Raw genomic sequence first — 50,011 nt, forward strand, 5'->3', positions numbered from 1 at the left:
GTGGTGCATTCGCTCCGTCTTTTAATCACACACGGTGAGCCGCAAAACTTGCAATAAATTTCAACTTGTCGCGCCATTTGCATTAATCCTATTCACAACAAAACAAGAGAGAATATACCAAAAAGAGGTGTTTTGAAAACTAAAAACCTGTCATTTTATACAGTATTTCTCTTGACTTTTGACAACCTCAAGCGCGGCAATCAGTTAGACTCCGCCTCGTCTTTGTGCTCAAAAATTACCCGCAATTTGCCCACAATTTCAGGGTCGGCGTTGATGGCCTGCGTAATAATCTCTTGCATTGGCAGCACCTCGTCTTGGCGGTAGGCGGTGCGGATTTTGATCGGGTCGCCAAGCCCGCCCGTGTTGCTTGGAATGATGCCACTCAAGCCCGGTGGGAATCGGTGCGCGGTCAAAATATCCTGCGAGCTGATGTTTTTGATGTTGGCAAATTCGTCTTTTGTGCCACTGTCGCCAATTGGAATGATTTTCACGCCGTCGGGGTTGCCGTTTGGAATGTTGATAAACATGGAGCGGAAATTGCCGATCCCTTTTGACGCGCTGATCTTTTTGGCGATCTCGTCTTCCATCTCTTCGCTTAAATCGGGGTCGGTAGTGTAGAGAATAAAGCCCATATGCGCCCCGTTGCTGAAATACCGCCGGCGAAAGGTGGTCGACTCACTGTTGAGCAGCGCGGATTGAATGCCACCCACATAATCGGGCGAGCCGTAAACCTGCTGCATCGGGTCATAGAGCTTGATAAAAATAATATCTTTCGCGCTGTATTGGTAATAGTCTTCGGGGCTGTCTAAATCGCCGAGGGATTTTTTGAGCAAATAAAGAAAGTTGCCATCTTTGCCCACGCGCAAATAAAGCGATGACAACACGTGCAGCCGCATCACCTGCCCCAGCGCATTGCGGATTTTGAGCAAGCCCACATCACCAAACTGCACCAAGTTCAAACAAAGCGCGCGCATATCCAGCTTTGACAATGCACCGCTAACGTAATCCCCGCTGATCATATTCGCGCGGCTGTGCAAAATGCCACAGTGTTGCGCGTTTTGGTGCGGCAATTTCGCCAGCATAAAGCGGTTAATCGGTGGTAAATAACACGGGTATTGCTGGTGAATGCCAAGGCCTAAATAATCCAGCGCGGGCGCGCCGATCAATTCATTGGCGGAAAACTGCGCCACGGTTGGCGCAATCGGTTTAACCACCATTTTTTTTGCTGTTTGGGGTTTTTTTGTTGCTGTGTTGTTCATGGTTATCTCCACGCGCTGCGGCGTTTCTTGTTATCGTTTAACGGTTTTTTGTTTATGGCGTTGCAAATCGCCCAAAACACGTCGGCGTGCTGGTTTTGGCTGTTGCGATCGGCCACAAAGGTTTGTTTGCTGCCTTTTTGGGTGCTGGTTTGCTTAATCATTAAAAAACTGGCGGGGATGTCGCTTTCTTTGTCGGACCATTCGATCAAATGCTTGTCCACCAAGTCATAGACTTTGAGCACCATTTCGGCCTTAACATCGGGGCTATAATTAATCGGCGTGGCCGCACGGCGGGCAAAATCCGCCACCATTTCATACACGCCATAGCCCACGCCGCTGGTGTCAATGCCTATGTAAGTGATGTTGTAGCACTCACACAATTTGCGGATTTGCTCCGCTTGATAGGTATAACTCAAGCCGTGCCATTGAAAGCGCGCCAAAAGTCGGTATTTTTCGCCCGGTAACGCGGGTGGGGCTATCAGCACAAAGCTAGCGCCATCAACGCTATGCGCGGGGTCGTAGCCCGCCCACACTTCACGCTGACCAAAAGGTGACGTGCTTGTGGGGTCAAAATCGCGCCATTTCGCCACATCCACCGCGCAGCGGAGCAAGTCTTTTATGTTGAAAATGCTGTCGCCGTCATCCACCCACGCACACATAAAAAGCTGCTCAAATGCGCTTTTGTTGTATTGCTCACGCAGCTGGTTAATGTCAAATAACGTGCCCGCCCCGCCTTTGATTGCGTCTTCAATTGTGACCACATAGCGCCATTGGCCATCGGGGCAAATGCGCCCACCGTCGCGCATTTCTGCCACGGTTGGGAAAGCTTGCTGCTTGCGATCACTGTACCCCTTGCGCCAGCTCTCCCCACTCCAAAACGCATAAGAGGCGTGCAACTTACTACTCGGGGTTGAAAAGTAGGTTTGACGCCATTTTTTGTGCGTTGCCATTGCCGACGCCACGGTGGTGAACTCGTCAAAGTTACGCAGCCACGCGTATTCATCACCATAAACGTGGCCGTGATATCCCTGCGCCGTGCTTTTATTGGTGGAAAGAAAATGTAATTCTGCGCCATTGCTCAAGATGATCGGGTTGCCCTTAAGTTCCAGCTCAAAATATTCACGCGCCATTTTTCGAATGTAGATCAAAAAGATTTCGGCTTGTTTTTTACTGGCGGACAAAAAGATCTGATTGTCGCCGCTGAAAATCGCGTCTTCTAGCGCCTCAAATGCAAAATAATAGGTCGCCCCAATTTGGCGGCTTTTTAAAATGTTGCGAATGCGTTGGTTTTTGTTGTCACGCAATATGCGTTGATAGGTAAACAGCGAATCAATAAACGGCTGCGCCATGTCAGGCGTGATGTGTGAAACATCATTTTTAACCGCACTTTTGCCCCTTTTGGAGCGCGCTGGGGTGTTTTCGTCGCCTGCCTGTGTGTTTGCTTGCCTTGTCGCCTTTTCACGCTCCTGGGCGCGGACCTTTTTGTATTGAATATCTTTATCAATCAGGGCTTCAAGTTCTTTGATTTCTTGATCGCTTTTATTCTCACGGTCAGAGAGCGCCATAATGCGCAAGGCGATCAACTCTTCCACCCCGCGCTCGCCCAGCATATTGCGCCACTGGTATTTCTCCGCCCAGTAGTAGATCGGGCGCGGGCTTTTTAGCCCCAGCTCATTGGCAATTTCTGCGGGTGTGTATTTTTTCAGGTAAAGGTAGCGCGCAGCGTAGATCGTCTCGTCGCTGTATTGGCTTGATTGTCGGATTCGTAGTTGTTTGCGTTCCATAGGCGCATTTTTCCACGCCACACAACAAAAATCGCTCGTTGCATTTCGGTTATTTTCGGTTATTCGCCCTTTTTGCCCAATAACCGAAAATAGCCGAATTTGTGTGAATGATTTTCATCATAAAAAGGGGTAAAACTAAAAATCATTTTAATCAGGTGCACACATAATGAGCAAAACCGAATTAACAACCGATTACATCTCTGTGGCATTAAGTGGCCGCGCCATTGACGGGCGCGAAATTCGCCCCGAATGGCTAGAACAAGCTGCCGAACAATACGACCCCGCGCTCTACGGCGCCAATATCTATTTTGAGCACTACCGCAGCTTAGGCTCCTTTGGCACAGTGCAAGCGCTCCAAGCCCAAAAAGAGGGTGATAAAGTGCGCTTGTATGCCAAAATTTCACCCACGCCCGAGTTGTTGCGGCTCAATCAACGCGGGCAAAAACAATACACCAGCGTGGAAATCATCCCGCAATTTGCCGATACGGGCAAAGCGTACCTTGTGGGCTTAGGCATTACCGACAGCCCCGCCAGCCTGGGCACAACCCGCTTGCAATTCTCCAGCCGCATCAATGAAAGTGCGGTCATCTCCGACGTGCAAGAGTTCAATTTAGGGCTGGACGTCGCAACCGAGCTTTCACCGGTTGAACAACAATCCCTATTTAAACGCTTTTTAAATTTCAGCGCGCGCCTGTTTGGTGACGACACTCAAGCCAGCACCGACGCGCCAGAACACTTTTCTCACAACAATAATAATAACAACGAGGAATTAACCATGACGAAAGACGAAATCACCGCAGCGGTGACCACTGCCGTGGCCGCGGCATTTGCAGCGCAAGCGCAAGCCACCGAGGCAAAACCTACCGAGCCTGCCAAAGATGAGCAAGCGGAAAAATTTGCCGCCCTTGAGAAAGCGTTGCAAGACACGAACGCACAATTGGCGCAGCTGAAAAAAGACTTCGCCGCCGCGGTGAACACGCAAGCCACCCAAGAGCCAAGCGGAAAGCCGCTTGATGATGCAGCAAACCAAGTAAATATGGCGGTGTAATTATGCGTAGAGTGCAAGAATTCAATCAATTTGTAACTGCCGTGGCCAAATACTACGGCGCGGATCTTGAGGCCGTGTTACGTGGCCATTCGTTTTCAGTCAACGTCCCTCAAGCGGCGGAATTGGGCGAGAACATCCAACAGCGCTCTGATTTTTTGAAAAAAATCAACATGGTGATGGTCACCGATATGAGCGGTTATAAACTCTTCGGTGCAACAGAAAAAGGTATCACCGGTCGCAAACCCGATGCCCGCTATTTGGCCAAATTGGACCACACCCAAAACAAATATGAGCTCAAAGACACCGATTCGGGCGTCATTATCCCGTGGGCGATGTTTGACAACTTTGCCCGATTTGGCGACCGCCTAGCCGCACTTTATGCTGACTATGTGCAAACACAAATTGCGCTAGATATGTTGCAGATCGGCTGGCACGGTAAATCCGCCGAGGCGACCACGTCAGCTGGCGATTTGAGCGACGTCAACAAAGGCTGGTTGCAGTTAATGCGTGAGCAAAAAGCTGCAAACGTGATGACCCAAGGAAAAACCCCGAGCAAAATTAAAATTTTTGGATCAGATGCTGACTATGACAATCTCGATCAGCTCGCCTTTGACTTAAAACAAGGCATTGATTTACGTCACCGCGATCGCAACGACTTGGTGTTCTTGGTCGGCGCAGATTTGGTGGCGATGGAGTCGGAATTGGTCAGCAAAGCCCACGGCTTGCAACCAACCGAAAAAGCCGCGTTAGGTATGCGCAACTTGATGGGCTCATTCGGCGGAATGGAGGCCATCGTGCCGCCAAACTTCCCAGCCCGTGGTGCAGTGGTCACCACCTTGAGCAACCTGTCAATCTACACTCAAGAAGACAGCGTGCGCCGCTCAATTCGCAATGACGAAGACAAAAAAGGCGTCATCAACAGCTATTACCGCAATGAAGGTTACGTAGTTGAAGACACTGGCCTATTTGTAGGCATTGAGCCGAAAAACGTCAAATTAAACGGCGAATCATAGAGGTTAGGTGATGGGGATTCGCGAATTTCAAGCCAAAATGCAAGCACTTGAGCAGTTGGAGTCACAATCACGCGTCACCGCTGCCATACTGGCCGACAATATGCCCAGTGCGCAAAGTGCGGTGCAGATTGCCTTGCAAAACGATTTGAACAAAATTCGCGAGTTCCCAAGCCTTGCCGAGCGGGCTCAATTTAAGCGCGAGCAGTTCTTGCCTAAATGGCAAGGGCTGGTCGATGACTATTTAAATGGTGATCAGGTTTATCAAAATGATTTATTGGTTTACTGCATTATTTTAGTTTTGACGCTGGTGAGCTGGGCCGTGCATTGCAATTGGCCGACGCCGCCATTGCTCAAAAGCAAGCCATGCCCGAGGGTTTTAAAAGTAATTTGCCAACGTTTGTCGCAGATCAAGTCTTCAATTGGGCTGACCGCCTGGCTAGTGTGGGACATAGTGTTGAGCCGTACTTTACCGACACACTGGAAAAAGTCACGACCCAATGGCGATTGCATGAAGTTGTCACCGCCAAGTGGTACAAAGCCGCCGCACAGCTGCTGCTGCGCAACGCACAAGGCAAAGTTCACGCACCGAGTGTTGACGACGCTCAAGCGCTGCAAATGGCGCTATTTATGGCCTTGCAAGCGCAAAAGCTAAACCATAAAGCAGGCGTTAATGATTTAATTTCGCGCATTCAAATGCGCCTAAACAAGCTCCACCCAAATGCGGATCAGATGGCGGCATTGCAAAGCCTCACCATGGCTGACTGTCTTGCCAAAATCCGATCCCGCATTTCCAACGGGGGTGATGATGTTTAACGGCATTGCAACCGACTACGACGATAGCGTGATCAGCTCCACGGGCTTTTGGGGCAATGTGAGCGTGCGCGACTTCCAAAAAACGCGCGCGATCCCAATGCAAATCCCAGTTGAGATGATTAAAAGCGTGTTATTGCAAGCTATGCAAGCCCTTGAGTATGACTTAAGTGCGGTGGTGCTAGGCTATCAAGCCCAAGGCTATACCCGCGCCGAAGACGTGCCCAGTGCCACAATTGGCGGCTTAAATCATATTCAAGCGCTTTATCAAAAGGCGGTATTCGCCCGCGCCAAAGCGGACTTACTGCCCGAATTTTTGACCCTATCCGCACGCGACGTGCACGAAAATAGGGATTTGGTGAAAGAACAAAAAAGCCTATTGTCGGAGGCCGCGTTTGCTATCCGCACGTTAAAGGGCAAAAAGCGGGGCGGAGTGTGGCTTTTATGAAACCGTTACTTTATCAGCAATTAACAAAATATTTGCAAAGCTTGCTGCCCGAAAGCTACCGCCGTGAGTTTTATTCGTGGATTGAGCGCGGGCGCATTATCAACCAAGGCGCGGACGTGACCGAAAACAGTGTTGAATTAATTCACATCCGTTATAGCGCGGTGCTGTATTTTGACGAATTTCCATACAACCAAATCAGCCCGCAAGAGTTGATGGTGTTTATTCAATTGTGGCTAAACACTAACGACCCAATGCGCTGCCAGTTGGATTTGTACGAAACCGATTTTGATCTTGAAATTTTGGACGACAACACCGCCGATTTGACATTCACAATCGACTTTCAAGAGCCGATCACCGCAGTGAAAAACCCACAGGGCAAAATTGTGGTAGGTGGTGAAAAATACGTCCTAGATGATATTGAAGTGAATGTTGCAGACGACATTAGCGTGCAGTTGAAACCATGATCAACCTTGAAGTTAACAAGCAAGATTTGCAGCACTTTTATGACGACGTCAAGCTGCTGGCATTATCCAGCAAGCAGAAGAAAAAGATCTTGCTATGGACAGTGCGCGCGATTAAGCGCAATTCACAAAAAAACGTGCGCGGCCAGCATACACCCGATGGCCAAACGTGGGATCCACGCAAGCCCAGAGATGGGCGGGTAAAGACACAAAAAATGCTGCGCCGCATTTTGCGGGTGGCCACCGCGGAGGCTGAAGAGCAACGCTATGGCCGCATTCGGTGGAAAAATCCACTCACTGGCGAAATTGCCCGCCAGCAACAAGAGGGCTTTACCGAAAAAATCACCCGCAAGGAGATTTTGAAAAACAAAAAAGGTGGCACAAATGGCTTGCCCGCCACGCCACAGCAAGCCAAGCGGCTGCGTGAGCTGGGTTATCGCAAACGTGTGGGCAAAACCAAAAACGGAAAAACAAAATATAAGCCTTACAGCATCAGCGAGATCCGCCAAACATTGACCCGCGCGTGGGCGGGCGCAGCAATCCGCCGGCTGGAAAAAGGCGATAAGCGCATTGATTTTAGAGATTCGTGGACGGTGCGCTTGCCAGCAAGGCCATTTTTGGACGTGCGCGATGATGAAAATATGAAAATTTTAACGGAATTTGTGAACAAATTTATCAGTGGTGAATACCGATAGAACACCGGGAGCTTGTGATGGAATACGGATTTTTAATGCTGATAGCCATATTTGTGTGGCGATTGCCCAATATTATAACCGCAATTCACTTTTTATTTACAGATAATGACCGATAACAAAAACAACAAGGGGTCTTTATGACATTTCCAAACGTGCAGATCAACACCCTTAATTTATTAAGCGGTGAAAGCAAAGAGATTGAGCGCCACGCGCTATTTATTGGTGTGGGCGAAACGAACAAAGGCAAGTTTTTTGCCCTCACGCCCGACAGTGACTTTGACACGATTTTTGGCAAATCAGCCACCGAGCTGAAAAAGCAAGTTTACACCGCGATGGTGAACGCGGGGCAAAACTGGTTTGCGCACGTGTACATTGCCGACGAAAGCGAATTTAACATTGAAAACATCGTCAACGCAGCGCAAAGCGTGGGGAGTTTTGAATACATCGTCAACACCCGCACCACCAATGTGCAAAAAACCGACGTCACCAAGCTGCAAACGCTGTTTTCTGAATTGATGGCCAAATTGGGCCGCCGCACCTTTTTCATTCAAGCAGTGGCGGGCATTAATAGCGACAGCCGCTCCGGTGAAACTTGGCAGCAATATGTCGAAAAGCTCACCAATTTGCAAAAAACCGTGGCTGCCGATCACGTAATGCTTGTGCCTAACCTGCTGGGCACTGATGTGGGGGCACTGGCGGGGCGTTTGGCCAGCCGTGCGGTGAGCATTGCAGACAGCCCCGCACGGGTGAAGACAGGCGCTTTGCTCAACGTGGGTGCAACCTTGCCGAAAGACAAAGACGGCGTAGAGCTGACGCTGGCGCAACTCAAAGAGCTGGAAAAAGCCCGTTTTAGCGTCTTTATGTGGTACCCCGATTATGACGGCTTTTACTGGAGTGATGGGCGCACGCTAGACGTTGAAGGCGGCGATTACCAAGTGATCGAAAACGTGCGCGTGGCCGACAAAGCAGCACGCAAAGTGCGGTTGCTGGCGATTGGCAAAATTGCCGATCGTTCGTTCAATTCCACACTGGCAAGCACCGAACAACATAAAACCTATTTTGCTAAGCCACTGCGCGACATGAGCAAAGGCACAACTATTGCGGGGCGGTTTTTTCCAGGTGAATGTATGCCACCGCAAGAAGATGACATTGTGATCACCTGGCACAGCAAAACGAAAGTCACCATTTACATGAAAGTGCGGCCATACGACTGCCCGAAAGAGATTGTGGTGAATATTTTCTTGGATCTTGAAACTTTAGGGGGTGAATGATGGGCGCTCGTATTTCAGGCATGAACTTTGATTTTATGGTCTATGGCGTGCCAGTACACGCGGAAAGCGTTTCGCTTTCCATCACTGACAACTCTGCAGTGGCGCAAACCAACGGTGTGCCCGACGGCTTTGTGGACGGCGATGTGACAGGCGAAGGCGAAATTGAGCTAGATGTGCGCAATGCCAACAAACTCAACGCAGCAGCCGCTGGTGCGGGGTCTTACCGTGATTTGCCGTTGGTGGATTTGGTCTTTTTTGCACAGCGTGAAAAAGAGCGTTTCAAGGTGGAAGCGTTCGAGTGCAAATTGATGTTGACCGACCTTTTGAGCATTGACCCGAAAGGCGGCGCAAAATCCACCGTGAAAGTGAAATATTTTGTCACAAGCCCAGACTTTGTGCGAATTAATGGCGTGCCTTACCTCTCACGCCAAGACACGCGCGATCTAGGCTAACAGGTTTGCGTGGGCGGATTGGGCATTAACATAACAATAATAATAAACAAAAGAGCAATCCAGCCCACGCATTTTAAGGTTGTACGATGAATAAATTCGATAATGTGCCTTATTTAGGCGCGCTTGTTTCTATTTTGAGCACATGGAGTGTGAGCGACTTGGCATCGGTTTTAGGGATTATGTTTGGTTTTGCCACACTTGCTATGAACTTTTATTACAAGCGCAAAGAATATCAATTAAAACTGGAAGAACTGCAAAGGAAATACCCAAGTGCGAAAAATATAAAAAAAGCGGCAGTGTGTAGTGTGGCGGTGATTATTGGGCTGGTGGTCAGCCAACATAATGACGAAATCCGCACCAGCGCCCGTGGCCTTGAAATTATTGGCAATGCCGAGGGCTGCCGGCGAGAGCCTTACAAATGCCCCGCCGACGTGCTCACCGTGGGTATTGGCTCAACTGCGGCCAGTGGTAATGCGATTGTGAAAAAACACTACACCGATGCCGAGATTGCCACGCGCTGGGTGGCGGACATTCAGCACGCCGAGCGCTGCGTCAACCGCTATGCTAACGGTGAAAAGCTCACCCAAGGGCAATTTGAGGCGCTGACATCGCTCACCTTTAACGTGGGCTGTGGCCGGCTGAAAAATTCCACTATTTATCGCCTTGCCCGCGAAGGCAAGAAAACCGCACTTTGTAACGAGTTTCGCCGCTGGATTTACGCGGGCGGAAAGCCATTGCAAGGGCTAATCAACCGACGTGAACAGGAGCGTGATTTATGTTTAACGGGCGAATAATTGGCTTTCAAGGTGTGGCGATCGTAGTGCTGATCTTGCTCAATGTGGTGGCTTATTTTCAAAGCAATAACCAAAAAGCCAAATTAGACGTGCTGGAAACCGCATTGAGTGCGCAGAAAAAGCAAAATTTGGCCTTGTATGCCGAGGTACTGAAAAACCGCGACATGGTGGCGCAATTTCAACAACAGCAAACGGAATTAATCAGCGCATTGCGTGAGCAACAAGCCCACGCTGCAGCGCACACTAAAGCACTGAAACAGGAGCTAGAGAATGAGAATAATCAAAGCTGGGCTGATCGCCGTGTGCCTGCTGGCATTGCACGCGTGTTCAACCAACGAGGCGCAACCGGTGGTGCTCAACACCCCGCTGCTGTGCCCACAAGTGAGCGAGTGCAAGGCGCAAACGCCGCACATCACCACCAATAAAGATTTAGTTATGGCACTGGACAACGCTTTAAACGGCCTTGAACAGTGCGAAATCATCAACCGCACTTTGCAAAATTGCATTGCGCATTACAACAACGGAGCAAAACAATGAGTAAAGCAACCGAATTATTAGATCAACTGCAAGCAAAATATAAATCTAGCGTTACCATTTCGATTAATGGCTATGATTTTGTGTTTCATCGTGACGATGCCGCTTACGATGCATTTTTAAACGAAGTAACCGAAAGTAATAAGTTAACCCCGATGAAAGATTACTTGTTGCAAATTGTTGAACGTGATCAAAAAGACGATCTATTAAAGATTATTCACTTGCCAGGCATTGCTGCAGGTATTACCGCCAAAGTAAACGGCGAATTTATCCCGAAACTTGAGATCACGGTAAAAAACTAACTGAACGGGTAAATGCAATTGATCGCAATGGCTATTCACAGGCCATTGCGCTACGAATGCAGTATTTACCCGATCAAGATAACAGTGAAATCAATTTGGCGCGCGCACTTTGGCTTGATAAGCATTATCACGAAACGCTAGCTTGCGCCGTAACAAAGGGAATTTGTGACGCATTTAAAGGTTAAATAATGGCATTCGCTGAACATGGCTTACACTACACTATTTCTTTAACAGATTTGATGTCGCCAGGCGTCAAAGAGATTGTTAAAGAAGTAGACAAATTAGGTACCCGAGGCAAGCAAGCGATGATGCAAATAGGCATTGGCGCAGCTGGCCTTGTTGCAACCGGTATGGCGCTATCGCGTGCGCTGGCGCCCGCCATTGATATGCAACGCGCACTCGGTGAAGTGAAGTCATTAGATGTTAGCGAAAATGCGTTAAACAAACTCAAAGATACCGCACTTGAATTTAGCTCCGCCTATGGTGGCGTGGCGGCGGACTTTGTGAAGTCATCTTATGATATTCAGTCCGCCATTGCGGGGCTAAGTGATGATGAATTGTCGTCATTTACGCGCGCAAGCAACTTGTTAGCGAAAGGCACAAAATCAACCGCTGACACCATTACCAACTACATGGGCACAATGTACGGCATTTTTGCTGACGAAGCTGACCAAATGGGCAAGGCTAACTGGGTTGACAAAATCGCAGGGCAAACAGCCGCAGCGGTGAAAATGTTCAAAACCGACGGTAACAAAATGAGTGAGGCATTCAAAACACTGGGTGCAACCGCTAAAGCCGCGGGGATTGACCTTTCCGAACAGTTCGGCGTATTGGGCAATTTGCAAGCTACAATGAGCGGCTCGGAATCCGCCACCAAATACAAATCATTTTTAACCAACGTATTCAAGGCGCAGAAAAAGCTCGGCTTGAGCTTTACCGACAATAACAATCAAATGCTCGATATGGTCACCATCTTGGGCAAGATTAAGCAAAAATACGGTGCCACTATTGATGAGGCAGAGTCGGCGCAACTCAAAAAAAGCCTTCGGCACAGACGAGGCGGTGGCAACGATTAAATTATTATTGCCGCAACTGCACAAACTCAAAGGCGATATTCACAGCATCGCGCAAGTTAGCAACACCGTTGACCTTGATAAAATGGCGCGATCAATGCTTGACCCGTGGCAGCAATTATCCGCTATTTTGACCAATATCAAAATCGCCATTGGTGGTGAGGTATTAAAAGCCATCAACCCACTTGTTCAAAAAATTGCTGATTTGGGCAGTGATTTTGTGAAGTGGCTCACCACATACAAAAACATTGCGCGCTGGATTGGCTATATTATCGGGTTATTGATTGGCTTTACCGCTATCACAGCCACAATCACATTAGTGGTCGGCTTATTCAAGGCGTGGGCGGTGGCCGCGGCGTTTGTAGCATCACCAATTGGGCTGATTGTTCTTGCTATCGCTGGCATTGGCGTGGTGATCTATTCCGTGCGTAATGAGATTAAAGCATTCTTTTCAGGGCTTATCACAGGCTTAAAAAAAGCGGGTATCAGTTTTGATCCCGTTATCAATGCGTTTGGTCGTATGTGGAACTCATTATCCAATATTTGGGCGATTTTTAGCCGACTAAATGATGCATTAACCTTTACGATTAATAGCAGCTATGACTTATCAAGCATTGGGGAATTAATTGGCAGATCGTTTGGTTTTGTCTTTGATATTTTTGTTGATGTATTAAATACCTTCGCCAATTTGTTTGAAACGGTTGAGGCTGTATTTTCTAACGTTACAAAATACCTGATCAAACTGTGGGATGACGTGGTCAATAATTGGAGCAAAAAATCCGCAGGTGAAATCTTTGGCGATTTAGTCAGTGGCATTGGTAACATCTTTGCCGATTTATGGGTTGGCGTTAAAAATATGGCGCTTGAAAGTATCAATTTTATTATCAGACAGATTAATAAATTATCAGGCCTTGTTGGCTTTAAGTTTGATGAATTTGAAATTGATAAAGACAGCAGTTTTTATAATCGAACCGGTGCAAGCGAAAGTTTGCTGAACACCACAAAGGCGTTGACCACAAACACCATTGCAACGCCTAACTTGCAATTAAGTGACAATGCAAAACCGCAATTAGTCAATTCATCAACAACGGGCATCAACACGAAAAACATTGCAAACAATGTGAACAATTCGGTGAACATTCACAAAATTGAAGTGAACAACCCACAAAATATGCAAGAGATTTTAAATGAGGCGCAAAAGCTATCTAACGCCCGCGCCGCATTGGCATTCTAGGGGGCAAGATGGAAGACAAATATTTTGACATTTTGATCACCGACGAAGATGTGACGTTAGACAGTGGCGGCGTGCCGCAGATTTGCAACAACCGTGTATCCATTGCGCAAGACATCAAACACGCCATTTTAGAAAGTGGGCTGGCAACACAATTAATCGCCCAGCGCTCAAGCGTGCTGCGCCGTGATGTGTATTTGCAAATCATTTTTTTAGTGGAAGAAGACGAACGGCTAATCCCCGGCACAATTTTTTTAAATGAAGAAAGTCCCGAAAGATTGTTGCTGACGGCGGAAACCTACGACTTTGGCAAAATTAGCGTGTATGTGAGCGTAAACGATGAATGAATTTAAACAAATCTTGCAAGAGGCTGGCCTACCGACAGAAGAAACCGAAATCCGCCAGCACTTTGAGCGCTTGACTGACGAGCAGGGGCTGATCACCAACACCAGCCGCATGAGCCCGTTTTGGCGCTTAGTTACCGCGATCGCGGTCAAGCCAGTGAAATGGCTGACCGATCAGCTGATTGTGGACGTGTTGCCCAATTTGTTTGTGAAAACCGCCAAAGGCAAGTGGCTACAAATTCAAGCGTGGAGCGTGGGGTTGGATTTTAAGCCCGCCGCTAAAGCGCAAGGCTACATCACGTTTTTTAAAGATGACCCGCAAATGACGGTCAAAATCGAGGCGGGCACAGTCATTCAAACCGAGCGCATCAATGAACGCATTTATCGCTTGATTGTGACCACCGACAATGTGATCCCAGAGGGCAAAGCCAGCGGCAAAATCTTGGTTGAGGCAGAACAAGCCGGTGCGGACTACAACTTAGCCAACGGCTATTACAAAATTTTGCCCACTGCGATTGGCGGCATTGCCCGCGTAGTCAATGAGGCCAACTGGCTGATTGTACCCGGTGCAGACAAAGAAACCGACGACGAATTGCGCGAGCGTTACCGCACGCAGTTTTCCAGTGTGGGCAAACATCACATTGATAGCGTGTATCGTGGGCTGGTGGCCAAAATTTCGGGCTTATCCGTCAACCGCATCTATTTCAAACACGACGCACCCCGTGGACCTGGCACAGCCAACATCTATTTGCTACTCGACACAGGCGTGCCCGCGCAGCCCTTTATTGACCGTGTGAACCGCTATTTGATGGAGCAAGGCTATCACGGCCATGGTGACGACATTCAGGCCATGAAAATGGACGAAACGCAACACCAAATCGCAGTTAAAGTCTATTTTGACCCGCGGGATAATCTAAGCGAGCAAGATAAGCAAAATTATTTAGGCGTGGCCGAGCAAATGATCCGTTGTGCCTTTCGTGAAAACAACGAATACAACGTCACTAAAACCGCGCCATTTACCCGCTTTTCGTGGTCAAAATTGGGCGAGGAAATCCACGAGCAGGTGCCACAAATCAAATCTCTAGCCTGGCAACAAGCGGACATTATCAGCGAGCTGAATATCCCCCGCATTCAGTCATTAAATGTGAGTGAGGAAGTATGATTAAAATCACTTTACCTTTTTGGATGCGGCGCGGCGAATTGCACAAAATCGCCCAATTGTTTGAGCACTGGTGGCAATTTGCGTTAAACACCATCAAGCACCCACTGCGCTTTTTAGATGAAAAAAATTGCCCGCTGGCCATTTTGAATTTAATCGCCTACCAACGCGACATCCAGCGCTTTAAAAACGAACCCGAGCGCCTTTACCGCTTGCGGGTCAAATATGCCTTTATTAACGCACTCGATGCAGGCAGTATTGAGGGCTTTCGCCGTATATTTAAACGGCTGGAGATTGGTTATGTAGGACTGCAAGAGCGCATTAAGGGCATTGATTGGGATATTATCAAAATCTATTTAACCGACGAGCAAATCGCGGGCAATAATGAGCTTTTGCGCGAGATTATCCGCAAATATGGCCGCACGTGTCGGCGTTATGACTATGAGGTGGTCAGCATTACACCCACCCCGATTTATTACGGCATTTTTGAGGGTGATTATATGACCTTTTATTGCCGCTTAAAAATGCCAACAAGCACGCTTTACCACGCGCAACACGCCCAAAATGCCGAGGTATATGTGGCGCGCATTGTTTAAAAATACACTCAATAATAAATATAACAAGTGAGTACATTATGACAAAATACAACACCATCATCACCGACCGTTTAACTCAATACATCGCTACCAAAACCATTACAGGTGAAAAAGTGGAGTTAAGCGAGTTTGTCTTTGCCAATTTGTCACAATCCCAGCTTGAGGCCTTAAATCGCTTTAGTGATTTGCCACCCGATTATCAAATTGTGCACCGTCAAGCTGTCAGCCAAGCGGGCGTTGTCAATCAAGACTCGGTAGCGTATTCGGTGACAATGGGCACTGATACGGGCGATTTTTCCTTTAACTGGATTGGTCTTTTGACCGCTGACGGTGATTTGGCCGTGATGATGAAAACTGCACTTACGGACAAAGTCAAGAATAAGCACGGCATTCAAGGCAACAGCTTGACCCGCTCTTTGCTGCTTGAATTCGCAGGCGCGGCCGAGCATACACAAATTGACGTCAGCGCCAACACTTGGCAAATTGACTTCACAGCACGCCTTGCGGGCATTGATGACGCTATCCGTCAAACTAACCTTGATTTATACGGTGAAAGCCGCTTTTTTGACAATGGCTTTTTATGCACTAAGCAAAGCCAACGCGTGGTAAATATCAAAGCGGGCGTGGGGTATGTTCACGGCCACCGCATCACCCTTGATGAAGACACCACCCTTCAAATCAGCAAAGCCAACAGTGCGATTTATATTGACGTGGTGCGTCAAGGCACTGTGACCAGTAAATGGGAAACATTATTCACCTTTTTAACTGACGAGATCGAAAACTACACCGACCGCGCAGGCTATCAGCACTACATTGTGAAATTGTGCGATATTGGCAGCAGCTGGGAGATTATCGACCAACGCCAAACTGGAAAAAACATCACTGAATTAGAACTTAGCGCGCCCGATGGCGCGAAATATATTGGTGAGTGCGAAAGTATTGATCAACTCAAAGAAATTGAGCCTATGAAACAAGGCCAAAAAATCATTGTTCGTGGCTATTATAAAGGTTCTTCTACTGGTGGAGGAGTGTTTTATGCTGAAACACAAGAAGCAGGATTGATAGAAGATTCGGGATTAATTATTCGGACTAAAAGAGGTTCTTTTTGGAAACGTCATTTCGATGATGTTTATATATCTTATTTTGGAGTTGTTGGAGATGGCGAAACAGAAGAAAGCGAACAATTACAAAAGGCTATTAATGCAGCATCAAAATTAAATAAAAATTAAAAGCCAACACAGAAAGAATTTTAGTATCTAAAACAATAGATATTAAAAATAATTGCGATATGTCAGGGGCCACACTTGTTGTAAAAAATGCTTCTTTTGAGCCTGTCTTACGCATAGGGAAAGTATCAAAAGCAAGTTATCAAGTTCGCAAAAAAACGTTTAATTTACCATCAATTGAAAACCTCTCGGCTAATAATGAAGAATACCCTACCCAAGGTATTGGTGTACAGCTTAGAGATGTTAAAGAAAGTATTATCACCTTTGAAACAATAATAGGGTTTGGTGTTGGGATTGATGTTGGGGGTGAATTCAGTGGTTTTGGATATAATCAATTATTCCCAAAAGCCATCCTGAACAACAGAATTAACATGCGATTCTTTCCCAAAGGAGAAAGTGGATGGTGTAATCAAAATACAATCATTGGTGGTCGGTTCGCTCATGTAATACAAACCAATAATATTAGCGGTGTAACTCAAATATTAATGAAGCCTTATTCTGAAAGTTCAGATATTTCAGGTGGGAATAATAATACATTTTTGGGATGTTCTCTTGAATCTATCAAATCGGAATACGTTGTTAATTTTGATGGTGCAGCTAGTGATAACTTATTCTTAAATTGTCGTTATGAAAATTATGGTGATTTAAAGGTGAGGTTGAAATCTCACAAAAGAGGAAGTGTGCATGGTAATCTTTTTATCGGTGGGCATTCTCTATATAGTATTAAATTTTTATATGAAGGGGATAAGAGTTCATATAATGGATTAATTTCTTCTATGAATATGAAGATTGCAGGGCTACAAGAAGGGATATGCATAAATAATACAACAAGTGATAATGTAAATTATGGCCATATTACTGGATATGACTCTCAGTCTAACATTCTTGAAAAAAATAAAGATTCTAAAGATTGGTTGTATAGACTTTATTCTTTCGGAATTAACTTTAAAAGTAAGGGCGATAACTTCTCGCGTGTCAGCCTAGGACGCTGGGGACTTACATTTAACAATGGCGTAAATGAAAATAAAATAATACAACATACTGACGGACTTCGGATAAAAGGAAGTTTAATTCCTGAAGAAGATAATATGTATCAATTAGGCGCTGGGAATAATAGGTTTAACAATTTATATGTTTCGACGGGTACAATAAACACATCTGACCAACGCTTAAAAGATGACATTGCGCCACTTAATAAAAATTATTGGCGGCAGCGAAAAACATCAATTTGAAAACTTACCGCTGGAAAGACGCAATCGAAGAGAAGAAAGGCGGCGCGCGTTATCACGTTGGCGTCATTGCTCAAGAGGTTCAACAAGCTTTTGCAGAGCAAGGACTAAATGCGGGTGATTATGGTGCATTTTGCTATGACCAGTGGGCAGAACAGCCCGAAGTGCTCGACGAAGAAGGCAACGTTATTCAATCCGCACAACCTGCAGGCGATCGCTATGGTGTACGCATGGAAGAATTGCTGGCGCTAAAACTGGCTTATGCGTGTGATGAAATTGAAAAGCTGAAAAAGCAAGTGGCAAAACTCAAAGGCTAGACAATAAAAAGCCCACCGCGGGGACGGTGGGCTTTGCCAATCAACCATTCATTAAAGGGTGTTAATGAAATGAAAACGGGGATATTTTACCTTGTTTTTATATGAATAACAATAATAACCAAGCAGAATTTAGGTTAAAAATAATAATAAATACATTTTTTTATGATATGGTGATCGACAATGTGGGAGAAGAAAACACTGCGGCTTGCGCCTAGCGTGCAAACCGCACTTGAGGGTGCGTTGCGTGGTGAACCAGCACAAGTGAATTTAACCGCTAAGGGCGCTAAAATTGCGGTGCATAATTGGACGCACGGGATCACAACCGCCAGCGGGCGCTATTTATCCCCCGAAAATGCCATCAAAGCCGTGGTGGCCAAGTGCAGCGACTACCGCGACAGCAATCGACCGCGTGGCGTGGTGGAAACGGTGGGGATCTTGCTCACCGCGCGCACAATTGATGACTTTATCCAAACCCTCACCCAAGCGCAGGCATTGTGGGCCGAGCCGACCATTCGCCAAGCGTTGGACTATGCCAAAGCCCACCGCACTTTACAGGCGGACAAAATGACTAAGACGCCGACCATCACCAGCCCCGCATTTAGCCCGAGCACCGACATCACGCCAAGAAGCGCGCGCACGCTGCAATCGGTGATGCGCAATGCCAACGCCACCGCCAGCGCCACCACAGCCGACCCACTGGCCGCCATTGCCGCGTTAAAAGCCAAAAAGGCCGAGCGCGAACAACAAAACCAAGCCAAAGTGCGGTCAATGCTTGCCGCCAGTGCGCCCATTTATGCCCATGTAGACAAGCAAACACTGGAGCAAACCGCACTTTCACTATTGACCAACGCCCCCGACGCCAGCCACGTTTACACCGTGCTGCTGTTTTTTGTGGGTAATGATTTAACCGCACTTAAGGAGATGATCGCCTAATGGAACGCAACCCAGCCGTGTGGCTTGCCTTGAATGGCGAGCCGATCTATTTGCTCAACCCAATCATCACGGTGAGCATTACCCGTGAAGAGAAAGATATGAGCGGGCAAAAATCTAGCACCAAGAAAAGTGAAAAAGGCGTTAAAGCCAAAGAGCTGACCGTCAGTGGCTTGATCCCTTACCGCCGCAAAGAGTGGCTAGAAAAATTGTTTTCACTGTGTGAGGCCAGCGACAAAAAAGGCGCACAAACCAAATACCGCGTCAGCTCACGCTCCGCCGAGGCGGCCAATATGCGTGAGGTGCAATTTTCCGACAAGCTCACCGCCTACGAGCAAGACCAGCGTCAAGCGTGGCGCGTGGATTTCAAATTGCGTGAAGTCAACAGCGTGAGCGAAAAACGCGAAAAGCGCAAAGCCAAACCGAAAAAGAAAACCCACAGCGAAACCGCCCCCGCCGCCAAACCGACCGCAGGCAATACGCCAGCGCAGGCGCAAGAGGCAGAGGATAAGCGCAAGGGGTGGGCTAAAAAGGCTGATGTATTTTTTGAAGGAATTCATAAAGAGTACGGTATTTAATAATGAAATTATTGCAGGAATGTTTAATTGACGGCCAAGAGGTTGAAATCAGCCATTGCCACATTGTGCTCGAACTCAACGCCGCAGGCCGTGGCTTTGTGGTTGTGGCCAGTGAGCAACCGCACTTAAACAACACCGTGGAGCTGAGCCTAGGCACACATGATAATTTTTACCGCTACTTTCACGGCACGGTGGAAGAGGTGCAGGAAGAAGAGCCAGGCTTTCAAAAATTATTTATTCGCGAAACGGTGGCCAAATTCGAGCAGCCCTTGCCGTGCTCAATCCGCCACGCCACATTAAACGATGTGCTCGCCTATGCCAGCCAACAAACTGGCATTGCTATCAAAGTGGCGGCAGGCACCTATGCCAGCACGCCGATCCCCAATTTCACCCACAGCGGATCGGGCTTTCAGCTGCTCAACAATCTAGGGCGGTTGTTCTCAATCCCTGAGTATATGTGGCAGCAAAGCGCCGACGGTTCGCTGTTTGTGGGCAGCCATCAAGACAGCCAGTGGCAAAAAGCCCCGTTTGAGATTGACGAGCAAGAGGCGCTGCGCCGTGGTAATAATCAATTGACCTTACCCGCGGATTACGCCATCCGCCCCGGTGCAATTCTTAACGGCAACAAGGTGGAAAAAACCGAGCTGTTCGACGACGAGCTAACCGTGCATTGGGTTGAGCGCAATCAACACGGCAAGCCAAAAAGCAAAACACCCGAGCAGCGAATGTTAGATAAACACCACCCAGAACTAGCCGGTGGCTACCACTTGCCGCGTTATGCCCGCGTGTTAGGCGTGGCCGACCCGAGTGCAGGCGGCGACATTGCCGATCCATTCCGCCCGAAATATGCCGTAGAGCTGCAATTGCTGGACGAACACGGCAACGACGACACCAGCACCCCGCCTTATTCCGCCGTGCCATTACCCGTGACGAGCACCGGTTCACAAGGCGGTGATTTTGCTTTCCCCGAAGTAGGCACGATTGTGGAGATTGGCTACGCTTACGGGCGACCCGATCAACCTTTCGTGCGTACCATGCTGGCGCAAAACAAAACTGTGCCCGCTGTGGCCATTGGTGAGCAGCTCAAACAACAACGCCCCGAAGTGTTCGAGCGCACCGACGCTGCAGGCAACAAAACCCGCGAAACCGATCAAACCATCACCGATCGATCTTATCAGCGCGTGATTGAAACCGACAGCGAGCGCAAAACCATTGGCACAAGCCACAGCGATATTGACGCCGACAAGCACGTCAACGTTGGCGGCAATCATCACACCGCCGTGGTGGGCAACATTCACACCACCACCGCTAGCAACTATGTGAGCGGCGTGGGCGGTGAAATGCAAGAGCGCATTCAAGGCGTGGCCCAGCGGGTGTCTGACGTAAAAAATAAAATGGTTGCACCGCAAAGCTACGTGGGCAGCGAGGGTCAAAACATTTTCAGAATACTGGAAGACGTGATCCAAATCCTTGCCGACCTTGCAGCCACCACCGCCAGCCACACCCACAACGGTGGCCCAGCGCCCGATCAAAAAGACACATTCAAGGGCTACAACGCCAGCGCCACCGGTGCAAAAGGCAAGCTAAGCCCCATCATTGAGTAAAACCAAGCCGCGCCCAGCGGCTTTTTTATTGCCCCTAGCACCACAATCACCCGCACCGCTCACGTGACGTGAAACGGAACGTAAAATCCACCTCCCCGCCTCCGGAATTTGTATCAAAAATTTGACATTTTTTCAGTTAAGCAACAGCTAAAAAATGCGCTCAAGCCTTGCGGAATAAGGATCACGTTAAAGTGATCGTTTTGTAAGAATTTCAGTTAATTTCAGCTTATTTCACCTAAAAAGATCGTACAAAGGCAATAAAAACAAATAACACATTGATTTAAAAATAAAATATTGATTTCACGTGGGAAAGTTGAGCACATAAAATCGCAACGCATTGAAAAATAAAGAAAATAAAAAATATCGTCACATTTAACGTTAATCTTTTGAAATAAAAAGAAAAAATGAATTGTTACGCGGTGGCTGTTGCTGCTGGTGGCTGTTGTGACGTTTTGCAAATGTCACTTTTAAATAACAGCCACCGAACAGCCACCAGTGGGGAATTTTTGCAAAAGTGCGGTGATGATTAGGCATAAAAAAAGCCGCTTTGTTAGCGACTATCTTTTTGAATTTATTGACTATTTTCAATGGTGCCCGAGGCCAGACTTGAACTGGCACAGCTCGAAAGCCGAGGGATTTTAAATCCCTTGTGTCTACCGATTCCACCACTCGGGCAAAAAATGGAGGCGTGTCCCGGAATCGAACCGAGCTCCACGGATTTGCAATCCGGTGCATAACCTCTCTGCTAACACGCCGTTTGGAGCGGGAAACGAGACTCGAACTCGCGACCCCAACCATGGCAAGGTTGTGCTCTACCAACTGAGCTATTCCCGCATTTCCTTTTCGGAAAGTAGGCTTGCATTTTACCCACTTCCGCGGTGGTGTCAATCTTTCAAGGCAAATTTTTGTTAATTGCTGAAAAAATGAATGATTTGCGCAAAAATGCAAAGTGCGGTCGGCTTTGATGCGATATTCGCGCGCGGAGTATTCCAAGTGTGCTTGGCATGTGTCAAAATAACGGGCTTGAAACAGCAATAACAACGTTAAGGAAAACGCAATGTCAACCTCGTATTCTTTGGAAACACAGCTCGCGCAGCTGGGCAACCGCAGCGATGAAAAAACCGGCGCCGTGTCCGCCCCGATTTATCTCTCCACCGCCTACGGCCATCGTGGCATTAATGAGTCCACCGGCTTTGATTACACCCGCACTAAAAACCCGACCCGCAGTGTGCTGGAAGAGGGCATTGCCGCCCTTGAAGGCGGCGATCGCGGTTTTGCGTGCGCCTCTGGCATGGCGGCGATTCAAATTTTGATGTCGCTATTTAAAGCACCCGATGAGTGGATTATCTCCAGCGATGTCTACGGCGGCACCTACCGCCTGCTGGACCACTGTTACAAAAACAACCACGGCGTGAAGCCCGTTTATGTCAACACCGCCGATTTAGCCGCGATTGAAAGTGCGGTCACGCCCAATACCAAAGCGATTTTTATCGAAACGCCGTCTAACCCGTTGATGGAAGAGTGCGATTTGGATGCCATTAGCAAGCTTGCGAAAAAGCACAATTTGCTGCTGATTGCCGATAACACCTTTTTGACGCCGGCGTTGTTCCGCCCCTTGGAGCACGGCGCCGATATTGTCATCCATAGTGCCACCAAATATTTAGCTGGCCACAACGACGTGTTGGCAGGTCTAATTGTCGCCAAAGGGCAAGCGTTGTGTGATCGCCTATTTTATATCCAAAATGGGGCCGGCGCCGTGCTTTCGCCGTTCGATTCGTGGCTGACCATTCGCGGCATGAAAACGCTCGCCCTGCGCATGGAGCGCCATCAACAAAACGCTCGCGAGTTGGCGGCATTTTTGCGCGCGCAGCCGCAAGTGCTTGATGTGCTTTATCCAAACAAGGGCGGGATGTTGTCCTTCCGCTTGCAGGATGAAGCCTGGGTCAACCCATTTTTGAAAGCCATCAAGCTCATCACCTTCGCCGAAAGCTTAGGCGGCACGGAGAGTTTCATCACTTACCCCGCCACCCAAACGCACATGGATATCCCAGAGCCTGAGCGCATTGCGCGCGGGGTGTGCAACCGCTTGCTGCGCTTTTCTGTCGGGCTTGAAAATGTTGAGGATTTGAAAGCCGATTTAATTCAAGCCTTCGCCAAATTAGGCTAGTTATGCGCTGTGATGATTTGCTCGCCTTTGACCGCGAGCATCTTTGGCACCCGTATTCCTCCACCACCCAGCCGCTGCCAACCTATGCCGTTGAGCGCGCGCAGGGCGTGGAGATCACGCTTACCGACGACCGCGTGCTGATTGATGGCATGTCGTCGTGGTGGGCGGCGTTGCATGGCTATAATCACCCTGTGCTCAACGCAGCAGCCCACGCACAGCTTGAGAAAATGAGCCACATTATGTTTGGCGGGCTGACGCACCAAAGTGCGGTTGAGCTCGGCCAGTTGCTGCTGAAAATTTTGCCTGAAAAGCTGAACAAAATTTTTTATGCTGACTCCGGCTCGGTGGCGGTGGAAGTGGCGATGAAAATGGCGCTGCAATATTTCCAAGCGCAGGGCAAAAGCGATAAATGCCATTTTGCCACCATTCGCTCGGGCTATCATGGCGACACTTGGCATGCGATGTCGGTGTGTGACCCCGTGACGGGCATGCACTCGATCTTCGGCCAGCGGCTGCCAGTGCAATATTTTTTGCCGCAGCCGCGCTCACGCTTTGATGCCGCCTTTGACGAGCAGGATCTTGCGCCGCTGAAAAACTTGCTTGAACGCCACGGGGATGACATTGCCGCGTTGATTTTAGAGCCCGTGGTGCAAGGCGCAGGTGGGATGTATTTCTACTCACCGCACTTTTTAACCCACGCCAAAGCGCTGTGCGCAGCGCACGATGTGTTGCTGATTTTTGATGAAATCGCAACAGGCTTTGGCCGCACGGGCAAATTGTTCGCCCTAGAACACGCTGATGTGGTGCCAGATATCATCTGCCTTGGCAAGGCGCTTACGGGTGGCTACATGACCCTTTCCGCCACCATCACCACAACGCAGGTGGCCAGCACGATTTGCTCAGGCGAGGCGCACTGTTTTATGCACGGGCCAACCTTTATGGCCAACCCGCTGGCCTGCGCGGTGGCGGCAGCATCGATTAAATTGCTGTTATCCAGCGATTGGCAGGGCAAAGTGCGGTCAATTGAGGCGCAGCTTAAACGCGAGCTTGCCCCTGCGGGTAGCTGGCCGTGCGTGCAAGAGGTGCGCGTGCTAGGTGCCATCGGCGTGATTGAAATGAAAAGTGCGGTCGACATGGCGCGGCTGCAAAAGCGCTTTGTTGAAAAAGGCATTTGGGTGCGCCCATTTGGCAAGCTTGTGTATCTGATGCCGCCGTTTATCATCACGCCCGCGCAGCTCAGCCAACTGACAAGCGCGCTGCTGCAAGCGTTGCGTGAGGAGTATTTTGCGTGAGTGTTGAGGCCCAATTGCGCGCTGAGCTGGACGCTTTGCGTAAGCGCGGGCAATATCGCACACTGCCCGGCGTGCAATCAAATGCGGGGCAGGTGAATTTATCCACCAATGATTACCTCGCGCTTGGGCAAGATGTGGCGTTGCAGCAGGCATTTTTAGCCGAGGTTGATGTGCACCAAGCGCCGCTCGGCGCGTGCTCGTCGCGGCTGCTGACAGGCAATTTTGCCCCTTTTGGCGCGCTTGAAACCGCACTTTGCCAGGCCTATGGGCGCCAGGCGCTGGTGTTTAACAGTGGGTATCACGCCAATATCGGGATTTTGCCTGCACTGGCCAATAAGCACACGCTGATTTTGGCCGACAAACTGATTCACGCCAGTGTGATTGACGGCATCCGCTTAAGCGCGTGTGATTTCAAACGCTTTCGCCACAACGACATGGCGCACCTCGCCGCGCTGCTGGCAACGCATCACGCCAACTATGCACGGGTGATTATCGCCACCGAAAGTGTGTTCAGCATGGACGGCGACAGCGCCGATCTCGGCGCACTTGTGGCGCTGAAAAAGCGCTATGAAAATGTGCTGCTGTATGTTGATGAAGCGCACAGTGTCGGCTGCTATGGCGCGCAGGGCCTGGGCTGGGCGCAAAAGTGCGGTGTGATAGATGAAATTGACTTGCTGGTGGGCACGTTTGGCAAGGCGTTTGCCTCCACTGGCGCGTTTGTGATTTGTGCTCCTGTGATGGCGGCCTATTTAACCAACACCATGCGCCCGTTGATCTTTTCAACCGCACTTTCCCCGTTAGTGATGGCATGGAGCGGCTATGTGTTGGCGAAAATGCCCAAGCTGGCGGAAAAAAGAGCGCATTTGGCGCACATCAGCGCGCGCCTGCGTGAGGGCATCAGCACCCTGACAGGCCAAGCAAACCCGAGCACCAGCTACATTGTGCCGTTGATTGTCGGCGAAAATGATCGCGCTGTGGCGCTTGCGCAGGCGTTGCAACAGCGCGGTTTTTATTGCCTGCCGATCCGCCCGCCAACGGTGCCGCAAGGCACGGCGCGCATTCGCTTTTCACTGCACGCCAATGTGGACGCCTCGACCATCGACGCGCTGTTAGACACACTTGAAACATTACTGAGGGCATAATGCAATTTCACTGGATTCACCGCCGCAACTCGCGCAATTTAATCCTCTATTTTGCCGGCTGGAGCACGCCGCCTCAGCTGCTGGCCGGTTACGCCGTGCCTGATAGCACCGACGTGCTGGCGTGTTTTGATTATCAATCTCTTGCCTTTGAGATCGATCTCAGTGCCTATCAGGCGATCACGGTGGTCGCTTGGTCGTTTGGCGTGTGGGTGGCCGAGCAGGTGCTGCCGAGCACGCTGCCGATTAAGCGCCGCGTGGCCATCAACGGCACAGGCCGGCCAGTGGATGATGAATTTGGTATCCCAACGGCGGTGTTTGCCGCCACTTTGGCCAATATGGATGATGCAGGGCGGGCCAAATTTGAGCGCAGAATGTGTGGCACGCGCGAAGCATTGGCGGCTTATCACGCTTTTGTGCAACGCCCGCTTGCGCAGGTGCAAGCCGAGCTTCACGCACTGGCGCGCATGACGGCCACGCGCGAGCACCGCACTTTTGTGTGGGATAAAGCGATTATCGGCCTACATGACCGCATCATGCCTGCCGCGCATCAGCAGCGCTACTTTGCCCGCTTTCAAGTGCAGTGTGAGGTGCTCACGCTTGAGGCACCGCACTTTGTGTTCCCTTATTTTGACAGCTGGCAGGCGCTATGCCAGTAGACAAAAGCCTGATGGTGCAGCGTTTTGCCAAGGCCTTGGTGAGTTACGACGAACACGCCTGCGTGCAGCGTGCGCTCAATCGCCAGCTGATGGCATTATTGCAGGCAAAGTGCGGTCGCGATTTTGCCACCGTGCTGGAGCTTGGCTGTGGCAGTGGCGATTTGACCGCACTTTTGCACCAGCACCTCAGCGCCAAGCAGTGGTGGCACAACGACATCAATCCCGAGGCGATTTCCCGCGTTTCAGCACTCTGGGCAGATGCACACTGCCAGTTTATCTGCGCTGATGGCGAGTGGCTTGACCGCACTTTGCCTGCCAGTGCACAGTTTGATTTGATCGCCTCAGGTGCCGCCGTGCAGTGGTTTAAACACCCGCAGCGCATTGTCACACTGGCGCAACAGCGGCTCAAGCGCGGCGGCGTGCTGGCGTTTAGCACCTTTTTGCCTGAGAATTTGCACGAAGTGCGCAGCCTCACCGGCCACGGGCTGGATTACCCCACCCAAGCGCAGTGGCAGCAGTGGCTTGGTGAGCACTTTGCGCTGCTTGCCATTGAGACCAACTGCCAGATGCTGATACTGGAGAGCCCAAGGGCAGTGTTGAAGCATTTGCAGGCCACGGGCGTGACGGCCACCGCGCAAGTGCGCTGGCGCAAAGCGCAACTGCTTGCCTTTGAGCAGGCCTATGCGCGGGCGTTTAGCGTGCCAGGCGGCGTGCGGTTGAGCTATCACCCCATAATCATGATTGCCAAAAGGAGATAACATGGCAGGGCAGATTTTATTTGTATCTGGCATCGACACCGAGGTGGGCAAAACCATCGCCACCGGTGTTTATGCCCGCAAGCTTGCGCAACAAGGCGTGCGGGTTATCACACAAAAAATGGTGCAAACGGGTTGTGAGAGGCTCTCTGAGGATATCCTCACCCACCGCAAAGTGCAGGGCGTGGCGCTCAATGAGGATGATTTAAGCGGCTTGACGTGCCGTTTTATCTATCACTACCCGTGCTCACCGCACTTGGCCGCCGAGATGGAAGAGCGCGCGATAGATCTTGCACGCATCACCCAAGACAGCCAAACGCTGGCACAGCGCTACGATGTGGTGCTGCTGGAAGGCGCAGGCGGCTTGGCGGTGCCGCTCAATGACACGCTCACCTCGCTGGATTACATTCAACAACACCGCTACCCGCTGATTTTAGTCACCAGCGGCAAATTGGGCAGCATTAACCACACCTTGCTCAGCCTTGAGGTGTGCCGTGCGCGCCAGATTCCTGTGCACACGCTGATTTACAATCGCTACCCCAAAAAAGACGCCTTAATCGAACGCAGCAGCGCGGCCTATTTGCAAACGTACCTAAAAAAACACCACCCGCAGGCGGTGTTTGAGTTTTTAGACGCGCAGGCGCTTTAATCATCAACGCCTTGGCTGGTGGCTTTCATTTTAGCGCGCAGGATTGGGCCGACAAGCATCGGCAAAATTAAGCCGATAATAGCCACTAGCCACAAGCCAATCGCCAGCGGGCTGCCCCACAAAATGGCCCAATCGCCGTTTGAGATCATCAGCGAGTGGCGCAGGGCAATTTCCAGCTCAGGGCCGAGCAGCATGCCGAGAATAATCGGCACCAGCGGGATCTCAATTTTGCGCAAAATATAACCCATCACGCCAAAGCCGATCATCATATAAAGATCAATCACGCTGTGGCTGAGGGCATAAATGCCTAAAATCGCCACCAATGTCACCACTGGCATTAAATAGCGCGGCGGCACGGATAATATTTTGACAAAAAAGCCGACCATCGGGATGTTGAGCAACAGCAGCAACACATTGCCGATAAACAGCGCAGCAATCACCGTCCACACCAGCTCGGCATTTTGTTGAAAGAGCATTGGCCCAGGCGTGATGTTGAGCGAAATCAGCATCGCCAGCAGCACCGCGGTGGTGCCACTGCCAGGCACGCCGAGGGTCAGCATTGGCACCAGCGCGCCACTGGCGGCGGCGTTATTGCCCGCTTCAGGAGCGGCCACACCGCGAGGGTCACCCGTGCCAAAGGTGTTGTGCTTATCCACCCATTTTTTCTCGAGCGTGTAGCTGATAAAGCTGCCCAATGACGCGCCCGCGCCAGGTAAGACGCCAGCGACAAAGCCCAAAATCGCGCCGCGAAACGAGGTTGGCAGCAGCGCAAACACATCGGCCAGTTTGATTTTAAGCTTGTTGATGCGCATCATCTCGCGCACCTCGTGGCGGTGGCTTTCGATAAACAACAGCAATTCGCTGATGGCAAACAAGCCGACTAACACAATGATGAAATCAATCCCTTCGTACAATTCAAGAATGTCAAAAGTATAGCGCGGGATGCCTGTGCTGGCATCAATGCCGACGGTGGCGATCATCAAACCAAGTGCGGTGGCCACCAAAGTTTTGGCGACACTTTTGCTGGTGATGCCACCGAGGGCGGCAAAGGCGAGAATATAGAGCGCAACATATTCCGGCGGGCCGAAGTGTAATGCGGCTTTGGCTAACAAGGGCGCGAGCAGCACCAAGCCGACGGTCGCCAGCAAGCTGCCCACAAACGAAGCCACCGCTGAGAAGACTAACGCTTCCGTCGCTTTGCCTTGCTTGGCCATTGGGTAGCCGTCGAGCGTGGTCATCAGCGCGGGTTCATCGCCAGGAATGTTGAGCAAGATGCTGGAGATCCGCCCGCCGTACATCGCACCGGAATAGACCGCGGTGAGCAAAATCAGCGCGGTGGTTGGGTCAAGCCCGAGGCTGAAGGCCAGCGGGATCAAAATCGCCACCCCGTTGGCCGGCCCCAGCCCTGGCAGGGCGCCGATTAAGGTGCCTAGCGTGCAACCAAGGGCGGCAAAGGCGAGATTTTGCCAGGTGAGCGCCGCCACAAAACCGTTTAACAACAAATCCAGCGTGGTCATAACACACCTCCCAAAATGCCCGCTGGCAGCATCAGCTCAAGCACAAAGTTGAATAAAAGATAAAGTGCGGTTGAGTAGACGGCGGCGATGGCAAAGGCACTCACGGGCTTGGCGCCCATCAGATAACTCAAAAAGCCGCAGCACAGCAGTGAGGTGGGGATGAAGCCAAGGGGCTCGAGCAGCAGGGCATAAACCACCAACACAAGCACCACCACCAGCAGCAACAGCCACGTTTTACCGCGCGCCCAGCCGCTGCTTTCTTGCGGTTTGATCACCAGCCAAAGGCCCGAGAGGCCAAGCAGCACCGCAATGATGGTTGGAAACGTGCGAGGGCCAATGGTTTCATGGGCGCCAAAGGGCTGCTCAAACTCCAGGCCAAGGTAGCCATAGGTGAGCGCCAGCAGCACCATGCACAGCCCAAATAGGCGATCGGCGAATGTTGTTTGCCCCATGCGCACCTCGCGTTATTTCATCACACCAAGGGATTTTGAAATGGCTTGAATATCGGCAATTTGCGTGTTGACGTAGTCGGTAAATGCCGCGCCTGATTTATGAAACGGCATGAGGCCATTTTGCGCCATCACCGCTTTCCATTTCGGGTCATCGTTGAGTTTATCGAGGGTGGTCACCCACCAGTTGTAGGTGTCGTCGCTGATCTCTTTTGGCAGATAGAACCCGCGCCAGTTGGCAGCTGTGGTGTTCACGCCTTGCTCTTTGGCGGTTGGAATGGCGTCATACGGCGCAGGCAAGCGCTCGTCGGCCAGCACCGCCAGCACGCGCAAATCGCCGGATTGGATAAAGCCTTGCGCCTCTGAAATATCCCCTGTGAAAGCATCCAAATGCCCGCCAAGCACTTTGGTGATGGCATCGCCCCCGTTGTTAAACGAGAGGTAGCGGATATCTTTGGCGTTATCCACGCCGGCTTCTTGCGCGGCCATCAACACTTTGAGGTGATCCCACCCGCCCACGGAGCTGGCACCAGCAAATTTGACCGCACTTGGGTCTTTTTTCAGCGCGTCCATCAGCTCGGTGAGGTTTTGATACGGTGCGTCCTTTTTCACCGCAATCACGCCGTAGTCAGCGCCGATGGCGGCGACCCATTTCACCATGTCGGCGTTCATGCCCTTAAATTGCCCTTGCGCCAAGCGCGTGGTGGTGGCGGTGGAGGCGGCGACAAACAAGCCATCGTCTTTTTTGCGTTTCGACACCACATGGGCAAACGCCACACCGCCGCCGGCGCCCGCCATGTTGACGGTTTGAATCGGGTTAGGCACCAGTTTTTCTTCAAACAAAAGTTTCGATACGCTGCGGCAGGTGAAATCCCAACCGCCGCCAGGGCCTGCTGGAGCAAGGCACTCTTTGATAGTTGGGGCGGCAAAACTGCTGCTGGCAAACAAACTCAGCAAAACAACGCTGGCAAATTTTTTCATGGTGCGCTCCTTTTGTGTGGTTTTTGATAACAAATTGAAAATAAAATGTTAAATCACGTTATCAAAATTTCACCACCAGCACAATCAAGCAAGCACAGCGGCACAGTGATCTGGATCGCAAATTAAGCAAAAAGTGGAAAGAAAAACCACCGCAAGTGCGGTGGCTTAGCAGGTTATACGTTAAAGCGGAAGTGCATCACATCGCCGTCTTGCACGATGTAGTCTTTGCCTTCAAGGCGCCATTTGCCCGCCTCTTTGGCGCCGTTTTCGCCGTTGTATTGAATGAAATCATCATAGCCGATGACTTCCGCGCGGATAAAGCCTTTTTCAAAATCGGTGTGGATCACCGCCGCCGCTTTCGGTGCGGTGGCACCCACGGAGACTGTCCATGCGCGCACTTCTTTCACGCCTGCGGTGAAGTAGGTTTGCAGGTTCAACAGTTCGTAGCCGGCGCGAATCACGCGGTTGAGCCCTGGCTCATCGAGGCCTAGCTCGCTTAAAAATTCGTCTTTTTCGTCGTCTTCCAGCTCGGCGATTTCAGCCTCAATGGCCGCACAAACGGGCACCACAACAGAGCCTTCTTTTTCAGCGATTGACCGCACTTTGTCTAAAAATGGGTTGTTTTCAAAGCCATCTTCGTTGACGTTGGCGATGTACATGGTCGGCTTCATGGTGAGGAAGTTGTAGTTTTTCAACACTGCCACTTCGTCTTTGTCAAAATCCAACGTGCGCAGCATGCCGGCATTTTCGAGCACAGGCAGGCATTTTTCCAACACCGTGAGGGCAAATTTGGCTTCTTTGTCGCCGCCTTTGGCCTTTTTCTGCAGGCGTTGAATGGCTTTTTCGCAGCTTTCTAAATCTGCCAGCGCAAGCTCTGTGTTGATGATGTCGATGTCATCGGCGGGGTCAATTTTGCCTGACACGTGCACAATGTCGTCGTTTTGAAAGCAGCGCACCACATGGCCAATGGCATCGGTTTCGCGAATGTTGGCGAGGAATTTGTTGCCCAAGCCTTCGCCAGTGGAGGCGCCTTTCACCAAGCCTGCAATGTCGACAAACTCCATAGTGGTTGGCAACACACGCTGCGGGTTGACGATTTGGGCCAGCGCATCAAGGCGCGGGTCTGGCATCGGCACCACGCCGGTGTTTGGTTCAATGGTGCAAAAAGGGTAGTTGGCCGCTTCAATGCCGGCTTTGGTTAACGCGTTGAACAGCGTGGATTTGCCCACATTTGGCAAGCCGACGATACCGCACTTAAATCCCATAAAAAGTCCTTATTGTTATGCAGCCCGAAACCCGTTAAGGCGGTTTGTGGCTGTAGTGATGTCTTGTTTAAGCATTAATTCAATGCAGCGCGTGGCTTCATCCACGGCTTGCGTGATTTTATCGCGTTCAGTCGGCGCAGGCTTAGACAGCACATAGTGACTCACCAATGCTTTGTCACCTGGGTGACCAATGCCGATGCGCAGACGGTAAAAATCGCGCTGGTTGCCTAAGCGCGCGATGATGTCTTTCAACCCATTGTGGCCTCCGTGGCCGCCGCCGAGCTTGAATTTGGCCACCCCGGGTGGCAGGTCAAGCTCATCGTGGATGACCAAAATCTCTTGCGGCGCAATGCGGAAAAAGTTCGCCAGCGCGCCCACGGCTTTGCCGCTGAGGTTCATAAAGGTTGACGGCAACAGCAACCGCACGTCTTGGCCTTCAATCGTGGCTTTGGCGGTGGCGCCGAAATATTTACTCTCAGGCACCAAGCGCACGTTGTTGCGATCGCACAGCGCGCTGAGCACCCATTCGCCCGCATTATGGCGAGTGCCGTCGTATTGGCTGCCAGGGTTGTTTAAGCCCACGATTAACTTGATTTGTGACACAGCTGCCTCTGAACTCAAAATAATCCGTTATTTTAGGCCAAAAGTGCGGTGCTGACAAGGCAATGGCGGTGAAGATTGTGTTAAAAAAAGGTGAATTTTTACATAGCACCAAGCGTAAGAGTGTGCAAAAATAACCCTATTGAATCTTGCAAGGAGCGTGTGTGGCATTACTGTTTAAAGCCCTGTTGGGCGCCGTGTTGGTGGTGGTGATCGCGATGTTTGCCAAAAGCCGACATTATTATCTCGCCGGCCTCGCGCCCTTGTTCCCCACTTTTGCCATTATTGCGCACTATTTGGTGGCCAAGCAGCAGCCGATCATCAACCTCAAAGCCACATTGCTCTTTTCGATGGGCGCGATGGTGCCGTATTTTATCTATTTGCTGGTGATGTATTATTTGGTTGACAAATATACCATTGAGTGGAGCTTAGTAGCGGCTACCTTGGCGTGGCTGGTGAGTGCCATTGCGTTGATTTTGATTTGGCATCATTAAAGCAAAGTGCGGTCATGTTGACCGCACTTTATATTATTTGCGTTTTTTGCCGCCCTGGCGAGCTTTGAAACGCGGATTTTCTTTGCAGATCACATACACCACACCGTGGCGGCGCACCACTTTGCAGTTGGGGTGGCGTGTTTTGGCGCTTTTAAGAGAGGTTAACACTTGCATAATGCCACCTTATTTGCTTTTCAAGCCAAATTTGGCGAAACGGTTAGTGAACTCGCTCACGCGGCCTTCGGCAGCCACTTGGCGGGTTTTGCCAGTGTAAAACGGGTGAGAGGCAGATGAGGTATCACAAATAAACACAGGGTATTCGTTGCCGTCTTCCCATTTCATGGTGTTGTTGGTGCGCGCACAAGAGCGGATCAAAAAGCCTGTTTTGGCGTTGGAATCGTAGAACAACACGGTGCGGTAGTTGTCTGGGTGGATGCCTTTTTGCATAAAATCTCCTAAAGTGTGTGTGGAAATAAAATGGCTAGTTTATAGATAATGATAACTATTATCAAATAATTTTTTTCAGCCCTGCGTTTACTAATGTCAACTAATGCAATTTTTGAACAGCGGCTTTTGTTTACGTAAAAAACGCCCTATAATGCTAAAATTATGTTCTAATTTTGTTGTTTGGGTAAGCAACTTTTCAGAACGTTGATTTTTGACGCTGATTCAAACTCACTCGAGGTGACAATGTATTCACATACAAAATCAATAGTCATAACTACCCTGTTGCTGATGGCTGCGACTTTGCCCGCACGCGGTGCGAAACTGACCACAAGCCTTGCGCCCTCACATGAACACAATCTTGAAAACTCTGTGATGTCAGGCAGCTATATCGACATGATGCACGATTGGCTCAACACGCTGATTGACGGCAGCACCAGTGTTGATAAATTACCAAAAGTCAACGCCAAAATTACCGATCAAGTCGGCATGGACGCCTACCTCTATGTGGGGGATTACAGCGTGCGGCTGGGCAAAGTGCGGGTCGGCACGGGCAAAAAACGTGATTTTCGCATCGCCTCCCTGGGCACCAGTGACAAAGCCAACCTCTATTCCCAAACCACCGTGTTTAATTGCCGCAAAGGCGAAATGCGCATTGTTGAGGTGATCACTTATCCAAACCTCTCTGAGCGGATGTTCTACAACGTGCCAAAACCTGCGCCATGGGTGGTGCCAAAGGTGGGCAGTGGGCAATATTGGTTAATTAATGCCATTTGTTCAGCAAATCCAGTGACTTTAGATGATAATCGCACCGTAATCGGGTATAGTGTACAGTCGAATCGACTTATGTAACTTAAGGTTTTATTGTGGACTTACCAAATCTTTCTGTTTACGTCCAATTTTTCATTGGGCTTGTGGCTATTGTGAACCCGTTTGGGATCTTGCCTGTTTTTGTCAGCATGACCGCCAACCAATACGAGGCGGAGCGCAAAAAAACCACCCTGATGACCTGCGTGGCAGTGGCGGTGATTTTGCTGATCAGCGTGTTTGTCGGCCAGCTTATCCTCAATCTGTTTAGCATTTCAATTGATGCCTTCCGCATCGCTGGCGGGATGTTGATCGTCTCCATCGCGATGACGATGATTAACGGCAAACTCGGCGATCAAAAACAAAACAAAGAAGAAAAAACCACCGATGTGACCGAATACAACAACATCGCCGTGGTGCCATTGGCCATGCCGATTATGGCGGGGCCTGGCAGCATCAGTACCACCATTGTGTGGTCGTCGCGCTACAATTCATGGCTGGATCTCACCGCCTTTTCCATCGCTGTGCTGCTCTTTGCGCTGCTGTGCTACGCGCTCTTTCGCTCCGCGCCGTATATTGTGAGCCTTTTGGGCAAAACCGGCAGCAACGTGGTGACACGGATCATGGGCGTGATTTTGATGTCGTTGGGCATTGAGGTGGCGGTAGCTGGCATTGGCAACCTCTTCCCTGGGTTGATGCACTAATGAACCGCACTTTGCCTGTTGGGTGCGCGCTGCTGGCACTTTTGCTGGCAGGCTGTGACCCCAAGCCGCCAAGCCCGCCTCCGGCCGGCCAAGACGCGCAGGTGGTGAAAGCGCCCAAAGGCGATGAGCTCCACCGCAAGCGCCTTGAGCGCGGCATGAACTCTGCCTTTGTGTTTAACCCTCACAACATCACCGAAAGCGAGCAGCGCGCGCTGATTTTTGACCTCTACACCGGCCTTGTGCGCCTCAATGCGCAAGGCGAGCTGGAAGCGGCACTCGCCAGCCATTGGCAGGCGCTTTCGCCAACGGTGTGGCAATTTCATTTGCGTGAAGATGCCCAGTGGTCAAACGGCCAGCCGCTGACCGCGCAAGATATTGTCCGCAGCTGGTGGCAGCTGGCCTTGAGTGATAGCCCATTGAAAGACTATTTGCGCTATCTCCATCTTGCCAATATCGACGAGGTGCTGGCCAAAAAAGTGGGCGTCGAGAGCCTTGGCGTGCAGGCCATGGATGACCGCACTTTGCAATTAACCTTAAGCGAGCCGGTGCCTTTTTTGCCGAAATTGCTCGCCCATGTGGCATTGTTGCCGGTGTTTGACGCGCAAACGCAAGGGGAGAGCGACGCCGATGTGCTCGTGAGCAACGGCGCTTATCGATTGAAATCCCACAACAGCCAAACCGCACTTTTAGAAAAAAACGCGCACTATTTTGATGCCGCCAAAGTCGCCTTTGAGCAAGTGCGCTATCACCAAGGCGCTGATGACACCCTCGACATCGCGCCAAGTGATGCGCCAAACGGTGAGGCGGGCACGCTGCTGGCACTGCCGCAACTGTGCACCTATTATTACGAATTCAACTTCCGCCACCCGAGATTACAACAGCAGGCCGTGCGCCAAGCGATTGACGCGATGGTGGCGCAAAATGATTTGCTACCGAAAAGTGCGGTCGGCTTGCGTGTGAACACCAAATTTTTGCCCCACAATCTGCAAACCGACGCGCAGTCCCAAGGTTGGTCGGCCGTGGTGCCCGAGCAGCAACTTGCCGCTGCGGGCGTGAGCCGTGAAAAGCCGCTGAAATTGCGCTTGATCTACGACAACACGGGCGTTCACCCCGCGGTGGCGCAGCAGCTGGTGCGGATGCTGTCGCAATCGGATTTGATTTATGTTCAATCTGAGATGGTGACCACCGAGCAGCTGCTCACGCGGCGTAACCAAGGGGATTTTGATTTGATTCGCTCAGGCTGGTGCGCGGATTTTTATGACCCTGCGGCGTTTTTCGACCCGCTTTATAGCCACAGCCCGAACAACAAAATGGGCATTCAGGATGCGGCGATCGACAACGTGCTCAAGGCGATTTATCAGCCCAACACCACTGAGGCCGAGCGGCGCGCGCTTTACGACAAACTCGCCGGCGTGGTGGACGACAAGCAAGTGGTGCTGCCGCTGTTTCAAGCCTATCGCTACTTGCGCGTGCGTGAGAGTGTGCAGGGCATCAGCGCGGACTACCGCCTAGGCTACTTGCCCAGCGAGCACCTTTATCGCAAAGTCGCACACTAATCGTGGCAACCGCACTTGCATTTGTGCGTGCCGGTGAAATGCCCCATTTTGTCGGCTTTGACTTGGAGATAATCGTTGTTGTATTGATTTTCCCCCACGTTTAACGCCACGCGCTCCACAATGTTGATGCCCGCGCGTTTGAGCGTGTCGATTTTATCGGGGTTATTAGTTAGCAACCGCACTTTGTGTACGCCAAGGGCCTCGAGCATATCCGCACACACGGTGAAATCTCGCTCATCGGCTTTAAAGCCGAGCGCCTCGTTGGCTTCAATCGTATCAAGGCCTTGATCTTGCAGCGCGTAGGCGCGGATTTTGTTAATCAGCCCAATACCGCGGCCTTCTTCGCGGTGATAAATCAACACCCCGCGGCCAAGCTCGCTGATTTGTTTCAACGCTGTTTCAAGCTGAAAGCCGCAGTCGCACTTCAAGCTGTGCAGCGTGTCGCCGGTTAAACATTCCGAGTGAATGCGCGTGAGCACAGGCTCGCCGTCGTCCACCTTGCCCATCACTAGCGCCACGTGTTCTTTTTTGCTCTCTGGCATTTCAAAGCCAATCAAGCGAAACAGCCCATAGCGGGTGGGCAAATTGGCTTGCGCCACAAGTTCAATTTTGGCCATCTCTAAACCCTCATGCAAGTGAAAACGGCGCTATCATAGCACAAGCTGAGCTCGGTTGGCGCAATTTTGTGTGGTATCTCACATCTTGCCACCGCGCGCCTACACAACGGCAAAATTTCAGTTAAAATAACGCCAAAGAGAAATTTAAGGAGATGTGATGATGTATTACGGCTTAGACATTGGCGGCACCAAAATTGAGCTGGCTGCCTTTGATGACCAGTTCAACTTGCTGCACAAAGAGCGGGTTGACACCCCAAAAGAGGACTACCAACGCTGGATTGAAACCGTCGCTGCCTTGGTTGAAAACGCCGATAAAAAATTTGGCGAGCAGGGCAGTGTCGGCATTGGCCTGCCGGGGTTTGTCAACCGTGAAACGGGCATTGCGGAGATCACCAACATTCGCGCGGCCGACAACAAGCCGATTTTGCGTGATTTAAGCGCGCGGCTCGGGCGTGAGGTGCGGGCAGAAAATGACGCCAACTGCTTTGCGCTGTCTGAAGCGTGGGCGGCAGAAAATCAGCAATACCCGTTTGTGCTGGGCTTGATTTTGGGCACCGGCTTTGGTGGCGGCTTGGTGTTTGACGGCAAAGCGCACTCAGGCCATGTGGGCATGGCCGGCGAGCTTGGCCACATTCAGCTAAACTACCACGCGCTGAAATTGCTCGGCTGGGACAACGCGCCGATCTACAAGTGCGGTTGCGGCAATGAGGCGTGTTTGGATACGTACATTTCAGGCCGCGGGTTTGAGATGCTCTATCGTGACCTCAAAGGCGAGGCGTTGAAAGCGCCTGATATCATTGCGCGCTTTTATCAAGGTGAGCAAAGTGCGGTTGAGTTTGTGGAGATGCACATTGAGCTGATGGCCATTTGCATTGGCAACATCATCACCGCACTTGACCCTGATATGATCGTGCTCGGCGGTGGTTTATCGAATTTTGATCACATTTATGACGCACTGCCAAAAGCGCTGCCGAAACACCTGCTGCGCAGCGCCAAGGTGCCGGTGATCAAAAAAGCGATTTTTGGGGATTCAGGCGGCGTGCGTGGGGCGGCCGCCTTGCATATGGTGCGCTGATTACAGCGGCAGGCCGGTTTCAAGCACAATGTTGCCCGGCTCGACGCGCAGCTTTTTGACCATCGCTTTGATCATGCTTTGGGTGCTGTCTTGAGTATCGAGCGTGTAAACTGGGAATTGATTGAGCAGCAGCTCAAGGCTGTTGCTGATCAGCGGCATAATGGTTTGCAGCTGCGCGGCGTATTTGTCAGGCTGAGACGACCAGCGCAAAATGCGCAAATTTTTCAAATAGACTGAGCCTTGCTCCGCGTTGTAAACAGGCGTGACATCAAACACCAAATTAATTTTGCTGGCAATGGATTGCCCTTGAAATTGAATGTTGGCACTCACCGCACCGTCGAGCTGGACGTTTTCACTGTCGTTAACGCCGACTTTGGCTTGCAGAGAATCGACCTGATAGTGCATTTTCATCACCATCGGGATAGAAAAATCATCGTTATAGCCAAATTTTTCAGTGAGGTATTGGTTGATTTGCCCCTCACTGATACGAAAATCACCCGCGTGAGCCAGCAGCGGGAGAATGAGGGCAAACAGGGCAAAAACTGCCTTTTGGATTCGGCGCATAAAATATCCTTTTGGGTTTTAATCCAGCGAAAAACACGCTAGAATAATGGCACTTACAACTCGTATTCACAAAAGTGAGGACCTATGAAACACTATATCACAAAAATTGCGCTTTTATCATCCGCTTTGGCGCTGGGCGCGTGTAGCACCATCTCTGATGTGACTGGCGTGAAATTGCCAGGCGCAGGCGAGACTGCCGCGATGGAAAGCCAACTAGGCTCACAATTGACTCAAATGGAACAATCTCTGGCACAACAGCCACAATTTGCCTACCAACTCAACCAAGACACCTACCGCGCCTACACCAGCGCGGGCAAAGTGGCCTTTGTTGAAGCGAAAGTGAAAGGCGATGTGAGCAAAGCCTACTACAAAGACGGCAAATTGTTCGCCGCGGTGGAAAAAGGCGAAATTTATAGCTTTGACGCCCAAGGCAAATTGGTGGAAGTGGTCAACAGCAACGGCAAAGTTGAAAAAATCGCCGATGCCGATGCCGCCAAACACGCCGCCACTTGGCATGCCAAAGCGAAAAAATGGCAAAATATGTTCGGCCTAACCGCCGCGGAGCGCAACCCATCACGCGTGCGCACAGGCGCCGATGCCAAGCTCAACTACCTCTGCATTGCCAAATTGCAACAAGTGGCGGGCACCAAACGCGTGTTCCGCAGCTCAGCCAACCGCGGCAACAGCACCCGCTTGAGTGCGGATATGCGCTTAAACGGCAACCAATACTATGTGATGGACTGCCAATTGCAAGGCGATCGCGTATCCAGCCTCAGCTTGCATAAAAAATAAGTATTAAAAGGATAGAAAGAGCGGTTTCGACCGCTCTTTTAGTTTATGATGACATTAACGGCCTACATCGCTCAACTTCGCCAACAACACGCCGACCAACGCGTGGTGAGTTTCACCTATGACGGCGAAACCTATTGGCTCAAACAAGTTGAACGCACCCGTGGTGCAATGCGCCTACTTAAGGGCAACCCCAAGCAGGCGTTAGCCACCGAAATTGCTACCTTGCGCCGCTTAAACCAACTCGACGCACCCTGTGCGCAGCTTGTGGAGGCCAGTGACGATTATCTCGTGCTCACCGATGTGGGGGAAACGGTCAACCACTGGCTCAACCGCGATGACATGACGGATGCTGACAAAATCGCGCTGGTAGCCCAATGCGCCAGTGCACTTGCCGCGCTGCACCAAACAGGGCTGGTGCATGGCCGCCCTGCGCTGCGGGATATGGGCTATAAAAAAGGCAAAGTGCGGTTTATCGATTTTGAATCCCCCCTTGATCAGCGCAAGCTTGAGCGCAACAAAGTGCGCGACTTGTTGGTGTTTTTGCACGATCTCTACCGCAGTGAGCAAGGCAGTGATGCGATGCTTAACGCCGCCGTGAGTGCTTATCGCCAAGGTGGCGGGGAGCAGATTTATCAGCGGGCAACCGCACTTTTACAGCGCTGGCGGTGGCTCTATTACTTGCTCAAACCCACCCGCAGTTTTGCCGGCAAAGATTTACTGTCAGGCTTGCAGTTGTTTGATTATTTTTTGAAAAAGGATAACGCATGAAAAAATCCCTGTTCATCCTCTTGTTAAGCGTGTTGTTGGCCGCCTGCGCCAACACGGGCGTGAGTGCCAGCGCCGGCGGCGGCAGCCTCGGTGTGGGCGGCAATCTTGGCGTATTTACGGGGTTTAGTTTTTAACCACCTGCAGGCTTAAGGCTTGCTATTGCCACTAAGAAGCGCTATAATGTGCGCTGTTTCGGACGCGGGGTGGAGCAGCTTGGTAGCTCGTCGGGCTCATAACCCGAAGGTCGTTGGTTCAAATCCAGCCCCCGCAACCAATCCGCATAAGCGGAAGAATATGGCGATTTGCCCCATGGCAAATTGTGTAGCCCATAAAGCCCCAATAGGGGTTTTTTTGTGGAATAATGTTGGCGTTTGAGTTTTCAAACAAAAGTTTATGGGCTATCAGCCCTTTTTTTGTATCTTTTTTTAACTGGGGGATCTTTTGGCGACACTAGAACAAAACATTGTTGATGCCGTGCAAAGTGCGGTCGATGCCTATGGCTGCGAGCTTTGGGGCGTTGAAGTGCAACGCGCAGGTCGATTTTTAACGGTTCGTCTTTATATTGACAAAGACGGTGGCGTGAGCGTGGACGATTGCGCCGATGTCAGCCGACAAGTCAGCGCGATTATGGACGTGGAAGATTTTATCGCGGACAAATACAACCTTGAAGTGTCGTCACCCGGTTTAGATAGACCGTTATTCACCCTTGACCAATATAGCCGCTATGTTGGCCAAGAGATTGTCGTGCATCTGCGCGTGAGCGTTGCAAATCGCAGAAAATGGCGTGGCAAACTTGAAAGTGTCGAAGGCGATATGCTGACACTTAACGCCGACGGCGAGGTGCAAACCTTCGCGTTTGGCAATATTCAAAAAGGACATATCGTCTACCACTTTGATGATTAATACCCGCTGCAACGCAGCGTAGAGAGGCAACCATGAGTAAAGAAATTTTATTAGCCGCTGAGGCGGTATCAAACGAGCGTTTACTGCCAAGAGAGAAGATTTTTGAAGCGCTAGAAAACGCGCTGGCGATTTCCACCAAGAAAAAGCACGAAATGGACATTGACGTGCGCGTGGTGATTGACCGCAAAACAGGGGATTTCCAAACTTTCCGCCGCTGGCAGGTGGTGGAAGAAGTGGAAATTCCAACCAAAGAGATCACCCTTGAAGCGGCGCAAATGGAAGAACCTAACATTCAATTGGGTGAGTTTATTGAAGATGAAATTGACTCCATCCCGTTTGATCGCATCACCATGCAAACCGCGCGCCAAGTGATCAGCAGCAAAATCCGCGAAGCAGAGCGCAACAAAGTGGTGGAAAACTTCCGCAGCCAAGAAGGCGAAATCGTCTCTGGGATTGTGAAAAAGGTTAATCGTGATGTGATTCAACTCGATTTGGGCAACCAAGCCGAAGCGGTGATTCAACGTGAAGATATGCTCCCGCGTGAAAACTTCCGCCCAGGCGATCGCGTTAAAGGCGTGTTGTATAAAATCAACCCTGAAGCCAAAGGCGCGCAATTGTTTGTCACTCGCTCAAAACCAGAGATGATCATCGAGCTTTTCCGCCTTGAAGTGCCAGAAATTGGCGAAGAGTTGATTGAAATCCGCGGTGCGGCGCGTGACCCAGGCTCGCGCGCGAAAATCGCGGTGAAAAGCAACGACCGCCGCATTGACCCAGTGGGGGCGTGTGTGGGCATGCGCGGTGCGCGTGTGCAGGCGATCACCAATGAGCTTGGCGGTGAACGTGTCGACATCGTGCTGTGGGACGACAACCCAGCGCAATTTGTGATCAACGCCATGGCGCCAGCCGATGTCAGCTCCATTGTGGTCGACGAAGACAAACACGCGATGGACATCGCCGTTGATGCCGCCAATTTGGCCCAAGCCATTGGCCGCAACGGGCAAAACGTGCGTTTAGCTACCCAATTGACAGGCTGGACATTAAATGTGATGACCACCGAAGAGCTGCACGAGAAACATCAGCAAGAAACAGACCGCGCATTGAACTTGTTCATTGAGCATTTGGATGTGGATGAAGACATCGCGGAAATTTTGGTCGACGAAGGCTTTAGCTCCCTTGAGCAAATCGCCTATGTGCCAACGGAAGATATGCTTGAAATCGACGGCTTTGATGAAGACTTGGTCGAAGAGTTGCGCGCCCGCGCGAAAAGTGCGATCACCACCATTGCGCTGGCAGAAGAAGAGCGCTTGTCGCAAGCCAACATTCAAGAAGAGCTGCTCAACCTTGACGGCATGGAGCGCCACATTGCGTTCAAACTGGCTGAAAAAGGCGTGACAGACCTTGAAGAGCTGGCCGAGCAAAGTGTTGATGATTTGGCAGACATTGAAGAGCTAAGCGCAGAAAAAGCCGGCCAATTGATTATGGCGGCGCGTGAAATTTGCTGGTTTAGCGACGCTGAATCGAAATAGGGGGAGATATGAGTAAAACGGTAAAGGATCTAGCGACGGAAATTAACACCCCACTAGAGAAATTGTTAACCCAGCTCAAAGACGCTGGGATTGAAAAAGGCGCTGATGACACCATCAGCGCGATTGATGAACGCAAATTATTGAAATCACTCGGTGGCGCAGGCGCGAAGCCGAAAAAATTAACGCTGCAACGCAAAGAGCGCAGCACCTTGAAAATCACCGGCACTGGCGGCAAATCGAAAGAAGTGAAAGTGGAAGTGCGCAAAAAACGCACTATTACACCAGTGTCGAAAGAAGACATCGAGCGCAAAAAAGCCGAAGAGAAAGCGCGCCTTGAAGCCGAAGCTAAAGCCAAACAAGAGGCAAAAGAAAAAGCCGAACGTGAAGCGAAAGAAAAAGCCGAGCGTGAAGCCAAAGCCAAAGCCGAACGTGAGGCTCAAAAACAAGCACAAGCTGAAAAAGCCGAAAGTGCGGTCAAGGCGAAAAAAGTCGACAGTGAAAAAGAAAAACTGCGCGCCGAAGAGGCAGAACTGCGCCGTAAAGCTGAGCAACTCGCCGCTGAAAAAGCCGAAGCGTTGGCTCGCCAAGCGGCTGAAGAAGCAAAACGCATGGCCGCATTGGCGAAAGACAGCGATGAAGCCGAGGAAAACCAAAAGCAGAAGAATTCACCGATGCTAAATTAACCTCACGCTACGCGCAAGAAGCTGAAAACGAAGAAGCGCGCCGCAAAGAAGGCCGCAACCGCAACAAAAAAGTCAATAAAGCGAAAAAACGCGATGACGACAGCTCAAAATCTGAGCGCGAAGCTAACCGCCGCAACCAGAAAAACGGCCGCGGTGGCAAAAACGGCAAACGTGGCAGCTCCATTCAACAAGGGTTCACCAAACCAGCAGCGCCTGTTAACCGCGAAGTGGTGATTGGTGAAACCATTACCGTGGCTGAATTGGCCAACAAAATGGCGGTGAAAGCAACCGAGGTGATCAAAACCATGATGGGCATGGGCGCGATGGCGACCATTAACCAGGTGATCGACCAAGAAACTGCGCAACTGGTAGCGGAAGAAATGGGTCACAAAGTGGTGCTGCGCCGTGAAAACGAGCTTGAAGAAGCGCTCTTGAGCGACCGTGACAGCAACGCGCAAGCGGTGACCCGCGCGCCGGTTGTGACCATTATGGGCCACGTTGACCACGGTAAAACCTCACTGCTTGACTACATTCGTAAATCACGCGTGGCCTCAGGTGAGGCGGGTGGCATTACCCAGCACATTGGTGCTTATCACGTGCAAACCGACAACGGCATGGTCACCTTCCTTGACACCCCAGGGCACGCCGCCTTTACCTCGATGCGTGCGCGTGGTGCCAAAGCCACCGATATTGTGGTGCTGGTGGTGGCTGCCGATGATGGCGTGATGCCACAAACCATTGAAGCAATTCAACACGCCAAAGCGGCCAACGTGCCGTTAGTGGTGGCCGTGAACAAAATTGATAAACCTGAAGCTGACCCAGACCGCGTGAAAAACGAACTGTCACAATATGAAGTCATCTCTGAAGATTGGGGCGGCGACACTCAGTTTGTGCACGTTTCAGCCAAAAAAGGTACTGGCGTGGATGAATTGCTCGATGCCATTTTGCTGCAATCTGAAGTGCTTGAACTCACCGCTGTGAAAGACGGCATGGCCAGCGGCGTGGTGATTGAATCCTACCTCGACAAAGGCCGTGGCCCGGTTGCCACAGTGTTGATTCAATCAGGCACCTTGCACAAAGGCGACATTGTTTTGTGTGGCTTGGAATACGGCCGCGTGCGCGCGATGCGTGATGAAAACGGCAAAGAAATTGACGCCGCAGGCCCGTCTATCCCAGTTGAGATTTTAGGCCTCTCTGGCGTGCCAGCCGCGGGTGATGAAGCCACCGTGGTGCGTGATGAGAAAAAAGCGCGCGAAGTGGCGCTACACCGCCAAGGCAAATTCCGCGAAGTGAAACTCGCTCGCCAACAAAAAGCGAAATTGGAAAATATGTTCACCAACATGACCGAAGGCGATGTGGCGGAAGTCAACATTGTGGTCAAAGCGGACGTGCAGGGCTCGGTTGAAGCTATTTGCCAAGCCTTGACTGAACTTTCCACCGATGAGGTGAAAGTGAAAATTGTCGGCTCTGGTGTGGGTGGTATTTCTGAAACCGATGCCACCTTGGCCGCCGCCTCCGATGCGATTTTGGTCGGCTTTAACGTGCGTGCTGATGCCTCAGCCCGCCGCGTGGTGGAAGCAGAAAACATTGACCTGCGTTATTACTCCGTGATCTATGACTTGATCAACGAAGTGAAAGCAGCCATGAGCGGCTTGCTCTCACCGGAGTTCAAGCAAGAGATCATTGGCCTTGCGGAAGTGCGCGATGTGTTCAAATCACCAAAAATTGGCGCGATTGCCGGTTGTATGGTCACCGAAGGCGTGGTCAAACGCCACAACCCAATCCGCGTGTTGCGTGACAACGTGGTCATCTACGAAGGCGAGCTGGAATCCCTGCGCCGCTTTAAAGACGACGTCAACGAAGTGCGCAACGGCATGGAATGTGGTATCGGTGTGAAAAACTACAACGACGTGCGCGTGGGCGACCAAATCGAAGTTTTCGAAACCGTTGAAGTTAAACGCAGTATCTAAGTTTGACCGCACTTTGCGTTATAAATGGCAACGTGCGGTTTTTTAAGGAGTTTATATGGCAAGAGAATTTTCCCGTGCGCAACGCGTGGCGCAAGAGATCAAAAAAGAGATTGCCGTCATTTTGCAACGCGAGGTGAAAGACCCGCGCATTGGCATGGTGACTGTCTCTGATGTGGAGTTGTCGCGTGATTTAGAGCACGCCAAAATTTTTGTCACCTTTTTGTTTGACCAAGATGAAAGTGCGGTTGAAAAGGGCATGCAAGGCCTGCACGAAGCCTCAGGCTACATCCGCACATTGTTGGGCAAAGCGATGCGCCTGCGCGTGGTGCCAGAGTTGCGTTTTGAATACGACAACTCCCTGGTTGAAGGCATGCGCATGTCGAATTTGGTGACCAAAGTGGTCAACGACGACAACGCCAAACACAAAGACGAAGACTAACGTGGGCAGACCAAGAAAACGCGGGCGCGATATCGACGGCGTGGTGCTGCTCGACAAACCGCAAGGCATCAGCTCCAACGATTTGTTGCAAAAGGTCAAGCGGCTGTTTAACGCCAACAAAGCGGGCCACACCGGCGCCCTTGACCCGCTCGCCACTGGCATGTTGCCGATTTGTTTGGGCGAGGCGACCAAGTTCAGCCAATTTTTGCTTGATGCCGATAAAACTTATGTGGTGACTGCCAAGCTCGGCGAGCGCACCGATACCTCCGATGCCGAAGGGCAGGTGATAAGCTCCCGTGAGGTAAAGTGCGATTTGGGCGAAATTGAGCAGGCGTTAGTGCACTTTCGTGGTGAGTTGATGCAAGTGCCGACCATGTTCTCGGCGCTGAAACACAACGGCAAGCCGCTCTATGAATACGCTCGCGCGGGCATCACGATTGAGCGCCAAGCGCGGCCGATCACCGTGTTTAGCCTAGATTTGCTGGATTATTCTGCGCCGTTTTTGCGCCTGCAAGTGCATTGCTCCAAGGGCACCTACATTCGCACCTTGGTCGATGACTTGGGTGAAATGCTCGGCTGCGGTGCTCATGTCAGCACGCTGCGACGCATTGGCGTGGCCAATTACCCGCAAGAGAATATGGTCAGCCTTGAGCGGCTGCAAGCACTCAGCGAGCAAGGCGAGCAAGCCTTGGATAAATTGCTGCTGGCCACCGACAGCGCAGTGGACACGCTGCCGGCGCTGATTTTGGATGACACCCAAGCACTGCGCCTTTGCCAAGGCCAGCGGCTTAAGCTCAATGTGAAAATGCAGCCTGGCCAGTTGCTGCGCGTGTTTTCCCCGCAGCGGCAGTTTTTGGGTGTGGCGCTGTTTGATGAGCGGCAAACGCTCCACCCACAGCGGTTGATCACCACCAATTAACACAAAAGTGCGGTTTGACCGCACTTTTTGCTTTCTATTCCCCGACTATTTACGCCATTGCGTTGGCGGGTTTAAAAACAAATTCAGCCGAGACGAGTAACAAGTCACGCCCTTACGAATGAGGTTGTTTTTCGGCCGAATGGCGCGCCCGACAATGCGTTCAGCCAGCGGCAGCCAAAAGGCTTGGCGTTGCAAGGCAGCCTCTTCAAGCGGGTAATTTGGGTAGTCATTTTGCTTGAAGATAGCGCACACTTCACCCGTGTTTTGGTGGCCGATGATGGTCAGGCCAATGGCATCAATGGTGATGTTGAAATCGCCCTTTTCCACCTCAAGCGGTGCTTCGGCTTGCGTCCACAGGTTGAGCTCATCGCCTGCATAGGTGAGCAAAATCAAGGTGCGCAATGACCACAATGCGCTGCCTGAGCCGCTGTAGCTGTCGACCAAGCGACGGTCGGCCTTGAACAGCCCTTGTGTGAGCACGCCTTTTTGGATGGCGCCACGTTGAATGAAAAAGCGGTTGAGGGTAGATACAATGCGCTTAACTTGCCCGTCGGCGCGCCCTTGTTGAATCATCGAGCTGACCAACGCGGTGGGCGCGGCAAAGCGGTAGATAATGCTGCGGCCGAAAAAGGTCAAACCTTGTGGCGTGAACAGATATTTGAATTTTTCGCAAAAGGTTTTGGCGCTCTCAACAATAAAAGTGCGGTCGAAACTCGGGTCAATTTGGTCAATCCAAAACAACGCGTAATGAAACCCCCACGAGTTGTAGTAGTCAAAATTGCCTTTCGCGCCATCGCGGAACCAACCCTCCCCGACATAAAACTCTTTGATGCGGGCGTAGCGGTCGTGGTTGACGACATCGTCACCGCTGAGATCGCGGATCACCAATTGGGTGAGTACGATAAACAAATGCCAGTTGTTGTCCACCGTTTTGACATCGCTGATTTTTTTCAACCAGCGGATGATTTGTGCTTTTTCGGCGTCGCTATACTGCGCCCAAACCGCACTTTTACTCAGCCACAGCGCCAAGGCAAAGTCGGCGGTTTCGCAAATCACTTGGCTGTAGTCATGCAGCTCGCCCCAATAGCCTTTGCTTTGTGGGTCGGTGGCGTTGAGAAAGCCCGTTTTTAAAATGGCTTGCACCTGCGGGTAGAGCAGGGAGTTTTGGTTATTTGTATTGTGCAAAAACGCCGCCAGCAGCGGGTAACTGCGCGCTGCGCTTTCAATGGCGTCGCTCTCCACTCCTTGCTCGGCGGGGATGCCTGGGTAGTAGGCTTTGGCGCCGTCATAATGGGCGTGATGCAGGAAGCTTTGGATAAAATAGTCCCGCAGCACAACGCAGCCGGTGGCAAAATCGTAATCTTCGTCTGCGAAGGTGTCTTGCAAAGTGGCATCTAGTGAGGTGAACGGCTTTTTGAATTTCAACAACTTGCCGATATTTTGTTGAAAGGCGCGCCAATAATCGCGCCAGCCTGGGTGCTCGTGCGCGAGAAAGGGGCGCTCGGTGTAGCGAATGTTGTCAGGCATAATCCCTCCTAAAAAAATCACTCCCTATTTTACAATAGAGAGTGATTGTTGTGCGCAAAATTACGCTTTGGGTTGCTCAGGTGTGGCACAAGCGTCGAGTTTCTTTTGCATTTTCTTGGTCGGCCCGGTGATAAATTCCACTGGGCGCCAAGAGTCACCTGTTTTTTCAAGCCAAGGGATCAACTCTTCTTTGATCAGTTTTTGCACCAATTCAGGGTTTTGCTCGGCAATGTTTTTCTCTTGATAGGGGTCGTTGACGTTATCAAAGAGGGTGTATTTGAGCGGTTCACCGTCTTGGCGATCAATTTCCAACGTGTGGGTTGCGGTGCGTACGCCGCGGCGGCCGAAAGATGGCTGGCCGTACGGCACAAACAAATAGAGCTGAGATGTTGGGCTTTCGCCTTTATCGTGCAGCACTTGTTCAGCCAAGCTCACCCCTTCCACACTGCCTGGAATGGCGTCTTTCAGCCCTAAAAGGTCAAGCACAGTTGGGTAAATATCCGGTGCCGACATCAAGCTTTGGTTAACACCTGGTTTGATTTTGCCTGGCAGACGGAACATCATTGGCACGCGCATGGACTCTTCATAAATCACGTTTTTAGTTGGTTTGCCATGAGAGCCAATGCAGCAACCGTGGTCGGAGAAGAACACCACCAAGGTGTTGTCGCTCAAGCCTTGTTTATCCAGCTCGGCTAAAATGCGGCCGAATTGCTCGTCTACGCCGGTGACCATCGCCATGTAGGATTTGAAATTATCTGGGCCGTAGCCTTCAAGGTATTTTTTATCCCAGTCAACATTTGGGCGTGTATTGAGATCTTTTGAGGTTTTATCTTTATACATGTCCAAATATTTTTGCGGCACTTGGTCATAAGGGGAGTGCGGTGGGTTCATAGAAACCACCAGCGCGAACGGTTTGTTCGGGTCGCGGTATTTGTTGCCGTCGTTGCGTAAATAGTTGATCGCCATGTCAGCCTCATGCTCTGGACCCCATTGGTCAACGTATTCTGGGTATTCACGTGGGGTGTCGTTGCCCCAATACATCGGCTTCATGTGCAAGTCATAGGTGCCGTAGGAATACCAAAAATCGAATCCGTGGCGGCGGTCTGGCGGTGTCCATTCATTCCAGTAGCGGCCTTCCATCGGGTTGTTGTAGCTTTTAATGTACGGCTCGTGCGGCACGTCTAGGTGCCATTTGCCGATGTAGCCGAGTGCGTAGCCTTCATCTTTGAGCACATCTGACCAGCAGCGAGCATACGGTGACAGCTCAATGCCGACTTTGCCGCCGTAGTCATGGGTGTTGCCGGTCACGCCGTTGTGCAGCGGGTATTGGCCGGTCATCAGCATGCCACGAAATGGCGAGCACAATGGGTAGTTTGAAGCCATTTGATCCATCACTTTCGCTTGTTTGGCAAAGGCATCCAAGTGCGGTGTAATGGCTGGGTCTTCACCTTTGAAGCCTTGCGCATGGGCGCGCATTTCATCTGGGAAGACCAGCAACAAGTTCAATTTGGGTGCATTGTCCTTTTTGTTGTCGTGGCTGTCGTGGGCAATCGCTTTGCCCGCCAAGGCGGTGGCAACCGAGCTGCCTGCAA

54 protein-coding genes, 4 tRNA genes and 4 pseudogenes are annotated in these 50,011 nt (G+C 50.8%); 45 read left to right on the plus strand and 17 right to left on the minus strand.

What is annotated here, in order from left to right:
* Nucleotides 1-200: 200 nt before the first annotated feature.
* Together HPC37_RS07320 and HPC37_RS07325 are read right to left on the minus strand one after the other, a co-directional pair.
* On the minus strand, nt 201-1,217 hold the full coding sequence (locus tag HPC37_RS07320) for a phage portal protein (protein ID WP_208122512.1): 1,017 nt from the start codon (nt 1,215-1,217) through the stop codon (nt 201-203).
* Between the two features lie 44 nt (nt 1,218-1,261).
* Nucleotides 1,262-3,043, minus strand: a complete 1,782-nt coding sequence (locus HPC37_RS07325; protein ID WP_208122513.1) for a terminase large subunit domain-containing protein — start codon at nt 3,041-3,043, stop codon at nt 1,262-1,264.
* A gap of 166 nt (nt 3,044-3,209) precedes the next feature.
* Here HPC37_RS07325 and HPC37_RS07330 point away from each other — a divergent pair, with 166 nt between their 5' ends.
* The 24 genes and pseudogenes from HPC37_RS07330 (at nt 3,210) to HPC37_RS07435 (ending at nt 21,158) form a co-directional block, all read left to right on the plus strand.
* Nucleotides 3,210-4,091: a GPO family capsid scaffolding protein gene (locus tag HPC37_RS07330; protein WP_208122514.1), complete on the plus strand. Its 882-nt coding sequence runs from the start codon at nt 3,210-3,212 to the stop codon at nt 4,089-4,091.
* Between the two features lie 2 nt (nt 4,092-4,093).
* A complete protein-coding gene (locus HPC37_RS07335) occupies nt 4,094-5,104 on the plus strand; it encodes a phage major capsid protein, P2 family (RefSeq protein ID WP_208122515.1) in 1,011 nt (336 codons plus the stop codon).
* A 100-nt stretch (nt 5,105-5,204) separates the two neighbouring features.
* Nucleotides 5,205-5,917, plus strand: a pseudogene (gpM, locus tag HPC37_RS07340) (phage terminase small subunit).
* Nucleotides 5,910-6,362 (plus strand): head completion/stabilization protein, encoded by a 453-nt coding sequence (locus HPC37_RS07345; RefSeq protein WP_208122516.1) that lies wholly within the window; start codon nt 5,910-5,912, stop codon nt 6,360-6,362. Before gpM ends, HPC37_RS07345 begins: the two are co-directional and overlap by 8 nt.
* Entirely contained in the window at nt 6,359-6,826 is a 468-nt protein-coding gene (locus tag HPC37_RS07350) for a phage tail protein (protein ID WP_208122517.1), read from the plus strand. The genes HPC37_RS07345 and HPC37_RS07350 overlap by 4 nt, the downstream gene beginning before the upstream one ends.
* A complete protein-coding gene (locus tag HPC37_RS07355; protein ID WP_208122518.1) occupies nt 6,823-7,518 on the plus strand; it encodes a hypothetical protein in 696 nt (231 codons plus the stop codon). The genes HPC37_RS07350 and HPC37_RS07355 overlap by 4 nt, the downstream gene beginning before the upstream one ends.
* A gap of 137 nt (nt 7,519-7,655) precedes the next feature.
* Nucleotides 7,656-8,789 (plus strand): DUF2586 domain-containing protein, encoded by a 1,134-nt coding sequence (locus HPC37_RS07360; RefSeq protein ID WP_208122519.1) that lies wholly within the window; start codon nt 7,656-7,658, stop codon nt 8,787-8,789.
* Complete coding sequence (locus HPC37_RS07365) at nt 8,789-9,241, plus strand: phage protein (protein ID WP_208122559.1); 453 nt, start codon at nt 8,789-8,791, stop codon at nt 9,239-9,241. The genes HPC37_RS07360 and HPC37_RS07365 overlap by 1 nt, the downstream gene beginning before the upstream one ends.
* An 86-nt stretch (nt 9,242-9,327) precedes the next feature.
* A pseudogene (locus HPC37_RS10940) lies at nt 9,328-9,477 on the plus strand (HP1 family phage holin); the annotation flags it as partial.
* 15 nt (nt 9,478-9,492) lie between these two features.
* Complete coding sequence (locus HPC37_RS07370) at nt 9,493-10,035, plus strand: lysozyme (protein ID WP_235961594.1); 543 nt, start codon at nt 9,493-9,495, stop codon at nt 10,033-10,035.
* A 270-nt stretch (nt 10,036-10,305) separates the two neighbouring features.
* Nucleotides 10,306-10,572, plus strand: coding sequence for an Rz1-like lysis system protein LysC (lysC, locus tag HPC37_RS10945; protein WP_235961567.1), 267 nt, complete (start codon nt 10,306-10,308; stop codon nt 10,570-10,572).
* Nucleotides 10,569-10,871 (plus strand): putative phage tail assembly chaperone, encoded by a 303-nt coding sequence (locus HPC37_RS07380; RefSeq protein WP_208122521.1) that lies wholly within the window; start codon nt 10,569-10,571, stop codon nt 10,869-10,871. The genes lysC and HPC37_RS07380 overlap by 4 nt, the downstream gene beginning before the upstream one ends.
* A gap of 56 nt (nt 10,872-10,927) precedes the next feature.
* Complete coding sequence (locus HPC37_RS11285; protein WP_408021833.1) at nt 10,928-11,056, plus strand: DUF6890 family protein; 129 nt, start codon at nt 10,928-10,930, stop codon at nt 11,054-11,056.
* Nucleotides 11,057-11,059: 3 nt separating this feature from the next.
* Complete coding sequence (locus HPC37_RS07385; protein ID WP_208122522.1) at nt 11,060-11,947, plus strand: phage tail tape measure protein; 888 nt, start codon at nt 11,060-11,062, stop codon at nt 11,945-11,947.
* Nucleotides 11,934-13,178 carry a hypothetical protein gene (locus tag HPC37_RS07390; protein WP_208122523.1) on the plus strand — a complete coding sequence of 415 codons (1,245 nt, stop codon included), beginning with the start codon at nt 11,934-11,936 and terminating at the stop codon, nt 13,176-13,178. Before HPC37_RS07385 ends, HPC37_RS07390 begins: the two co-directional genes overlap by 14 nt.
* Nucleotides 13,179-13,186: 8 nt before the next feature.
* The gene (locus tag HPC37_RS07395) at nt 13,187-13,522 is read left to right on the plus strand and encodes a DUF2590 family protein (RefSeq protein ID WP_208122524.1); all 336 of its coding nucleotides are present in this window, start codon (nt 13,187-13,189) and stop codon (nt 13,520-13,522) included.
* Nucleotides 13,515-14,681, plus strand: coding sequence for a baseplate J/gp47 family protein (locus HPC37_RS07400; protein WP_208122525.1), 1,167 nt, complete (start codon nt 13,515-13,517; stop codon nt 14,679-14,681). Before HPC37_RS07395 ends, HPC37_RS07400 begins: the two co-directional genes overlap by 8 nt.
* Nucleotides 14,681-15,274 (plus strand): phage tail protein, encoded by a 594-nt coding sequence (locus HPC37_RS07405; protein ID WP_345790021.1) that lies wholly within the window; start codon nt 14,681-14,683, stop codon nt 15,272-15,274. The genes HPC37_RS07400 and HPC37_RS07405 overlap by 1 nt, the downstream gene beginning before the upstream one ends.
* A 38-nt stretch (nt 15,275-15,312) precedes the next feature.
* The gene (locus HPC37_RS07410) at nt 15,313-16,503 is read left to right on the plus strand and encodes a phage tail-collar fiber domain-containing protein (RefSeq protein ID WP_235961597.1); all 1,191 of its coding nucleotides are present in this window, start codon (nt 15,313-15,315) and stop codon (nt 16,501-16,503) included.
* A 59-nt stretch (nt 16,504-16,562) separates the two neighbouring features.
* The gene (locus tag HPC37_RS07415; RefSeq protein ID WP_208122528.1) at nt 16,563-17,732 is read left to right on the plus strand and encodes a hypothetical protein; all 1,170 of its coding nucleotides are present in this window, start codon (nt 16,563-16,565) and stop codon (nt 17,730-17,732) included.
* Nucleotides 17,729-18,046 carry a tail fiber domain-containing protein gene (locus HPC37_RS07420; RefSeq protein ID WP_208122529.1) on the plus strand — a complete coding sequence of 106 codons (318 nt, stop codon included), beginning with the start codon at nt 17,729-17,731 and terminating at the stop codon, nt 18,044-18,046. The genes HPC37_RS07415 and HPC37_RS07420 overlap by 4 nt, the downstream gene beginning before the upstream one ends.
* 180 nt (nt 18,047-18,226) lie before the next feature.
* Nucleotides 18,227-18,979 (plus strand): hypothetical protein, encoded by a 753-nt coding sequence (locus HPC37_RS07425; RefSeq protein ID WP_208122530.1) that lies wholly within the window; start codon nt 18,227-18,229, stop codon nt 18,977-18,979.
* Nucleotides 18,979-19,554, plus strand: a complete 576-nt coding sequence (locus tag HPC37_RS07430) for a baseplate complex protein (protein ID WP_208122531.1) — start codon at nt 18,979-18,981, stop codon at nt 19,552-19,554. The genes HPC37_RS07425 and HPC37_RS07430 overlap by 1 nt, the downstream gene beginning before the upstream one ends.
* Nucleotides 19,555-19,556: 2 nt before the next feature.
* Complete coding sequence (locus tag HPC37_RS07435) at nt 19,557-21,158, plus strand: hypothetical protein (RefSeq protein ID WP_208122532.1); 1,602 nt, start codon at nt 19,557-19,559, stop codon at nt 21,156-21,158.
* Nucleotides 21,159-21,536: 378 nt separating this feature from the next.
* Here the strand turns inward: HPC37_RS07435 and HPC37_RS07440 are convergent, their stop codons facing one another.
* From HPC37_RS07440 to HPC37_RS07455, 4 genes are all read right to left on the minus strand, one after another.
* Complete coding sequence (locus HPC37_RS07440; protein ID WP_208122533.1) at nt 21,537-21,776, minus strand: hypothetical protein; 240 nt, start codon at nt 21,774-21,776, stop codon at nt 21,537-21,539.
* Nucleotides 21,747-21,833: transfer RNA gene (locus tag HPC37_RS07445), tRNA-Leu, on the minus strand. Before HPC37_RS07445 ends, HPC37_RS07440 begins: the two co-directional genes overlap by 30 nt.
* 6 nt (nt 21,834-21,839) lie before the next feature.
* Nucleotides 21,840-21,913 (minus strand) — tRNA-Cys (locus HPC37_RS07450).
* Between the two features lie 3 nt (nt 21,914-21,916).
* Nucleotides 21,917-21,992: transfer RNA gene (locus HPC37_RS07455), tRNA-Gly, on the minus strand.
* A gap of 223 nt (nt 21,993-22,215) precedes the next feature.
* On the opposite strand from HPC37_RS07455, the gene HPC37_RS07460 reads away from it, so the two are divergent.
* Genes HPC37_RS07460 through bioD form a run of 6 tightly spaced genes read left to right on the plus strand, consistent with a single transcriptional unit; the run spans nt 22,216 to nt 27,819 of the window.
* Nucleotides 22,216-23,325, plus strand: coding sequence for a methionine biosynthesis PLP-dependent protein (locus tag HPC37_RS07460; RefSeq protein ID WP_208122534.1), 1,110 nt, complete (start codon nt 22,216-22,218; stop codon nt 23,323-23,325).
* A 2-nt stretch (nt 23,326-23,327) separates the two neighbouring features.
* Nucleotides 23,328-24,617, plus strand: a complete 1,290-nt coding sequence (gene bioA, locus HPC37_RS07465) for an adenosylmethionine--8-amino-7-oxononanoate transaminase (protein ID WP_208122535.1) — start codon at nt 23,328-23,330, stop codon at nt 24,615-24,617.
* Complete coding sequence (locus tag HPC37_RS07470) at nt 24,614-25,759, plus strand: aminotransferase class I/II-fold pyridoxal phosphate-dependent enzyme (protein ID WP_345790020.1); 1,146 nt, start codon at nt 24,614-24,616, stop codon at nt 25,757-25,759. Before bioA ends, HPC37_RS07470 begins: the two co-directional genes overlap by 4 nt.
* Nucleotides 25,759-26,415, plus strand: coding sequence for a DUF452 family protein (locus tag HPC37_RS07475; RefSeq protein ID WP_208122536.1), 657 nt, complete (start codon nt 25,759-25,761; stop codon nt 26,413-26,415). Before HPC37_RS07470 ends, HPC37_RS07475 begins: the two co-directional genes overlap by 1 nt.
* A complete protein-coding gene (bioC, locus tag HPC37_RS07480; protein WP_208122537.1) occupies nt 26,406-27,173 on the plus strand; it encodes a malonyl-ACP O-methyltransferase BioC in 768 nt (255 codons plus the stop codon). Before HPC37_RS07475 ends, bioC begins: the two co-directional genes overlap by 10 nt.
* Nucleotide 27,174: 1 nt before the next feature.
* On the plus strand, nt 27,175-27,819 hold the full coding sequence (bioD, locus tag HPC37_RS07485; RefSeq protein WP_208122538.1) for a dethiobiotin synthase: 645 nt from the start codon (nt 27,175-27,177) through the stop codon (nt 27,817-27,819).
* Here bioD and HPC37_RS07490 read toward each other — a convergent pair.
* The 5 genes from HPC37_RS07490 to pth form a co-directional block, all read right to left on the minus strand.
* Nucleotides 27,816-29,336: a tripartite tricarboxylate transporter permease gene (locus HPC37_RS07490; protein ID WP_208122539.1), complete on the minus strand. Its 1,521-nt coding sequence runs from the start codon at nt 29,334-29,336 to the stop codon at nt 27,816-27,818. The two genes, bioD and HPC37_RS07490, sit on opposite strands and share 4 nt — an antisense overlap.
* Complete coding sequence (locus HPC37_RS07495; RefSeq protein WP_208122540.1) at nt 29,333-29,788, minus strand: tripartite tricarboxylate transporter TctB family protein; 456 nt, start codon at nt 29,786-29,788, stop codon at nt 29,333-29,335. Before HPC37_RS07495 ends, HPC37_RS07490 begins: the two co-directional genes overlap by 4 nt.
* Nucleotides 29,789-29,800: 12 nt before the next feature.
* Nucleotides 29,801-30,766, minus strand: a complete 966-nt coding sequence (locus HPC37_RS07500) for a Bug family tripartite tricarboxylate transporter substrate binding protein (RefSeq protein WP_208122541.1) — start codon at nt 30,764-30,766, stop codon at nt 29,801-29,803.
* Between the two features lie 173 nt (nt 30,767-30,939).
* Nucleotides 30,940-32,031: a redox-regulated ATPase YchF gene (ychF, locus tag HPC37_RS07505; RefSeq protein WP_208122542.1), complete on the minus strand. Its 1,092-nt coding sequence runs from the start codon at nt 32,029-32,031 to the stop codon at nt 30,940-30,942.
* A 15-nt stretch (nt 32,032-32,046) separates the two neighbouring features.
* Complete coding sequence (gene pth / locus HPC37_RS07510; RefSeq protein ID WP_208122562.1) at nt 32,047-32,634, minus strand: aminoacyl-tRNA hydrolase; 588 nt, start codon at nt 32,632-32,634, stop codon at nt 32,047-32,049.
* Nucleotides 32,635-32,795: 161 nt separating this feature from the next.
* Here pth and HPC37_RS07515 point away from each other — a divergent pair, with 161 nt between their 5' ends.
* On the plus strand, nt 32,796-33,125 hold the full coding sequence (locus tag HPC37_RS07515; RefSeq protein WP_208122543.1) for a GlpM family protein: 330 nt from the start codon (nt 32,796-32,798) through the stop codon (nt 33,123-33,125).
* A gap of 33 nt (nt 33,126-33,158) precedes the next feature.
* On the opposite strand, the gene ykgO is transcribed toward HPC37_RS07515, so the two are convergent.
* Together ykgO and HPC37_RS07525 are read right to left on the minus strand one after the other, a co-directional pair.
* Nucleotides 33,159-33,299 carry a type B 50S ribosomal protein L36 gene (ykgO, locus tag HPC37_RS07520; RefSeq protein WP_208119295.1) on the minus strand — a complete coding sequence of 47 codons (141 nt, stop codon included), beginning with the start codon at nt 33,297-33,299 and terminating at the stop codon, nt 33,159-33,161.
* 9 nt (nt 33,300-33,308) lie between these two features.
* Nucleotides 33,309-33,572 (minus strand): type B 50S ribosomal protein L31, encoded by a 264-nt coding sequence (locus HPC37_RS07525; protein ID WP_208122544.1) that lies wholly within the window; start codon nt 33,570-33,572, stop codon nt 33,309-33,311.
* A gap of 372 nt (nt 33,573-33,944) precedes the next feature.
* Between HPC37_RS07525 and HPC37_RS07530 the strand changes: the two genes are divergently transcribed.
* The 3 genes from HPC37_RS07530 to HPC37_RS07540 are packed head-to-tail and all read left to right on the plus strand — an operon-like array spanning nt 33,945 to nt 36,636.
* Nucleotides 33,945-34,421, plus strand: a complete 477-nt coding sequence (locus tag HPC37_RS07530; RefSeq protein WP_208122545.1) for a hypothetical protein — start codon at nt 33,945-33,947, stop codon at nt 34,419-34,421.
* Nucleotides 34,422-34,435: 14 nt separating this feature from the next.
* Nucleotides 34,436-35,080 carry a YchE family NAAT transporter gene (locus HPC37_RS07535; protein WP_208122546.1) on the plus strand — a complete coding sequence of 215 codons (645 nt, stop codon included), beginning with the start codon at nt 34,436-34,438 and terminating at the stop codon, nt 35,078-35,080.
* Nucleotides 35,080-36,636 carry a peptide ABC transporter substrate-binding protein gene (locus tag HPC37_RS07540; protein WP_208122547.1) on the plus strand — a complete coding sequence of 519 codons (1,557 nt, stop codon included), beginning with the start codon at nt 35,080-35,082 and terminating at the stop codon, nt 36,634-36,636. Before HPC37_RS07535 ends, HPC37_RS07540 begins: the two co-directional genes overlap by 1 nt.
* Here the strand turns inward: HPC37_RS07540 and ribA are convergent.
* Nucleotides 36,633-37,253 (minus strand): GTP cyclohydrolase II, encoded by a 621-nt coding sequence (gene ribA / locus HPC37_RS07545; RefSeq protein ID WP_208122548.1) that lies wholly within the window; start codon nt 37,251-37,253, stop codon nt 36,633-36,635. The genes HPC37_RS07540 and ribA overlap by 4 nt on opposite strands.
* Before the next feature lie 160 nt (nt 37,254-37,413).
* On the opposite strand from ribA, the gene nagK reads away from it, so the two are divergent.
* On the plus strand, nt 37,414-38,328 hold the full coding sequence (nagK, locus tag HPC37_RS07550; RefSeq protein ID WP_208122563.1) for an N-acetylglucosamine kinase: 915 nt from the start codon (nt 37,414-37,416) through the stop codon (nt 38,326-38,328).
* Here the strand turns inward: nagK and HPC37_RS07555 are convergent, their stop codons facing one another.
* Nucleotides 38,329-38,892: a YceB family lipoprotein gene (locus tag HPC37_RS07555; RefSeq protein WP_208122549.1), complete on the minus strand. Its 564-nt coding sequence runs from the start codon at nt 38,890-38,892 to the stop codon at nt 38,329-38,331.
* 84 nt (nt 38,893-38,976) lie between these two features.
* Here HPC37_RS07555 and HPC37_RS07560 point away from each other — a divergent pair, with 84 nt between their 5' ends.
* From HPC37_RS07560 to truB, 10 genes and pseudogenes are all read left to right on the plus strand, one after another.
* Nucleotides 38,977-39,684: a hypothetical protein gene (locus HPC37_RS07560; protein ID WP_208122550.1), complete on the plus strand. Its 708-nt coding sequence runs from the start codon at nt 38,977-38,979 to the stop codon at nt 39,682-39,684.
* Nucleotides 39,685-39,729: 45 nt separating this feature from the next.
* On the plus strand, nt 39,730-40,452 hold the full coding sequence (locus HPC37_RS07565; RefSeq protein ID WP_208122551.1) for a BUD32 family EKC/KEOPS complex subunit: 723 nt from the start codon (nt 39,730-39,732) through the stop codon (nt 40,450-40,452).
* A complete protein-coding gene (locus HPC37_RS07570; RefSeq protein WP_208122552.1) occupies nt 40,449-40,586 on the plus strand; it encodes a hypothetical protein in 138 nt (45 codons plus the stop codon). Before HPC37_RS07565 ends, HPC37_RS07570 begins: the two co-directional genes overlap by 4 nt.
* Before the next feature lie 63 nt (nt 40,587-40,649).
* Nucleotides 40,650-40,726: transfer RNA gene (locus tag HPC37_RS07575), tRNA-Met, on the plus strand.
* A gap of 167 nt (nt 40,727-40,893) precedes the next feature.
* Nucleotides 40,894-41,355, plus strand: coding sequence for a ribosome maturation factor RimP (gene rimP / locus HPC37_RS07580; RefSeq protein WP_208122553.1), 462 nt, complete (start codon nt 40,894-40,896; stop codon nt 41,353-41,355).
* Nucleotides 41,356-41,387: 32 nt separating this feature from the next.
* On the plus strand, nt 41,388-42,881 hold the full coding sequence (gene nusA / locus HPC37_RS07585) for a transcription termination factor NusA (RefSeq protein ID WP_208122554.1): 1,494 nt from the start codon (nt 41,388-41,390) through the stop codon (nt 42,879-42,881).
* A gap of 8 nt (nt 42,882-42,889) precedes the next feature.
* Nucleotides 42,890-42,976, plus strand: a pseudogene (locus tag HPC37_RS10950) (translation initiation factor IF-2 N-terminal domain-containing protein); the annotation flags it as partial.
* 45 nt (nt 42,977-43,021) lie between these two features.
* A pseudogene (infB, locus tag HPC37_RS07590) lies at nt 43,022-45,534 on the plus strand (translation initiation factor IF-2).
* Nucleotides 45,535-45,589: 55 nt separating this feature from the next.
* Nucleotides 45,590-45,973, plus strand: coding sequence for a 30S ribosome-binding factor RbfA (rbfA, locus tag HPC37_RS07595; RefSeq protein WP_208122555.1), 384 nt, complete (start codon nt 45,590-45,592; stop codon nt 45,971-45,973).
* A gap of 1 nt (nt 45,974) precedes the next feature.
* Nucleotides 45,975-46,892, plus strand: coding sequence for a tRNA pseudouridine(55) synthase TruB (gene truB, locus HPC37_RS07600; protein WP_208122556.1), 918 nt, complete (start codon nt 45,975-45,977; stop codon nt 46,890-46,892).
* A 45-nt stretch (nt 46,893-46,937) separates the two neighbouring features.
* On the opposite strand, the gene HPC37_RS07605 is transcribed toward truB, so the two are convergent.
* Both HPC37_RS07605 and HPC37_RS07610 read right to left on the minus strand, forming a co-directional pair.
* Nucleotides 46,938-48,419 carry a DUF2264 domain-containing protein gene (locus HPC37_RS07605; RefSeq protein ID WP_208122557.1) on the minus strand — a complete coding sequence of 494 codons (1,482 nt, stop codon included), beginning with the start codon at nt 48,417-48,419 and terminating at the stop codon, nt 46,938-46,940.
* A gap of 60 nt (nt 48,420-48,479) precedes the next feature.
* Nucleotides 48,480-50,011 (minus strand): sulfatase-like hydrolase/transferase (locus tag HPC37_RS07610; protein WP_208122558.1); only part of this gene is annotated, 1,532 nt, incomplete at its 5' end.

The sequence above is a fragment of the Spirabiliibacterium mucosae genome, from assembly GCF_014884965.1.
Taxonomy (GTDB): domain Bacteria; phylum Pseudomonadota; class Gammaproteobacteria; order Enterobacterales; family Pasteurellaceae; genus Spirabiliibacterium; species Spirabiliibacterium mucosae.

Excerpts from the sequence above, each read along its gene's own strand:
- HPC37_RS11285 (WP_408021833.1), top strand. The coding sequence starts at position 10,928 with ATGCAGTATTTACCCGATCAAGATAACAGTGAAATCAATTTGGCGCGC.
- HPC37_RS07380 (WP_208122521.1), top strand. The coding sequence starts at position 10,569 with ATGAGTAAAGCAACCGAATTATTAGATCAACTGCAAGCAAAATATAAA.
- ykgO (WP_208119295.1), bottom strand. The coding sequence starts at position 33,299 with ATGCAAGTGTTAACCTCTCTTAAAAGCGCCAAAACACGCCACCCCAAC.
- HPC37_RS07410 (WP_235961597.1), top strand. The coding sequence starts at position 15,313 with ATGACAAAATACAACACCATCATCACCGACCGTTTAACTCAATACATC.
- HPC37_RS07350 (WP_208122517.1), top strand. The coding sequence starts at position 6,359 with ATGAAACCGTTACTTTATCAGCAATTAACAAAATATTTGCAAAGCTTG.
- HPC37_RS07415 (WP_208122528.1), top strand. The coding sequence starts at position 16,563 with ATGTCAGGGGCCACACTTGTTGTAAAAAATGCTTCTTTTGAGCCTGTC.
- bioC (WP_208122537.1), top strand. The coding sequence starts at position 26,406 with ATGCCAGTAGACAAAAGCCTGATGGTGCAGCGTTTTGCCAAGGCCTTG.
- HPC37_RS07345 (WP_208122516.1), top strand. The coding sequence starts at position 5,910 with ATGTTTAACGGCATTGCAACCGACTACGACGATAGCGTGATCAGCTCC.
- HPC37_RS07365 (WP_208122559.1), top strand. The coding sequence starts at position 8,789 with ATGGGCGCTCGTATTTCAGGCATGAACTTTGATTTTATGGTCTATGGC.
- HPC37_RS07570 (WP_208122552.1), top strand. The coding sequence starts at position 40,449 with ATGAAAAAATCCCTGTTCATCCTCTTGTTAAGCGTGTTGTTGGCCGCC.
- HPC37_RS07400 (WP_208122525.1), top strand. The coding sequence starts at position 13,515 with ATGAATGAATTTAAACAAATCTTGCAAGAGGCTGGCCTACCGACAGAA.
- HPC37_RS07475 (WP_208122536.1), top strand. The coding sequence starts at position 25,759 with ATGCAATTTCACTGGATTCACCGCCGCAACTCGCGCAATTTAATCCTC.
- HPC37_RS07525 (WP_208122544.1), bottom strand. The coding sequence starts at position 33,572 with ATGCAAAAAGGCATCCACCCAGACAACTACCGCACCGTGTTGTTCTAC.
- HPC37_RS07435 (WP_208122532.1), top strand. The coding sequence starts at position 19,557 with ATGAAATTATTGCAGGAATGTTTAATTGACGGCCAAGAGGTTGAAATC.
- nagK (WP_208122563.1), top strand. The coding sequence starts at position 37,414 with ATGTATTACGGCTTAGACATTGGCGGCACCAAAATTGAGCTGGCTGCC.
- lysC (WP_235961567.1), top strand. The coding sequence starts at position 10,306 with ATGAGAATAATCAAAGCTGGGCTGATCGCCGTGTGCCTGCTGGCATTG.
- HPC37_RS07540 (WP_208122547.1), top strand. The coding sequence starts at position 35,080 with ATGAACCGCACTTTGCCTGTTGGGTGCGCGCTGCTGGCACTTTTGCTG.
- HPC37_RS07325 (WP_208122513.1), bottom strand. The coding sequence starts at position 3,043 with ATGGAACGCAAACAACTACGAATCCGACAATCAAGCCAATACAGCGAC.
- nusA (WP_208122554.1), top strand. The coding sequence starts at position 41,388 with ATGAGTAAAGAAATTTTATTAGCCGCTGAGGCGGTATCAAACGAGCGT.
- ychF (WP_208122542.1), bottom strand. The coding sequence starts at position 32,031 with ATGGGATTTAAGTGCGGTATCGTCGGCTTGCCAAATGTGGGCAAATCC.
- bioD (WP_208122538.1), top strand. The coding sequence starts at position 27,175 with ATGGCAGGGCAGATTTTATTTGTATCTGGCATCGACACCGAGGTGGGC.
- HPC37_RS07565 (WP_208122551.1), top strand. The coding sequence starts at position 39,730 with ATGATGACATTAACGGCCTACATCGCTCAACTTCGCCAACAACACGCC.
- HPC37_RS07430 (WP_208122531.1), top strand. The coding sequence starts at position 18,979 with ATGGAACGCAACCCAGCCGTGTGGCTTGCCTTGAATGGCGAGCCGATC.
- HPC37_RS07560 (WP_208122550.1), top strand. The coding sequence starts at position 38,977 with ATGAAACACTATATCACAAAAATTGCGCTTTTATCATCCGCTTTGGCG.
- bioA (WP_208122535.1), top strand. The coding sequence starts at position 23,328 with ATGCGCTGTGATGATTTGCTCGCCTTTGACCGCGAGCATCTTTGGCAC.
- HPC37_RS07335 (WP_208122515.1), top strand. The coding sequence starts at position 4,094 with ATGCGTAGAGTGCAAGAATTCAATCAATTTGTAACTGCCGTGGCCAAA.
- HPC37_RS07605 (WP_208122557.1), bottom strand. The coding sequence starts at position 48,419 with ATGCCTGACAACATTCGCTACACCGAGCGCCCCTTTCTCGCGCACGAG.
- HPC37_RS07320 (WP_208122512.1), bottom strand. The coding sequence starts at position 1,217 with ATGGTGGTTAAACCGATTGCGCCAACCGTGGCGCAGTTTTCCGCCAAT.
- rbfA (WP_208122555.1), top strand. The coding sequence starts at position 45,590 with ATGGCAAGAGAATTTTCCCGTGCGCAACGCGTGGCGCAAGAGATCAAA.
- HPC37_RS07460 (WP_208122534.1), top strand. The coding sequence starts at position 22,216 with ATGTCAACCTCGTATTCTTTGGAAACACAGCTCGCGCAGCTGGGCAAC.
- HPC37_RS07500 (WP_208122541.1), bottom strand. The coding sequence starts at position 30,766 with ATGAAAAAATTTGCCAGCGTTGTTTTGCTGAGTTTGTTTGCCAGCAGC.
- HPC37_RS07490 (WP_208122539.1), bottom strand. The coding sequence starts at position 29,336 with ATGACCACGCTGGATTTGTTGTTAAACGGTTTTGTGGCGGCGCTCACC.
- HPC37_RS07355 (WP_208122518.1), top strand. The coding sequence starts at position 6,823 with ATGATCAACCTTGAAGTTAACAAGCAAGATTTGCAGCACTTTTATGAC.
- HPC37_RS07330 (WP_208122514.1), top strand. The coding sequence starts at position 3,210 with ATGAGCAAAACCGAATTAACAACCGATTACATCTCTGTGGCATTAAGT.
- HPC37_RS07530 (WP_208122545.1), top strand. The coding sequence starts at position 33,945 with ATGTCAGGCAGCTATATCGACATGATGCACGATTGGCTCAACACGCTG.
- HPC37_RS07385 (WP_208122522.1), top strand. The coding sequence starts at position 11,060 with ATGGCATTCGCTGAACATGGCTTACACTACACTATTTCTTTAACAGAT.
- HPC37_RS07360 (WP_208122519.1), top strand. The coding sequence starts at position 7,656 with ATGACATTTCCAAACGTGCAGATCAACACCCTTAATTTATTAAGCGGT.
- HPC37_RS07425 (WP_208122530.1), top strand. The coding sequence starts at position 18,227 with ATGTGGGAGAAGAAAACACTGCGGCTTGCGCCTAGCGTGCAAACCGCA.
- HPC37_RS07495 (WP_208122540.1), bottom strand. The coding sequence starts at position 29,788 with ATGGGGCAAACAACATTCGCCGATCGCCTATTTGGGCTGTGCATGGTG.
- HPC37_RS07395 (WP_208122524.1), top strand. The coding sequence starts at position 13,187 with ATGGAAGACAAATATTTTGACATTTTGATCACCGACGAAGATGTGACG.
- ribA (WP_208122548.1), bottom strand. The coding sequence starts at position 37,253 with ATGGCCAAAATTGAACTTGTGGCGCAAGCCAATTTGCCCACCCGCTAT.
- HPC37_RS07555 (WP_208122549.1), bottom strand. The coding sequence starts at position 38,892 with ATGCGCCGAATCCAAAAGGCAGTTTTTGCCCTGTTTGCCCTCATTCTC.